We start from the raw sequence: 55,762 nt of genomic DNA, 5'->3' as shown, positions 1-55,762 counted from the left end.
CAGCCGGTGGCGGACCACCCGCTGGAAGTTCCGCGCGTCGGACTCCCGCTGGAAGCCGATCAGATCCGCTCCGAGCAGCCCACGCAGCACCGAGTGGCGCCACGGCAGCTGGGAGAACAGCCCCGGGGGCGGGAATGGGATGTGGTTGAAGAAGCCGATCCGCACATCCGGGCGGAGCTCGCGCAGCATCGCCGGAGCCAGCTGCAGCTGATAGTCCTGGATCCACACCGTCGCGCCCTGGGCGGCGACCTCGGCGGCGGCCTGCGCGAAACGCTGGTTGACCCGACGGTAGGCCTCGAACCAGTGGCGGTGGAACTCCGGACGGGCGATCACGTCATGGTAGAGCGGCCACAGGGTGGCGTTGGAGAACCCCTCGTAGTAGTCCTCCACCTCCTGATCGCTCAGCGGCACCGGGACCAGGTGCATGCCCTGATGGTCGAAAGGTTCGAGGGTCTCGTCGGCGGCCCCGTGCCAGCCGACCCAGGCGCCGTCCGACTGTGACATGATCGGAGCCAGGGCGGTGACCAGCCCGCCGGGAGAGCGGCGCCAGCCCGTTCCGCCGTCGTCGGTGGTGACTCGGTCCACGGCCAGGCGATTGGCCACCACCACGAAGTCATAGCCTCTCTTCTGCGTCATCAGCATGAGCCCCTTTCCTCATGGCGACGGCGCCCGTTGCGGCCATGTCCACGGGCGGCGTCCTGTGACGTCCGTCGCATCATTCGTCTCGCCACTCTACCCGGACCGCCGTGCCGACAGGCCGGAATGTGATCAACATCGAACTTCTGGGGCTTCGGCGGGAGGGTTGCGGGGGCGGCGGTGGCCCCCTCCAGGAAATCCCCAGGCCGGAGGGACTACCCTGGAGGCGACTCTGCCCGACGGATCCGCCTGCCGCGGATCCCCGCGATGACATCTTCGGAGAATCGATGGCCCAGAACTCCCAGACCCCGGGTGAAAGCGCCCGCGACAAAGCCCGCCGGATCCAGCAGGAGGAGGAGGCCAAACAGCGCCGAGCCTCCCTGCTGCTGCGCATCGGTGTGGTGGTCGTCGCGCTCGCCGTCGTCCTGGGGCTCACCTTCTTCATCGTCAGCCAGCGCGACGCCGGAGAACGCGTCGCCGCCTCGGAGGGCCCGGCCCCGTCCGTGGCCAACGAGTTCGGCGGCATCACCCTGACCTCGGCGACCGACGTCGCCGCCGGCTCGGACCTGGGGATGATCGACGCCTCGGAGATCTCAGCCTCCGAGGGGGAGCTGCCCAGCGGTGTGGAGCCCGGCGAGGAGGGTGAGCCCCCGCACATGGTCATCTATGCCGACCCGAACTGCCCGGCCTGCGGTGCCTTCGAGACGGAGCACGGCGAGCAGATCAAGGAGTGGGTCGACGCCGGCCAGATCACTCTCGAGTACCGCATGGTCGGCTTCCTGGACCAGAACTCCGCCACCAACTATTCGTCGCGGGCGTCCAACGCCACGGTGTGCATGGCGGATGAGGCCCCGGAGAGCTATCTCGACTACCTGGCCGAAGTGGTCAGCCACCAGGCACTCGGCGAGCTCTCCAACGACGAGCTCGCGGCCCTGGCCCGTGACGGCTACGACGCCGACATCGAGTCCTGCGTCCAGGACGGCACCTACCGTCCGTTCGTCACCTACACCACCCGGCTGTTCTCCGCCGACGAGGTGGGAGGCACACCGGCCGTCTACCTCGACGACGAGGACTGGAGCACCTCCGAGCTGGGCTTCCGTGAGTGGGTCGAGGGGCAGATCGGCGACACTGATGAGACTGCCGATGAGGACGCCGATGAGGACGCCGATGAGGACGAGGGCGACTCGGAGGATGCCGACACGGACGCTGAGGAGGACGGGGACGACTCGGAGGAAGAGGGCGACTCCTGATCCCGCCGCCGGGAGCTGGGGTGACCCCCGCTCCCAGCCTCTTCGGCCATGAACTGGTCACCCAGGGAGGTCCACCGGTAGGATGGACCTCCGGCGCTGCGGCGCCACGCCTCCTTAGCTCAGCTGGTAGAGCAGCTGTCTTGTAAACAGCAGGTCGTCGGTTCGAACCCGGCAGGGGGCTCTCCATCTCACTGCGGCACCGCGTCGCGGCCCAGCTCGTCTCTGTCCGGGATGCCCTGGGCCCGCCTCGGGCGGACGCTCCTCCTTGATTCTTCCTTCTGCGGGAATACTGTGCCCTGTCGCCCCGTTGGCTGAAGCGGACTAGCTCGCAGGTTCCCCGGGGTCGACGTCGTCATCCCAGCGAGCCGCGTCGCCGATCGTCCCCCAGTGCCGCGGGGCGATCCCGCCATCTGCCCACCCCTCTGTCCACCCCCGTCGCCGGTGCTCGCCGAGTCGAATCACGTCCGACTGAGCCGAGTCGAACCGGGGGGTGGCGTCCGGACTGCCATCGGAGGCCCTATGAGTGCACATTCCACACCACCAGCCAGCCAGACGGCGGCAGGAGAGGTGCCGCGGATGCCCCGTGGGGACAAGCTCACCATCGGTGCGCTGCTCGTCGCCGCGTTCATCATGATCCTCAACGAGACCATCATGAACGTGGCCCTGCAGCCGCTGATGGTGGAGTTCCAGGTCAACGAGACGACCATCCAGTGGCTGACCACCGCGTTCATGCTCACGCTGGCCACGATCATCCCCACCACCGGCTACCTGATGCAGCGGTTCAGCCTCCGCGCGGTGTTCACCCTGTCCCTGGTGCTCTTCTGCCTGGGCACGGTGATCGCCGCGGCCGCCTTCGGCTTCCCGATGCTGCTGGTCGGCCGAATCATCCAGGCGGCGGGCACTGCGATGATGCTGCCGCTGCTGATGACCACCACGCTGACTCTGGTGCCGTTGCAGCGCCGCGGCGTGGTCATGGGCAACATCTCCATCGTCATCTCCGTGGCCCCGGCCACCGGGCCTGCGCTGTCCGGGCTCATCCTGCACATCGCCGACTGGCGATTCCTCTTCCTGCTGATCCTGCCCATCGCCCTGGCCGCCCTCGTGCTGGGCCGACCCCGCCTGGACGCCAGCCCCGGGGCCGTCGGCGGCGGGCTCTCCGTGCCGTCGCTGCTGCTCTCCGTGCCCGGCTTCTCCGGCGTGGTCTACGGGATCAGCCAGCTGGGCGGCGGCCACGGCGAAGGGGCCGGAGTGGATGAGGCGGTCGAGGCTGGCATCGACGTCGTGGCCCTGGTGGTCCTGGCGGTGGGAGTCGCCTTCCTCGCGGCCTTCACCTGGCTGCAGGTCCGTCTGCAGAAGAGCGGCAACCCGCTGCTGAACCTGCAGCCGTTCCGCTACACCATGTTCACCCGCTCCCTGCTGATGATGCTGCTGATGATGATCGCCCTCTTCGGCGCGATCATCATGCTGCCGCTGTTCCTCCAGCAGGTCCGTGGGCTCGACACCCTCCAGACCGGACTGCTGATGCTTCCCGGGGGTGTGCTGATGGCACTGCTGGCCCCGATCGTCGGTCGGCTCTACGACCGCGTCGGACCGCGGCCCCTGGTGGTGCCGGGTGCCTCGCTGCTGATCATCGCGCTGTTCCTGATGAGCCTGCTCGGGCCGCAGAGCAGCGTGTGGGCGGTGCTGGGGCTGCACCTGGTGCTCAGCGTCGGGCTCGCCTGTCTCTTCACCCCGGCCTTCACCACGGCGATGAACCCGCTTCCGCAGCCGCTGTACTCGCACGGCTCTGCGGTGCTGAACACCCTCCAGCAGCTGGCCGCCGCCGTGGGCACCGCTCTGCTGGTCACGGTGATGGGCCTCGGAGCCGCAGTGGCGGCCTCGAACGGCCTGGAGCCCGAGGCGGCCGCTGTGGAAGGATTCCGCACAGCCTTCCGTACAGCGGCGGTGATGAGCGTGGGCACCCTGCTGCTGAGCATGACGCTGCGCGCCACCCCTGCGGGCAAATCGACCGGTGGGTCGGCCGGTGGGTCGGCTGGTGGGCCTGTCACTGAGGTGGGGCCCGAGTCCGGGCGTGAGGAGTCTGCCGCTCCCACCGCGCGCTGACCGCGTCGGCACAGAAGCGGCCGGCCGGCACAGAAACGACCGGGAGACACAGAAGCGCCCGGCAGACACAGAGACGCCGGGCTCGGCGGGGATGCACTGATCATCCCTGTCGAGCCCGGCGTCTCTGTGTCTGCGTGAGTCGTCACGGCCGTCTGGCGGGCCGTGTCCTGCGAGATGTGCGGCCCTGGGTGGGAAGCGGGGCCCGCCCGCACCGAGCGGGCCCCTGTCGCACCCAAGTGAGGTTAACCTTATACGGGGAATTTTGATTACGCAATACCGACGTTTCGTAACATGGCCTCGACGGCGTGGATCCGGCATGGTGGGGCTCCAAGAGGCGCCGTTCACCCGATCCCGAAGGCCCGCAGGGCGGCCGCGGCGCCCGCACCCGCCAGCACCATCACCAGGAACGGGGCCCGCAGCCACAGGGCGACGGCGGCGGCCAGCAGGGCGCCGAGGCGGGCATCCAGGACGACGCCGTCATCGCCGGAGGCCGTGTTCATCGCCACCAGGGAGGCCAGCAGCGCCACGGTCATCAGCCCGGAGAGGCGTCCCACCAGCGGATGGCTCAGCCAGGAGCCGGGCACCAGGTAACCGACGATCTTCGTCAGGTACACCGCGGCGCAGGCGAGCAGCACCCAGATCCACAGCGTCATCGGTGGGCCTGCTCGGACTCTGTCGCAGCTGTGACTCGTCCGGCCTGTCCGGTCTGTCCGGCTCCCGGGCGCCGGAGCAGGCCCCAGGCCACCGCGATCCCCGCGGCCAGCAGCACCGGCACTCCCGCGGGCAGCATCGGCATGGTCAGCACGGTCACCAGGGCGGCCAGCACGGCCAGAGCCCACGGTTCACCGGAGCGCAGCCGGGGCCAGAGCAGTCCGAGGAAGGCGGCGACCACAGCGCCGTCGAGTCCCAGCGCCTCCGGCTCGGCCACCACGTCGCCCAGCAGGGCGCCGGAGACTGTGGCCAGATTCCAGCCGACATAGACGCCGATGCCGGTGACCCAGAACCCCCGGCGACGTTCTGCCGGATCGGTCTGGCTCATCGCATTGGCCGCCGACTCGTCGATGGTCAGCTGCGCGCTGACCAGCCGCTTCCAACCGGCCGGATCGAACAACGCCTTCATCTGTACCGCGTAGATCGTGTTGCGGGCGCTGAGCAGCGTCGAGGCGCCCAGGGCGGCGGCCCCGGAGCCCCCGGCCGCCAGGACCCCGATGAACGCGAACTGCGAACCCCCGGAGAACAGCAGCGCCGAGAGTGCCACGGTCTGCCACAGGGTGAGCCCCGAGGCCACGGACAGCGCGCCGAAGGAGATTCCGTACAGCGAGACCGCGGCGGCGATGGAGAGTCCCATGCGCGTGGCCGGGGTCAGCCGGGGGCTTCGGGGCCCACGGTGATCGGTGGAGGCCGTCATCGCTGGCCGCTCCAGCGGTCGTCGGCGGTCGAGTGCTCCATGAGCAGGGTGAACCAGGCGCCGGGGGTCAGCGCCTCATAGGTGTGGGGCACGTCCCCGGGGAAGTCGGCGTAGTCGCCGGTCCCGAGGGTGAAGGGGGCATCGGCCGGGCCCAGGCATACCTGCCCGGAGCCGATGAGCACGTGCTCGGTCGAGCCCCGGGGGTGTGGTTCGGCCTCGCGGACCTCCCCGGGCTCCAGGGTCACCACGTAGAGATCGCGCTGGGCGGCGGACCTCCCGCTGTGCAGGAGGGTGGCATGGAAGTCCGCGGTGGCCGAGGGGACTGCGGCACGCTCCTCGGCGCGGATGATCTGTGGCCGCGGACGGGGCGTGTCCACCAGACGGGCGAAGGGGATGTCCAGCGTGGAGGCGATGGACCACAGGGTCTCCACGCTGGGGTTATTCTGGCCGGCCTCCAGCTGGGACACAGTCGACTTCGAGATGCCCGCCCGGCGGGCGAGTTCGCTGAGCGACAGGCCCGCGCGCAGCCGCTCCTCCCGGACCGCTGCGGCGATCTGTGCCAGCAGTGCCTGATGGTTCTTCGTGGTCACAGGCCCCTCCATTCGTTCGCCACAGAGTACCAGTCGTTCGATTCATCGAACGACACTCGTGTTGCCGACGAGGAATAGCAGGCCTGTGCAGACGTTGTGCCCAGCAGGGTGAAGTGCCCCGGCCCCGTGCCGGGGAGCATCGAGACGAACCGAAGGAGAGGCTCATGGCCGCAGAAACTCAGCAGAAGCGCGTCGTCATCCTAGGTGGCCACGGCAAGGTCGCACTGCTCGCCGCACCTAAGCTGGTCGATGCCGGATGGCGCGTGGACTCGCTCATCCGCAACCCAGAGCATCGTGAGGACGTCGCCGCCACCGGGGCCACGCCGATGCTGCTGGACATCGAGCACGCCGACGTCGACCAGCTCGCCGAGGCCTTCCGCGGCGCCGACGCCGTGGTCTTCTCCGCCGGTGCCGGCGGCGGGGACCCGGCGCGCACCCAGGCCGTGGACCGTCAGGCGGCGGTGCGTTCCATGGACGCCGCGGAGCAGGCTGGGGTGACCCGGTACGTGATGGTCTCCTACGTCCGGGCCGAGACTGATGTGGACACGCTGGACCAGGAGAGCTCGTTCTACCCCTACGCCGAGGCCAAGCACCACGCCGACGCCCACCTGCGGAGCACCGGGCTGGACTGGACGATCCTCGGGCCCGGATCGCTGACCCGGGAGCCGGCCACCCGACAGCTCCAGGTCGTCGACGGCGCCGGGCTGGTCGAGGGGCGTCATCCCGAACGTGAGGAGGTGGGCACCTCGCGGGAGAACGTCGCCGAAGCGATCACCCACGTGCTCACCACCGGATCCGCGGTCCGGACGACGGTGAACTTCTACGACGGGGCGACCCCGCTCGACGAAGCGCTGGCCTGAGCGGGCGCTGGCCTGAGGGAGGGCCTCTGCTGTGCGCCTGTGAAGCACCTCGGGCGCCGGTTTTCCGAAACCGCACCCGAGGTGCTAATCTTTTCTGGCGCTCGCAGGCAGCTTTCACGCCCGCGATGTCGTCAAGGATCCGTAGCTCAGATGGTTAGAGCGCTCGCTTCACACGCGAGAGGTCGATGGTTCGAGTCCATTCGGATCCACCACATCATGCTTCACCGCCCTGTCGGGACGCGGCCCTCATGGCCAGCGGCCGACGGGGCGGATCTGTCGGATCGCCCGGATCTCTCCCCGTGGTGTTCGTCTGTCTCGGTGGCACGGCACGCTGTGGCACGGCACGCTGTGGCACGGGGGCAGGACGAACGAACACCACGGGGACATCTCGCGGTCTGTGCCTGGCGGGACCGTGCCGCGTAGATTGATGCACGAGCCGACGCATCCGGAGGGAGGAGCCGTGTCAGCCGAGGAGACCCGACGCGAAGATCGCACCGGTGAGGACGGCGGCGTCGAGGCCATCGACCCCGTCATCTCCGAGCCGGAGGCCGAGGTCACGCTCATCCCGGTGGTCCGGCCCACCGCCGAGGACGACGGCGAGGACACCTCCACCGGCTTCATGCGGGCTCTGACCGGCAGCATCGCCTCCTCCTGGCAGGCCGCCCGTGAGGCCGAGGCCACCCTGGAATGGGAGGAGTTCGACGCCGAGGCCGCCGAACGTGCCCAGGAGGAGACCGCCCAGGCCGAGGCGGTCCGACACGAGTTCGCCCCCGACGCCTTCTACGACTCCCCGGCGGCCGAGCACCACGACCACAGCCACCCACCCGGGCCCCGCACCGGCGCCCACGACGGCGTCGACGTCACCGGCCAGGTCGGGCCGCCGACCTCGCCGCTGCCCCGCCCGCACACCCACAGCTTCGACGAGATCCGCCCGGATCACGGAGCCGGGGAGTTCGAGGGCCAGTGGACGCCCACCGGCGAGTGGGCCACCGGAGACTGGGGCCAGACCGAGGCCCTGGGCCCGCAGATCCCCACTGATCGCACTCCGGCCGCGGACCCGCACGAGGTCTCCGCCGCCCCGTCCAGCGAGCCGATCCGACGCCGATCCGTGCTGCGCCCCTCCGGGACCAGACTGCCGGGCGTGGTGAAGCGTGCCCCGCTGTTCGACCGATCCGTCTTCGAGCAGAAGGTGCGCCCGCAGGACGTGCTGCGGCGCATCATGCGCTCCGAGACCACCCACACCCAGTCGGTCCCGCTGGTGGACCACCTGGCCGGCACCCCGTACGCGAACCCGCGGCAGGCCGAGCAGCCGGTGGACTCGGATGAGCTGGCCACCATCGCCTTCGTGCTGGACCTCGGGGAGGCGCTGTTCCGCTACGGGGCCGGCGCCCTGGAGGTGGAGACCTCGATCATCGCGGTCACCGCCGCCTTCGGCATGAAGAACACCGATGTCGACATCACCAACCAGTCGATCAGCCTCAACTGGGCCCCCGACGGCAAGATCCCCTACTCCCGGGTGCGGGTGGTGCGATCCTGGTCGCGGAACTACAAGGCGCTCGCCGCAGTGCACGAGCTCGTCACCGACATCATCTCCGGGCGGCTGACCCGTTCGGAGTCGGCCGAACGGCTTCACGAGATCACCCGGGAGCCCAAGCCGTACCCCCGGTGGATGGTGACCCTGGCCGGGGCGGTCTTCGCCAGCCTGTTCGCCAGCTTTCTCGGAGCGCCCCTGTTGGACGCCACGATCGGATTCGCCGCCACGCTGGTGGTGCTGGGGATCAACCGGCAGCTCTCGGAGTGGCGGGTCCCGGAGTTCTTCACCTTGGCCACCGGGGGCTTCGTGGCGACCTTCATCGCCATGGGGGCGTTCATGCTGGGGGTCCCGATCACCCCGTCGATGGTGGTCGCCGGCGGGCTGATGATCCTGCTGCCCTCGGCCCGGGTGGTCTCGGCGATCCAGGATGCGATCAACGGCTTCCCGCTCACCTCAGCGGGGCGACTGGTCTCGGCGATGATCGCCTTCGCCGGCATGACGGCGGGCATCATGGCCGGCGTGGTGCTGGCGGATCTGCTGGGTGCCCCGCAGATCGAGGTGGCGGTGGGCCTGACTCGCATCTATCACCCGGCGGTGCTGGTGGCGCTGGTCTTCGTGGCCGCGATGGCCGCCGCCGTCGTCGAGCAGGCCCGCTGGAAGATGCTGCTGCCCACGGGGCTGGTGTCCGCCCTGGGCTTCCTGCTGTTCTACGCCGGAGAGACGATCGGACTGGGGGAGCGGATGACTCCGATCCTCGGGGCGACGGTGGTGGGTGCGCTGGGCCGCGTGGTGGCGCTGCGCATGGGTGCTCCGCAGCTGGTCATCGCCGTGCCGGGGATGATGTTCATGCTGCCCGGGCTGATGGTCTTCCGTGGGATGTATCAGATCGCGCTCGAGAACCCGGACGCCAATCTGGTCGCCTCCATGATGGGTGGGCTCACCGAGCTGTTCAGCGCCCTGATCATCATCCTGGGCATCGCCTCCGGGATCGTGCTCGGTGATGTGCTGATGCGTCCGATCACTGCGGGGCTGCAGTCCAACGAGCGGTCCCGCGGCCGCCGTCGCTGAGGCTCACGACGGCGCCAGCCGCCAGTCCACCGGCTCCGCACCCAGGCGTTGCAGCGCCTCGTTGGTCCGGGAGAAGGGCCGGGAGCCGAGGAATCCTCGGTGGGCGGACAGCGGGGAGGGGTGCGGGCTGGTCAGCACCGTGGTGTGGGCGCCGGCGTCGCAGAGCGGCTTCATCCGACGGGCGTCGGCGCCCCACAGGATCGAGACCAGTGGGGTGCCGCGGGCCACCAGGGCCCGGACCGCGGCCTCGGTGATCGCCTCCCAGCCGATGTCGCGATGGGAGCCGGGGCTGCCGGCCGTCACGGTGAGCACCCTGTTGAGCATGAGCACCCCCTGCCGGGACCAGGCGGTGAGGTCTCCATGGGCCGCCGGTGCGATGCCGAGGTCGTCCTGCAGCTCGCGGAAGATGTTCTGCAGGCTGCGCGGGATCGGACGCACGTCCGGGGCGACCGCGAAGGACATCCCGATCGGATGCCCGGGCGTGGGGTAGGGATCCTGGCCGAGCACCAGCACCTTGACCTGATCGAAGGGCTGCCGGAAGGCACGCAGCACGTGCTCGGGGGTGGGCAGGATGTGCTCGCCGGCCTGCCGACGGCGGGTCAGTTCCTCGCGGACCCGGGCGAACTCCGACTCCTGTGCGGCCAGGGCGCGCTCCCAGCCGGACTCTAACGGTGCGACGAGGTTCTCGGAGAGCTCCATAGGCCACCACCTTAGAGGGTGCCCGGGAGATGCGTGCTCCATCGTCAGGCGTCCGGATGCGGTCTGCCGCGGAGCCAGGAGTCACTTTCCGGCGCATCTCAGCAAACTTGCGCGCGTCACCCGGCGTGAAATGTCCGGGGAAGTGGCCCCTGGATGGGCGGAGCGCGTCCGTATGGGGAAAGCCGCCGCGTGCCGGGGCGCCCACGGTGGTGCCGAACACACAGCGGGGCGATATGCGCGCTCGGGCGTCCGCCGGGCCGTAGGATGGGCCCAGGAACAACGGTCCGGGCGCGCCGGTCCGAGTCGACATCAGGAGGCATCGATGAGCTCTGCCAGCTCGGCCGAGACCGTCCGGTGTGACGGGGCCGACGCCACGGTGGGGGAGGCCGGGCAGCTGACCGAGCAGGAGAAGCAGATCCTCGCGCTGGAGCGCCAGTGGTGGAAGTACGCCGGGGCGAAGGATCAGGCGATCAGCGACCAGCTGCAGATCTCGGCGGTCACTTATTATCAGCTGCTCAATCAGCTCCTCGATTCCGACGCCGCCCTCATGCACGACCCCATGCTCGTCAAGCGCCTGCGCCGTCAGCGTGAGGCGCGTCAGCGGGCGCGGGCGTCGCGCCGATGAGTCCCGGCAGGGCCTCGCGGCCCGCTCCACCGTCCGTCCGCAGTACGCGCAGAGCCTGAGGATCTCCACACCATGAGCAAGTTCCCCCATGATGAGTTCGACGACGTCCCCCCGTATCAGCAGGGCGAGGCGGGCAAGCACCGTGCCCCGGCGGAGCCGGCCGGCTCCTCCCGGAGCGGAGGCGGGCTGAAGTGGATCGGTCTGCTCGCCGTGGTGGCGCTGCTGGTGGGTGTGGTCAGCTACTTCGTGCTGCCGACTCTGCGCGAGGACTCCCCGGAGGCGACCGACGAGCAGGAGCAGGCCGAGACCGCCGGTGAGGGCGAGGACGCCGTCGGCGAGGATGGTGCTGGCGAGGACGAGGAGGACGCCGGGCAGACCGGGGGTCCCAGCGACCCTGCGGCCGACACCGAGTCCCCGGTGCAGATCCTCAACCACGGAGGGCCGGACGGGCTCGAGGAGGAGCTGGCTGGGCAGCTGCGAGAGCTGGACTACAACGTCACCTACGTCGCCGAGTGGACCTACGACGACGTCGAGACCCCGGTGATCTACTACCCGGCCGGGGCGCAGGAGCATGCCCAGGATTTGGCCGAGAACCTCGGGATCGAGCGGGTCGAGGAGAGTGCGGCCTGGACCAATGTGGCCGTGGTGGTCGGCCCTGATTTCGCCGAATGAGATCACCCCGGAGGCCCACCGGCGGCAGACGCCCGCGATGACGCGGTGCAGAGGTGCTGCGGAGGCACCCGAAGGGTTTGCACTCGCCTGCTCTGAGTGCTAAAAATTGTGCTAGCACTCTCCCCCGGAGACTGCCAGCCCACGTCGTGGGCGCAGCCTTCTGCGGCGGCGAGTGGGATGAACCTGAACAGGTGAGGCCATCAGTACAGGCACCCCCGGTGACGCGGGGGTGCGGCCGTCCGTCGCGGGCACCTCTCAAGGTTCGACCCGATTGACGCGAACACGTCTGAATCATCATCACCCGCAGTCCAGGAAGGACACGTGCCGATATGGCTAAGACCATTGCATTCGACGAAGAGGCCCGCCGCGGCCTCGAGCGGGGCCTGAACAGCCTCGCCGACGCCGTCAAGGTCACCTTGGGCCCCCGCGGCCGCAACGTCGTGCTGGAGAAGCAGTGGGGCGCACCCACCATCACCAACGACGGCGTCTCGATCGCCAAGGAGATCGAGCTGGAGGACCCCTACGAGAAGATCGGCGCCGAGCTGGTCAAGGAGGTCGCCAAGAAGACCGACGACGTCGCCGGTGACGGCACCACCACGGCGACCGTGCTCGCCCAGGCCCTCGTGAAGGAAGGCCTGCGCAACGTGGCCGCCGGTGCCGACCCGATGGGTCTGAAGCGCGGCATCGACAAGGCCGTCGAGGCGGTCACCGAGCAGCTCTTCGCCTCGGCCAAGGAGGTCGAGACCAAGGAGCAGATCGCCGCGACCGCGTCGATCTCCGCCGCCGACACCCAGATCGGTGACCTCATCGCCGAGGCGCTGGACAAGGTCGGCAAGGAAGGTGTCATCACCGTCGAGGAGTCCAACACCTTCGGCCTCGAGCTGGAGCTCACCGAGGGCATGCGCTTCGACAAGGGCTACCTCTCCGGCTACTTCGTCACCGACGCCGATCGTCAGGAAGCGGTCCTGGAGGACCCCTACATCCTGATCGTCAACTCCAAGATCTCCTCCGTCAAGGACGTCATCGGCGTCCTGGAGCAGGTCATGCAGTCCGGCAAGCCGCTGCTGGTCATCGCCGAGGACGTCGAGGGCGAGGCCCTGGCCGCGCTGGTCGTCAACAAGCTCAAGGGCACCTTCAAGTCCGTGGCCGTCAAGGCTCCGGGCTTCGGCGACCGCCGCAAGGCCATGCTGGCCGACATCGCCATCCTCACCGGTGGCCAGGTCATCGCCGAGGAGGTCGGCCTGAAGCTGGAGAACGCCAGCCTCGACCTGCTGGGCACCGCCCGCAAGGTCGTCGTCACCAAGGACGAGACCACCATCGTCGAGGGTGCCGGCGACGCTGACGAGATCGCCGGCCGGGTCTCCCAGATCAAGGCTGAGATCGAGAACAGCGACTCGGACTACGACCGCGAGAAGCTCCAGGAGCGTCTGGCGAAGCTGGCCGGCGGCGTGGCCGTCATCAAGGCCGGCGCCGCCACCGAGGTGGAGCTCAAGGAGCGCAAGCACCGCATCGAGGATGCTGTGCGCAACGCGAAGGCCGCTGTGGACGAGGGCATCGTTGCCGGTGGCGGCGTGGCACTCATCCAGGCCGGCGCCCGCGCCTTCGAGAGCCTGTCCCTGGAGGGCGACGAGGCCACCGGTGCGAACATCGTGAAGTTCGCCGTGGAGGCCCCGCTGAAGCAGATCGCCGTCAACGCCGGCCTCGAAGCCGGCGTGGTGGCCGAGAAGGTCAAGGGCCTGCAGACCGGCCACGGCCTGAACGCCGCCACCGCCGAGTACGAGGACCTGCTGGCCGCCGGCGTCGCCGACCCGGTGAAGGTGACCCGTTCTGCGCTGCAGAACGCGGCCTCCATCGCCAGCCTGTTCCTCACCACTGAGGCCGTCGTCGCCGACAAGCCGGAGAAGAACCCGGCAGGCGCCGGTGCCGAGGGCGGCATGGACCCGATGGGCGGCATGGGAGGCATGGGCGGCATGATGTGATCATGCCAGGCGCATCCCGCTGAGCAGCACGAAGGCCCCGCAGCACAGCTGCGGGGCCTTCGTCATGCTCGGGGTCATGCTCGGGGTCATGCTCGGGGTCATGCTCGGGGTCATGCTCGGCGTCATGGGTGGACCCCATGCTCCGCGATGGTGTGCGGCGGAGGGAGCTCAGCGGCCGAACATGCGGGTGTTCGCCGACTCGGTCTCCTCATACTGCGAGGAGGCCGCGGCCATCGCCTGCCGGACGCTGGCCAACGACTGCTCCACCTGCACCTGGGTGCTGCGCCACTGGGTCAGCACCTCCTGGAACGCGGTGGAGGCCGAACCCTTCCAGGACTCCTGCAGCTGGCGCAGCTGGGACTCCATGGAGTTCACGTCGGTCTGGATACGGGTCAGGGTGGACTCCACGGTCTGGGACTTGGCCATCAGGTCCGCGGTGTCGATCTGCAGCACTGCCATGATCGGCTCTTCCTTCCGTCGATGTGCGGGACGCTGTCCACGCTAGAAGGAGTCACGCTCTGGAAGCGCCCCCGCTCAGCGGTCTGTGGAGGACCCGGGCGTGTCGCCGTCGTCATGGCCCTGTTGTGGAGGAACAGGGTCGTCCTGCAGCTCGGCGAGCTCGTGCTCCTCCACCTCAGACTCGTGGTCGGACTGATCGCTGGGCTCGACCATCGGCAGCCGCAGCGTCATCGTGGCCCCGCCGCCGGGCGTCTGCTGATGCCGGACCGTGCCGCCGTGCTGGGCAGCGATGGCCGCCACGATCGCCAGGCCCAGCCCGGTGCCGCCGGTGCCCCGGTCGCGCGAGTTGTCCGCCCGGTAGAACCGTTCGAAGATCCGGGCGGCGTCCTCCTCGGTGATGCCGTCGCCATGGTCACGGACCTGCAGCACCGAATCGGTCCGCCCGGCGATCAGACTCTCGGTGCCCACCGCCAGCTCGATCGGGGACCCCTCCGGCGTGTAGCGCAACGCATTGGTGACCAGGTTCATCACGATCTGACGGATCCTGCCCTCATCGCCGAGCACCGGTGCCGCAGTCGGGGCGCCGCCGTCGAGGCCCACCACCTGCACGGTGCGGTCCGGAGCATTGACTCCCATGTCCATGGCGGTGTCATGGGCGATGAGATTCAGGTCCACCGGAGCCAGCTGCAACGGGCGCTGCTCGTCCAGCCGGGCGAGGGTGAGCATGTCCTCCACCAGCTGACCCATCCGCTTGGCCTCGGACTCGATGCGGCTCATCGCCGCACCGACCGCCTCCGGATTGTCGCTGACCCCGCCCTGGCGATACAGCTCGGAGAACCCGCGGATGGTCACCAGGGGAGTGCGCAGCTCATGGGAGGCGTCCTGGATGAACTGCCGCATCTTCTGTTCGGAGGCCGTCTTCGCCCGGAAGGCCTCCTCGATGTGCTCCAACATCACGTTCAGCGACCTGGAGAGCCGGCCGATCTCCGTCTCCGGAGGGGCAGAAGTCTCCACGCGCTGGGAGAAGTCGCCGCCCGCGATCGCCGCAGCGGTCTTCTCCACCCGGAACAGCGGCCGGAAGGCGCGGGTCACCACGGCATAGGCGATCGTGGAGGCCCCCAGGGTCGCCAGCAGGCCGATCGTGGCCACCAGGAACGTCGCCCGCTCCACGGAGGTGTCCACGTCCTCCAACGGCAGGGCGATGGCCAGCGAAGCCTCCCCGGACTCCAACCGGTAGACCTGCACCCGCCAGCCCCGCGAACCCTCCGTGGTCCCGGGCACCTCGAAGGACTGTCCCGCCTGGGCGAGAACCTCCTCGGCGCTCAACGGGGGGATCTCCGGCAGGTCCTGGCCCTCGACCCGACGGTGGGTGGCGCTGTACTCCAACGGCTCGCCGTCATTGGTCAGCAGCACGCCGTAGAACCGCAGGATGGCCAGAGCGTTGGCCCGGTCCTCCGGCTCGGTGCCCATCTCGGTGAGGTACATCGAGATGTTGTTCCGGTTGGTGTAGAGGTCCTCATCCAGATTCCGCAGCAGCTCCTGCCGGAAGAGCGAGGCGGAGACGAAGGTCGTCACCGCCAGGGTGAGCAGCAGCAGCCCGGAGATGATGAAGACCAGCTGGGTGCGCAGAGACGCGCTGCGCCACCTGCGGGCGAGGGAACGGACCGGGGTGAACGCCATGCCGGGAGGCTCAGTGGGACAGGCCCTGGGAACGCTGCCTCCGCTCCCAGGTCTGCAGCACGTAGCCGACTCCTCGCTTGGTCTGGATCATCGGGGCGCCGTCGGCGCCCGAATCGATCTTCCGCCGCAGATACGAGATGTAGGACTCCACGATCGAGGCGTCACCGTTGAAGTTGTACTCCCAGACATGGTCCAGGATCTGCTGCTTGGAGAGCACCCGGTTGGGGTTCATCATCAGGTAGCGCAGCAGCTTGAACTCCGTGGGGGAGAGATCCACCATCTCGCCGTCGCGGCGAACCTCATGGGCGTCGTCGTCGAGCTCCAGGTTGTCGATGACGATGACGGCGTCCTCATCCTGGTACGGGGCGGTGCGGCGCAGCACCGCGCGGATGCGCGCGACCACCTCATCCAGGGAGAAGGGCTTGGTGACATAGTCGTCGCCGCCGACGGTCAGTCCGGTGATCTTGTCGTCGGTGTCGTCTCGGGCGGTGAGGAACAGCACCGGGAAGTGCTTGCCTGTCGCCCGCAGGCGACGGGTCACCGTGAAGCCGTCCATGTCCGGCAGCATCACGTCCAGCACGGCGAGGTCCGGGTGGAACTCCTCGGCGGTGTCCAGCGCCTCCCGGCCGTTCGAGGCCGCGGCGACCTCGAATCCGGCGAAGCGCAGGGACGTGGCCAGGAGCTCACGGATGTTCGGCTCGTCGTCGACGACGAGCAGCTTGGCTTCGGGAGTCTTGTCAGTCACGGCGCTAGTGTCTCTCGCTTGTCTGGGAGTCAGCTGGACAACTGCTGTGTGCCCAGTATGGGTTCCCGGGGTCCTGCCTGTCACGACGCGGGAAGCTTCAGACGATATCGGGGTCATCGAGGATCGTGTATCCGTAGCCCTGCTCGGAGAGGAAGCGCTGACGCTTGGCCGCATAGTCCATGTCCACTGTGTCCCGGGCGACGATCGAATAGAAGTGCGCCCGCTTCTGCTCTTCGGGGCCCTGCACACCGGACTCCGGGGAGGGCTGTCCGCCGGGTCGGAGCAGGCGTCCCAGCCGCTGGGCCTCCTCCTGCCGCGAGCCGAAGGTCCCGGAGACCTGGATCGCCACCGAGGCCTGCGGCAGGTCGATGGAGAAGTTCGCGATCTTCGAGACCACCAGCACGTCCACCTCCCCGCGGCGGAACTCGTCGAAGCGGCGCTGCCGCTGCGCCGTCGACGTCGATCCGGTCAGCACCGGAGCTCCCAGGCGTTCGCCGAGGCCTTCCAACTGCTCCACGAACTGCCCGATCACCAGGATGCGTTCGCCATGGTGCCGGTGTCGGGCGACCAGGCGCTCGACGACGGCGTCCTTGGCCCCGGTGCCGGCCGCCAACCGGTGCCGCTCCCGATCCGTGGCCGAGGCGTAGTCCATCCGTTCGCCCCGGGGCAGATCCACCCGGATCTCCACACACTGGGCCGGGGCGATCCACCCCTGGGCCTCCATCTGCTTCCACGGGGTGTCATAGCGTTTCGGCCCGATCAGCGAGAACACCTCCCGCTCGCGGCCGTCCTCGCGGACCAGAGTGGCAGTCAGCCCCAGCCGCCGTCGGGCCTGCAGATCCGCGGTGCGGCGGAAGATCGGCGCGGGCAGCAGGTGGACCTCGTCATAGATGATCAGCCCCCAGTCGTGCTCGTCGAGCAGCTCCAGATGGGGGTAGAGCTCGCCGCGCCGGACCGAGAGCACCTGATAGGTGGCGATGGTGACCGGTCGGACCTCTTTGCGGTCCCCCGAGTACTCGCCGATCTCATGCTCCTGGAGAGTGGTGCGGCGCAGCAGCTCCTCCTTCCACTGTCGGGCCGCCAGCGTGGAGTTGACCAGGATGAGCGTGATCGTCGCCGAGGTGGCCATCACTGCTGCGCCCACCAGGGTCTTGCCCGCGCCGCAGGGCAGCACGACCACGCCGGAGCCCGAGGCCCAGAAGCTCTCCACCGCCTCCTGCTGATACGGGCGCAGGGACCAGCCCTCCTGCACCAGGGCGATCGGGTGCGCCGTGCCGTCGACGAACCCGGCCAGGTCCTCGGCCGGCCAGCCCAGGCGGACCAGCTCCTGCTTCAGCTCCCCGCGGGCCTGTCCGTGCACGGCGACGGTGGTCTCGTCGATCTGTGGCCCCAGCAGAGGGACGACCGTCTTCGCCCCGGAGACCTCCTCCACGATGGCCGGGTCCTGGCCGCGCAGCACCAGTCCGTGCTGGGCGTCCTTCTCCAGACGGATCCGTCCGTAGCGGCCCATCGTCTCGGCGATGTCGACCAGCAGCGCGTGGGGCACGGGGAAGCGGGAGAACTCCAGGAGGGCGTCGACCACGGTCTCTGCGTCGATGCCGGCGGCCCGGGCGTTCCACAGTCCCAACGGGGTGACCCGGTAGGTGTGCACATGTTCCGGGGCGCGCTCCAGGTCGGCGAAGGCCGCCACCGCTCGGCGTGCGGCGTCCGCCTGCTCGTGATCGACCTCCAGCAGGATCGTCTTGTCCGACTGGACGATCAGCGGTCCGCTCATCGGGGCTCTCCTCCATCACTCGTGTCCTCCACCAGACGGACGGCGGTGATCCGATGGACCAGCAGCACCGACTCATCACCTCCTCCGCGACGACGCACCCGCACTCGTCCGGCGTTCAGGGCCGTGGGCAGCCCGGAGAGCTCATGCTCGCGGCCCTCGGCGTCGACCCGGCGCAGCCACACCGGCTGGCCGGCGCGCACCGCGGTGCGCAGCAGACCCATCACATCGGAGCCCGCGACCGTTCCGGACCCCGGGGCGTCACTGACGGCCCCCTCCTGAGCGGCCTCGTCCTCCGGAGCTCCGGCCAGCGCCGCTCCGGCACGGGTCGCCGTCCCGGAGCGCAGTCCGGCCAAGGTGCGGGAGACCAGCTGCGGGTCAGCCTGCTGGGCGGAGAACGTCCGCACCGGGGACTGCTGCCAAGGCGACTGCGGCAGCGTCCAGGCCTCGGCGGACTCGGTGAGGTCATCCTCCAGCCGGGCGGTGGAGCGGGGGCCTGTCGAGGCGGAGATCCCCTGCTCGTCCGCACGGCGGGTCTCCAACCCGACCTCGGTCAGGGCCCGGGCGAGGGTGGCGGCGTCGGCGTCGCAGATCAGGACCTCATCGGTGAGCTCACGCAGCCCCAGCGATTGCAGCCCCGGGTGCCCGAGCAGCTCAGTCCGCCGCTGAGCGTCCCGGGCCAGCAGCCAGCTGCCCGCGGCGCCGATCGTGACCCCGTCCCAGGTGCGGGCGGCGTCATCGATGAGTGTGGACAGTGCCGAGGGCACTTCGGAGAGGCTGTGTGCGGTGAGGAACTCGCGGATCCCCCCGGAGGTCCAGCCTGCTGAGATGCCGCGGCGCAGCGAGGCGGCGGTGAACCGGAAAGTCGGCACCCCGCCGCGGGTCTCCTTCTCCGCGATCGCCTCCAGGCCTGCGGCGACCTCCGGGGCGAGCGCACCCGCGGCCACGGCGGTCAGGTCCGACTGGACGTGGATGCGGTCCACCTGGGCCGGCAGGGCCTCGGCGAGATGCTCCGCGGTCCGTGCCAGCCGCTGCTGCCACGAGCTCGGCTCGGGGGAGCCCTGCGCCGAGCCCTGTCCCGAGCCCTGTCCCGAGCCCTGTCCCGAGCCCTGTCCCGAGCCCTGTCCGGGGCTCTGTCTGGGGCTGACCGGCTCCGTCGGAGCCAGCACCCGGCCGGTCTCGGTGAGCGTGCCGGCGGCGAACAGCCCCAGGCGTTCGGCCTCGCGGACCAGCGGCGGAAGCACGGTGCGGACCCGTGCCATCAGCACGGGGCGGTCCCAGGTCATGCGATCGATCAGAGCCCCGGTGAGCGCCCGCGGGCCGGGCTCCTCGTCGTCGGGAAGGTCCAGGGCGTACAGCGCCGGGGTGGAGGTGCGGTGATCAGCGGCGTCGTGACCGGTGTGGTCGGCCTGGAGCATCGCTGCGGTGCGCAGCACCCGGGCGCGCAGCGCGGGAGCGTCGCCGCGTTGACGCTCCGAGGTCAGCGCCGGGGCGAGCCGGGCGGTGGGGTGCGGACCGCGCAGCAGCAGCGGGGAACGGGGCGCGAGCAGCCAGCCGGAGACCAGCAGCTGGTGCTGCCGGTGCCGCGGGGCCCGGCGCCAGCGGCGTGCGGTCCCGGTCAGCCTCCAGCGGTCGGAGTCCACGTCGAGCTCCACCAGACCGGCTGCCGCGGCGAGCTCCAGCAGCCAGCCGGTCTCGCCGATGTCGGTGTCGCGCGGACGGGCCGCACCGAGGCGGGCCGCGCTGAGACGGCGCAGCTCGCGCATCCCCACTCCGCCGGTGCGCAGGGTCGCCGCCGGTTCCTGATGCACGGCGGTGAGCAGATCGCCGACGTCGGCGAGCAGCTCGGAGACGGCGGCCAGGGAGGCGTTGCGGACCAGCGAGGCCGGACCGGCCTCGGAGACGGCCCGCGGGGGTTCCAGGGTCAGGGAGTCCAGCCCCAGATGCAGCCCGGTGAGCACTCCGGGCAGGCTGCCTGGCACGGCGAAGCGTCGGGATCCTGGGGAGGTGGGGGATGCGGCGTCGTCGTGGGGGAAGATCAGCCCCAGGCGCTGGAGGCGGTCCAACACCTCGTCCAGTGCCTCCTCCAGGGCCGGGTCCGGCGCCGTGGCGGGGGCGTGGAGCGGGCGCCCCGCGGCGAGGGCGCAGAGCACGGAGAGCGCGCCGGCGTCCAGGCGCTGCAGACAGTGCCGCAGGCTCATGTCCGACTGGGCGCGCACCGCCAGCCCGGTGAAGTCCCCGGGGGAAGGGTGGACCAGGTCCGGCCGCTCCTGCAGCATCACGGCCAGCGCGTCGTCGTCACGGGCGGCGAGACGACGGGCCAGAGCGGCGAGGCTGAGCTGTGTGTCAGGCATCCTCAGCGGGCCGCGGCGGCGCGACGACGACGCCGCCCCATGGCCTGCAGCACGGAGGTGATCATCAGGACGAAGCCCAGCGGGAAGCCCCACAGCGCGGTGAAGTACAGTGCAGGGTGCGGGTCGGCCTCGGCGAAATAGAGGCCGAGGATCAGCACGAGCGCCACGAAGGCGGCAGCGGTGATCGCCACGCCCAGGAACAGGACGGCCCGGGCGGACGCCGGGGCGGCAGTGGTGGACATGGAAGCGATTCTATCTCCACCGCGTGCCCCAGGTACTCTGGAAGACAGTCGAGATGACGCGCGCGACCGCGCCGCGGCTCGACCTCAGTGATCCAGAACGAGTCGAGGACGAGGTAGAGGAACGTGCCAACCGGGAAAGTGAAGTGGTTCGACGCCGAGAAGGGCTTCGGATTTCTGACCTCCGAGGACGGGCAGGAGGTGTTCCTGCATTCCTCGGCCCTGCCCGCCGGCGTCTCGAGCGTGAAGGCCGGGACCCGTATGGAGTACGGCATCGCCGACGGCCGCCGCGGGAAGCAGGCACTCTCGGTGCGCATCCTCGACGAGGGTCCCTCGGTGGTGCGGGCCACCCGGAAACCGGCTGAGGAGATGGCGTCGGTGGTCCAGGACCTGGTGAATCTGCTGGACTCCACCACCGGCAACCTGCGCAAGGGTCGGTACCCCCAGTCTGCCCAGTCGAAGAAGATCGCGGCGCTGCTGCGCCGCGTGGCCGACGACTTCGACGCCTGACCTGCACCACCCGTCACCCAGTTCCGGAGGTCATCATGCCGAAGAAGGACGCCGTGCTCAGCGAGGCCGTGGACCTCGCCCGTGAGGCGCTGCGCGAGATCGCCTCGGATGAGCAGGTCGGTCAGCACCTCTCTGTCACCGCGGAGGAGGATCGCCTGCACACCCATCGGTTCGCCGCGATCCGGCCCGGGTATCGAGGCTGGGAATGGTACGTGACGGTGGCTCGCGCCCCGCGGGCGAAGAAGGTCACGGTCTGTGAGGTCGGCCTGCTGCCGGGTGCGGGCGCCCTGCTCGCCCCGCCGTGGATCCCCTGGGCCGAGCGCATGGATGAGCAGGAGAAGAAGGAGCTCGCCGCCGCAGAGGCGGCCGCCGCCGAGTCCGCCGAAGAGTGAGCCCAGGCGCTCCATACGGGAGGGGCCTGGACACCGTCGACACGGTGCCCAGGCCCCTCCCGTATGAGCAGGCCGGTCGCCCGGAGGCTCCGGCGACCTGCGCGGGGGCGTCCCGCTCAGTGGGTGAGCCGCTCCAGCACGAAATCGATCGAGCGCAGCAGCTGAGCGACGTCCTCGGGGTCGATCGCCACGAAGGTGGCGATGCGCAGCTGGTTCCGTCCCAGTTTGCGGTAGGGTTCGACGTCGACCACACCGTGGGCGCGCAGCGTCGCCGCCACCTCGGCGGCGTCCACCGAGTCGTCGAAGTCCACGGTGACGATGACGTTCGAGCGGTCCTCCGGCCGCTGGACGAACGGGGTCGCCAGGCTGTGGGCCTCAGCCCAGGAGTAGACCCGCTGCGCCGAGTCGGCGGTGCGGGCCGCCGCGAAGTCCAGGCCGCCGGCGCCGTTGAGCCAGTCGATCTGCTCGGCCAGCGTCACCAGGGTGGCCAGGGCGGGAGTGTTGTAGGTCTGGTCCTTGCGGGAGTTGTCGATCGCGGTGGTCAGGCTGAGGAAATCTGGGATCCAGCGGTCGGCGGCGATCCGCTCGGCCCGCTCCAGGGCCGCCGACGACATGATCGCCAGCCACAGGCCGCCGTCGGAGGCGAAGTTCTTCTGCGGCCCGAAGTAGTAGGCGTCGGTCTGGGCGACGTCGACGGCGAGCCCGCCGGCCGCCGAGGTGCCGTCGACGAGCACCAGGGAGCCGTCGTCGGCCCCCTCCACGCGGCGCACCGGGGCGGCCACACCGGTGGAGGTCTCATTGTGCGGCCAGGCGTAGACGTCGACGCCGGCCTCGGCCTGCGGCGCCGGTCGGGTGCCGGGCTCGGCGGTGAGGATCGAGGAGGCATCCAGGTGGGGAGCCTTGTCGGTGGCCTTGGCGAACTTGGCCCCGAACTCACCGAAGGACAGGTGCTGAGCGCGGTTCTCCACCAGGCCGAAGCTCGCCACGTCCCAGAAGGCGGTGGAGCCGCCGACGCCGAGGATCACCTCATGGCCCTCAGGGGCCTGGAACAGCTCAGCCAGTCCGGCGCGGACCCGGCCCACCAGGTTCTTCACCGGGGCCTGCCGATGAGAGGTGCCGAGCAGCTCGCGCCCGGCTGCGGAGAGCGCTGCGACCTGCTCGGGGCGCACTTTGGAGGGCCCGGCGCCGAAGCGCCCGTCGGCGGGGAGCAGCTCGGCGGGGATGGTCACGCGCTCAGCGGACATGGGTGATCTCCTCGACTTCTCGGACATGCGACGGTCTGCACAGGTGTGGACGAGCTCACGTCGTCGGCACCTGTGACAGGGCCAGCCACTATGCTGGGGGTGTTGTGGGGATGCCGAGCATCACGTTATCAAGTGTGCGTCCTCCACCTCCGGACGGGCAGAGGAAAGAGAGTCATCGTTGACGGATCTCATCGACACCACTGAGATGTACCTGCGCACCATCCTGGACCTGGAGGAGGAGGGCATCGTGCCGCTGCGTGCGCGCATCGCTGAGCGGCTCGAGCACTCCGGTCCCACGGTCTCCCAGACGGTCGCTCGGTTGGAGCGCGACGGGCTGGTGGTGCTGACCGAGGACCGTCACCTGCAGCTGACCGAGGCCGGCCGGGATCTGGCGGTGGGGGTCATGCGCAAGCACCGGCTCGCCGAGCGGCTGCTCTCCGACGTGATCGGACTGGAGTGGCCCTACATCCACGAGGAGGCCTGCCGCTGGGAACACGTGATGAGTGAGCGTGTGGAGCGGCGCCTGGTGGAGATTCTGCACGATCCGGTGGAGTCGCCTTATGGCAACCCGATCCCCGGGCTGGAGAAGCTGGGCGTCACCCGGCAGGCTGAGTCGTCTCGCGGAGAGCTGATGACTCTGCGCCAGGCGGCGGAGGACCACGCGGACGATGCCCAGGCTCGCGCCTCGTGGCGGGTCCAGCGGCTGGCCGAGTCCATTCAGGTGGAGCCTGAGGTGCTCGAGCAGCTTCTCGAGGCGGGGCTGCGTCCCGGGGCCGACGTCGAGCTGGGCGCAGTGGATCAGGCCTACACCACGCTCTCGGTGACGCATGACGATGTGAAGGATCTGGAGGTGGAGATCCCGCTCGAGGTCGCCCAGCACATCTTCGTCACCCCCCGGTGAGTCGCCGCACCCCGGTGGGCGCCTCCGCAGGCGACCTCCGCGCCTGCGTCGCATCCTTGTGCATCACGGGTGTGTCACAGAACACAGCAGAAGATGTCACGGACCGTGACCTGTCTTCTCCGGCGCCGGAGATTCGGCATCGCATGTCGTTGACCTGTGGTTTTTCGAGGCAAGAGGGCGTCCGGCAGATGCCGTACGGCGGGGCCTCCGGAATCGGGATGACACTCGCCGTGACCTGAGCGTGACATTTATACCGATCTGTTATACCGTCGGTGCTGTGCCCGGGATGAGAGACCGAATGCCCGGTGCGCCTCCGGTCAGATATGACTTCTCTGCCACTGTCCGGAGCCGTTCGACAACTACCGCATGGCAGAGGGCGGGGCACGCGGTCATCTATGGACCTGGAGACGAAGCTTCCCCGGCTTCGGACTCCACGCAGGCAGGCCCCGTCGACACAGGGAGAGGTTTTCAACAAAGTGACTGACAACATGACGAGTGTCTCGCGCCGTGACCGGCGCCGCCAGGCATCCCTGGCGCGAGCCGTGGTCAACAACGCCGGATCCTTCGGCCGTGGCGCAGCAGTTGCCGTCGCAGCCACTGGACTGGTGGTCTCCACCGGTGCCGCCGCCAACGCTGGTGTGGGAAGCGCCTCGGTCTCCGACGGCCGCGAGGTCTCCACTCTGCAGGTGTCCCAGTCGGACCTGGCGGTCGAGCGTGCGAGCAACAGCACAGCCGTCACGGTGACCGCATCGCCCAGCGCAGACCTGACTTTCGACCGTCCGGCCGTCGCCTCCGAGTCGGGGGCCGACGCTCAGGCGGAGACCGAGGTCGAGGAGACCGAGTCGGTGGCCATGAGTCACTCGCTCAGCGACTACCTGCCGGGCACCCGCGGCCTGGTCGAGCAGCTCGCCGAGCTGGAGGGCGTCTCCGCCGAGGCGCTCTTCGATGAGCTCGTCGCCGACGGCACCTTCGTGACCGCCAGCGGCATCCTGGACCACTCCGCGCTGGCCGCCCGCGTGGCCGAGCTGACTCCGGCCCAGGAGCCCACCCCTGAGCCTGAGCCGGCTCCGGAGCCTCAGCCGGAGCCCGAGCCCGCTCCGGAGCCTCAGCCCGAGCCGGAGCCCGAGCCCGAGACCACGCAGGACAGCGGTGCCGACCTCGAGGTGGCCGCCTCCGGGGACGACTCGGACGAGGAGCCCGCCTCGGGCGGCTTCGAGGCAGTCGTCTCCGCCGCCTACGGCGGCGTCGGCAGCCCCTACGTCCTGGGCGGGAAGAGCCCCAGCGGCTGGGACTGCGGCGGCTTCGTCTCCTGGGCCTACGCCCAGGCCGGCATGGGCCACATCAGCGGCAACACCACCGCTCTGCGCAACTCGCCGCACCTGAGCGTGACGAGCAACCCGCAGCCGGGTGACATCGTCGTCCAGAACGGTGGCGGCCACGTGGCCATCTACGTCGGCAACGGCCAGATGATCGGCGCCCAGAATCCCAGCGTCGGCACCATCCTGTACGGCGCTGAGCGCACCGGCAACACGACGAACTACTACCTGACTGCTCGCTGATCGCTTCGGCGATCCGCGCACGAGCCGTGGCCGTGCTCCGAGACTCTCGGAGCACGGCCACGGCTCGTTCTGGCTCGGGGTCACCCTGCTGACCGGGTGTGATTCCCCGCAGATGGTGTCGTTTCGGCGAGACAGCGTCTATATTGAGGGCGTACAGGCGCGGAACAGCGCCCCGCGGCGCTGATCCGTCCCTGCCATCCGAGGTACGGAGGGATCGCCATGCGCACACTGGTGCTCAACGCCGGCTACGAGCCGCTGAGCGTCGTGTCCTCCCGGCGTGCGGCCGTGCTGGTCATGCATGGCAAGGCCAGCATCCTCGCCGAGGACGGCACCCCGATCGTCTCACCCAGCGCCCTGGTGCCCCGGCCGGCGGTGATCCTCCTTCACCGCTACGTGCGAGTGGTCCGACGCCGCCCCAGCGCCCCGTCCCGTCGCAGCATCCTGCGGCGGGATCAGCGGCGCTGTGCCTACTGCTCCCGCCCCGCCGACACCGTGGACCACGTCGTCCCACGTTCCCGGGGCGGCGACTCGAGCTGGGAGAACCTGGTGGCCTGCTGCGGACCCTGCAACGTCCACAAAGGAGATCGCACCCTGGATGAGATGGGATGGACCTTGAGCACCACGCCGTGGGTCCCGGCTCACTACGCCTGGCTCCCCCACGAGCTCGACGCACCGCATGACCTGTGGGTCCCGTTCCTGGATCATGCCTCCTGAGGGGCGGACGACGGCCGCGATCCTGCTCGCGGGCGGACGCGGCAGTCGGCTCGGCGGCGTCGAGAAGGGCATGCTCGCCCGTGCCGGGGTGCCACTGGTCGCCGCCTGGGCCGAGGCGCTGGCGCGACGGGACATCAGAACGGTGGTCGTCGGCCCGCACCGGCTTCGAGCCCAGCTTCCGCTCGGGACTCGGCTCACCCGCGAGGACCCGCCCTACTCGGGGCCGGCCGCCGCCCTGTGCGCGGGAGTGCGCGCCTTGGAAGACGAGGCGGCCGATCAGCAGACAGGATGGCAGGCAGGACAGCCGGAGGGACAGCCGGCAGGACGTCCGACCGGGCTGGCCGCCGAGCGTCCACAGCATCTGCTGCTGCTCGCCGTGGACACTCTGGACCCTTCAGCCGTGCTCGACTGGCTGCTCGCCCGCCTCCCCGAGACCGGGGCCCTGATCCCGCAGGACGCTGCGGGCCGCGCCCAGATGCTGACCGCGGCCGTGGAGGCCGAACCGCTGCGCCGCCGCGTGCTGTCGCTGGTGCCGGGCGAAGAGGTGGGGCGTCCTGTGCGCTGGCTGCTGGAGGGGATGGATGACGCCGGCGCCCCGGCGGTGAGCGGCCCGCGCCTGCCGGAGGGGCTCGGCGCCGACGTCGACACCATCTCCGATGCCCGTCGCCATGGGGTGAGCCTCCCGGAGCTCGGGATCGAGCCGGACTCACAGCTATGAGATGCTGAGGCCATGGCTGAACGATCCGAGCAGGAGATCACCCGTGAGTCCATCGATCTGTGGGCCCAGGAGCTGGCCCACCACCTCGAGATCGAGGGGGTGGAGGTCGACGTCGACGCCGTGCTGAGCCTGGCCGGTCAGGCCGCGCACACGGTGGTCCGCCCCGCGGCTCCGGTCACCACATTCCTCATCGGCTACGTCACCGGACTGGCCGAGGCCTCCGGTCAGGCCGACTTCGCCCGTGCTTCACGGGCCGCCACACGAGTGGCCGAGCAGCTGCTGGAGCGGCGCGCCCGCGCCGAGGGCTGATGGCGCTCACACCACTTGCCGACGCCCGCCGACGCACCGCTGACGCCGCCGAGACGCTGCGTCGGCCTGCCGTCTGGACGTCCCTGCGCTCGGCCCACGGCGCCCTGCTGGCCGGTCCGGTGTCGGCCCGGCAGCCCATTCCGCATGCGGCGACCTCCGCGATGGACGGCTGGGCCGTGCGCGGGGAGGCGCCCTGGAGCCTGCTGCCCGAGGACGCGTCTGCGGACTCCCGGCGAGCAGGGCGGCCCGCGCTGAGCCCGGCCGACCCGCGGCCGCCTCTCGGTGACGGCGAGGCCGTATCCGTCGTGACTGGTTCCCCGATTCCGGACGGCGCCACCTCGGTGCTGCGCAGCGAACACGGCTGGACCGTCTCCGCCGCCGACGGGCGGACGCTGCTGCACCCCGACGCCCACAGCGGTGACGTCGCGCCCGGCCGTCATGTGCGCCCGTCAGGCTCCGAGGCCGCCGCCGACGAGGTCCTGCTGTCCCCGGGCCAGCTGCTGACTCCCGCCCGGGTGGCCATGGCGGCCGTGGCCGGCCATGACCGCCTCCTCGTCCACGCTCTGCCGACTGTGCGGCTGATCTGCACTGGTGAGGAGGTCATCACCTCCGGGATCCCCGGGCCGGGCGAAGTCCGTGACGCCTTCGAGGTCTCCGTGCCCGCCGCCGTCGCCGCCATGGGCGGACACCTGCACGGAGTCGACCGAGTGGATGACGAGGCCAGCACGCTGAGCCGCCGACTCCAGGAGGCGATCGACGACGGCGTCGCACTGGTGCTCACCACCGGCGGCACTGCACGCTCCGACGCCGATGCGCTGCGCCCGGCGCTGCAGGCCCTCGGTGCGGAGCTGCTCCTCGACTCGGTGGACATGCGCCCCGGCCACCCCGTCGTCCTCGCCCGCGTCGGCGGCACCCTCGTGCTCGGACTGCCCGGCAATCCGCTGGCCGGATTCGCGGCCCTCGCCGCCCTCGGCCAGGTGGCCCTCGATGTCCTGCGCGGAGTCGCGGTCGACGATGCAGTCGACCTGCCCCGCCGCGCCGCCGCGCGGCCTCTGGACGGGGCCCGGCGCGGTCTGCGGCTGCTGCCGGTGGAGGTCCACGACGACGGCGTCCGTGCGGTCGGGCATGACAAGCCGCATATGATGCGGGGGCTCGCCTCCGCTGAAGCCTTCGCCCTGGTGCCCCCGGGCGGGCTGACCGCCGGTGCCGCGGCGGAGGTGCTGCCGTTGGCGTGGCAGTCTGGAAGCATCCCGCCCGGCAGAAGGAGCACCTGATGGGACGGCTGACCCAGCGACACCGGATCATGCGCGTGGGACGCGACGGCGCAGTGCGCAGCCGCGGGGACGTCGTCGCCGTGGAGGAGCCGCTGGAGCTGCGGCTCGGCGGCGAGTCCTTCACCGTGACCATGCGCACCCCCGGGCATGACTTCGAGCTGGCGGCCGGCTTCCTCGTCTCCGAGGGGCTGGTGACCCGCGCGGAGGAGCTGCGCGGCCTGCGCTACTGCGCAGGCACCGACGAACGTGGGCAGCAGACCTACAACGTCCTGGACGCGACCCTGGACTCGCGGGCTGCCCGGCTCTCCATCGGTCAGCACCGACAGGTGCTCACCACCTCGGCCTGCGGCATCTGCGGCACCACCAGCATCGACGCCGTCGAGAAGGCGCTGCCTCCACCGCCGGCCGCCGGGCCGATGCTGAGCCTCACCGTGGAGGCGCTGCTCGAACTGCCGCACACCCTGCGGGCCGGTCAACGCATCTTCGACCGCACCGGAGGGGTTCACGCCGCCGGACTCTTCGACGCCGACGGCGACCTGCTCTGCCTACGGGAGGACGTCGGCCGGCACAACGCCGTGGACAAGGTCGTCGGATGGGCCCTGCTCGAGAGTCGGCTCCCCTTGACGGGCACCGCGCTGCAGGTCTCCGGCCGGGCCTCCTTCGAACTCGTGCAGAAGGCCGCACTCGCCGGAGTCGAGCTGCTCTCCGCGGTGGGGGCGCCGTCGTCGATGGCCGTGGATCTCGCCGAACGCGCCGGCCTCACCCTGGCCGGCTTCTCCCGCGGCGACACCATCAATATCTACACCCATCCCGAACGCCTGGAGGACCTGGCCCCCGCCGCGGTCTGACTCCAGGCGCGTCGCCGCGGCGCCCGGTGCGACACCGCCACGAATCGGTGGGGTGAGCGGTGTCACACACCGGCCGGGTTCTGACAGAATGGGATCATGGGAATCTTCACCGGACGCCGGGGCGGCTCCGACCGCGCTGAGCAGGGCGCCGACGGCCAGGTCCACGGGCGTCGCGTCGAGATCGAGGACATCGACGAGAACGACCTCACCGTCACCGATCCGAAGCAGACGGCGGCGGGGCTGAAAGCCGTGACCGTCTCCTTCGAACGGGGTCTGCAGCAGGGCGGAGCCAGCCGCACCGCCCGCTCCTACCTGCGGGTCAACCAGCCCGGTGGCGTGGACTGCCCCGGCTGCGCCTGGCCCGAGTCCACCACCGGGCACCGCAAGAAGCTCGAGTTCTGCGAGAACGGGGCGAAGGCGCTCGCCGAGGAGAACACCCAGCGGGTGGTCACCCCCGAATGGTGGGCGGAGCACTCCATCGCGGAGTTGGAGGAGAAGACCGACTACTGGCTCGGCCAGGCCGGCCGCCTCACCCACCCGATGATCCTCCGCGAGGGGGACACCCACTACCGGCCGATCAGCTGGGACGAGGCCTTCGAGACCATCGGCGACCATGTCCGGGAGAGCTCCCCGGAGCGCTGCGTGTTCTACACCTCCGGGCGCACCGCCAACGAGACCGCGTTCATGTACCAGCTGATGGCCCGGTCACTGGGCACGAACAACCTGCCTGACTGTTCGAACATGTGCCATGAGTCCTCCGGGTCCGCGCTGACCCCCACGATCGGCGTCGGCAAGGGGACCGTCACACTGGAGGACGTGGAGCGGGCGGAGCTGGTCCTCGTCGTCGGGCAGAACCCGGGCTCCAACCACCCGCGGATGCTGGGATCGCTGACGGAGGCGCGGAAGAACGGCGCGAAGGTCGTGGCCGTGAACCCGCTGCCGGAGGCCGGACTGATGAACTTCAAGGACCCGCAGACGCCGCGCGGTCTGGTGGGGGAGGGGGACAAGGTCTCCGACGACTACCTGCAGATCAAGGTCGGAGGAGATCAGGCGCTGTTCCAGGCGCTGGGCCACCTGCTGCTGGTGGCCGAGGAGCAGTCTCCCGGCACAGTGTTGGACCCGAGCTTCATCGAGTCCTCCACCCTCGGCTTCGAGGAGTACCGGGAGGCCCGTGCACAGATCGACTGGGATGAGATCATCCGGGCCACGGGGCTGACCCGTGAGGAGATCGAGCGCGTCGCCCAGATGCTGATCGACTCGAAGGCGACGGTCATCTGCTGGGCGCTGGGGCTGACCCAGCAGCCGCACTCGGTGGACACGATCCGGGAGATCGTCAACGTGCTGCTGCTCCAGGGCAACTTCGGCAAGCCCGGTGCCGGCGCCTGCCCGGTGCGTGGGCATTCGAACGTCCAGGGGGACCGGACCTTCGGCATCTGGGAGCGGATGCCGGAGGACTGGCTGCAGCGTCTGGACGCCGAGTTCGGCATCGAGTCTCCGCGCGAGCACGGCTACGACTCCACGGATGCGATGCAGGCCATGTATGACGGCGAAGTCGACGTCTTCGTCTCGCTGGGCGGGAACCTGGCCCGGGCGAACTCCGACACTGCGATGATGGAGGCCGGGATGCGGCGCACGGGGCTGACCGTGCAGATCTCGACCAAGCCCAACCGCTCCCACGTGGTCCATGGGAGGACGGCGCTGATCCTGCCGACCCTGGGCCGCTCTGACCGCGACGACCAGCACCCCGGCGGTGCCCAGTTCCTCTCGGTGGAGAATTCGATGTCCATCATCAGTTCCACCCAGGGGCGCCTGGCACCGGTCTCGGACCAGCTGCTCGCCGAGCCGGTGATCCTCTCCCGGATGGCTCAGGCCATCCTGGGTGAGGACCATGTGGTCGACTGGCAGGCCATGGCCGAGGACTACGACGTCATCCGGGACCACGCCTCACGGGTGGTGCCGGGCACCGAGGACTTCACTCGCCGCATCCGGCAGAAGTACGGCTTCGTGCTGCCGAATCCTCCGCGGGACAGCCGCAGCTTCGCCACGCCCGGGGGGCGGGCGGAGTTCTCCGTGCGGCAGCTGGAGTACTTGGATCCGCCCGAGGGGCACCTGGTGCTGCAGACGATGCGGTCCCATGACCAGTACAACACCACCATCTACGGCCTGGACGATCGCTACCGCGGCATCTCCGGCGGGCGCCGCGTGATCCTGGTCCATCCTGAGGATCTGGCCGAGATCGGCTTCGCGGATCGGGACCTGGTCGACGTCGTCTCGGTCTTCCAGGGCGAGGAGCGCCGCGCCGCGAAGTTCCGGCTGGTGGCCTACTCGACGGCGCGGGGCTGTGCGGCCGCGTACTACCCGGAGGCCAACGCCCTGGTGCACCGGAACCTGGTCGCCCGGGAGTCCAACACGCCGGGGTTCAAAGCGATGATGGTGCGGTTCGAACCCCATGACGAGGAATCTGTTCCAGAAGAATTGACCGCTGTTGTCGACTCTGCGGTGGCGATGGCGTAGGCTGAAGCCTGTGCGGGTGCTTCGTTGGCTCCCACGTCGAGTCTCGATGCCCCGCTGATGTAAGGACAGCAAGACTTGAGACAGTCCGTGGCCTTCATTGAACTCCGTGCCCGTCCGGCCTGGTCGGGCTCGGGAAACGCATCGTGATACTCGGTGCATCGTAGGAAAGTAAGGGAAACACAATGGCCACTGGCACCGTGAAATGGTTCAACGCTGAGAAGGGCTACGGGTTCATCGCACCCGACGACGGCTCGGACGACGTCTTCGCGCACTTCAGCGCGATCCAGTCCTCCGGGTTCCGCACCCTCGAGGAGAACCAGAAGGTGGAGTTCGAGACGGCTCGCGGCCCCAAGGGTCTGCAGGCTGAGAACATCCGCCCCGTCTGATCCCCAGCTCTCATCTCTGCCCATGACGCGCTCTGCGCGCTGGCGGTGAGCTGAACCATCAGAAGCACCGGCCCTCCGGAGTCGCCTCGCGCGACACCGGAGGGCCGGTGTTGTTTCTGTCTCCAGGTGGGGTCGCCGCTGCTGGTCTCTCACGCCGTGCGGCGGTCCACCCCGCCAAGATTCTGGGACCCCGCCGATATCGACGGGGTCCCAGAATCTTCAGGGGGTCATGCGGCGCGGAGCGCGGTCCGTCTGCTGGGCCCTTCGGGGTCAGGCCTTGTCGGCGCGGCGTGCTTGGGCCCTGCTGCGCTCCGTGTCACCGCGGAGCATGAGGAACACCGTGGCGGCTGCGGCGACGACGATGGCCACCGCGATCCCGCTGGTCAGGTGCACCCCGCCGACGAAGGCCTCACGTGCGGCCTCCATCAGCGCCGCTCCGGCGGACCCGCCGAGCTGTTCGGAGGCGGCGTGCGCCGCCCCGAGTGTCTGCGAGGCCGCGTCCATGGCGCTGGCGGGGACGTCGTCGACGTGCTCGATGCCGCCGCGGTAGCCGGAGGCCAGGACGCTGCCCAGCACGGCCACGCCCAGCGCGCCGCCGAGCTCGTAGGAGGTCTCGGAGACCGCCGACGCCGCCCCGGCCCGGTGCGGGGGAGCGGAACTGAGCACAGCGTCGTTGGTCATCGTCTCCGCCAGGCCCACGCCCAGTCCGATGAGGAAGAACGAGACCATCACGAAGGCCCACCCGGCCTCGACCGGTGCGAGCATCAGCACTGCGTAGCCGGAGGCGGCGATGAGGATGCCGCCGACGATCACGGCGCGCAGCGAGGTGGCGCGGGCGATCGGGATCACCAGGAAGCTCGCGATCACCGAGACCACCAGGCCGGGGACCAGGATCACCGAGGCCTGCAGCGGTGTCATCCCGTAGCCGAGCTGCAGCAGCTGGGGCAGGAAGAACATCGAGCCGACCATGGCGAAGACGAGCATGAAGTTTGCACTCACGCCGGCGCGGAAGCGGCGGCTGGAGAACAGCTCGAGGTCCAGCAGCGGGTCCTCCAGCGTGCGCTGGCGCCGCACGAAGATCACCAGCAGCGCGACGCCGACGAGCAGTGCCGTGATCGGCAGCACCTCGAGGTGGCCCTCGGCAAGCTTCTTGACACCGTAGACGGCACTGATCATGCCGGTCAGCGAGAGCAGCACGCTCACCAGGTCCAGGCGCCCGGGGTTCGGGTCTCGGGACTCGGTGACCAGCAACGGCATGGCGATGAGGATCAGCGTCACCACGGGCAGGTTGATCAGGAAGACCGAACCCCAGAAGAAGTGCTCCAGCAGGATCCCGCCGATGATCGGGCCCAGGGCTGCACCCGCGGAGAACGCCGAGGCCCAGATGGCGATCGCCAGCGTGCGCTGCCGCGCATCCGGGAACAGGTTCCGGATCAGTGACAGGGTGGAGGGCATCAGCGTCGCACCGGCCACGCCCAGCAGGGCGCGGGCGGCGATCAGCATCTCGGCGCTGACGCTGAAGGCGGCGAAGGCGGACGCCAGTCCGAAGCCGGCGGTGCCGATCATCAGGAGCCGACGCCGGCCGATGCGGTCGCCGACCGAGCCCATGGTGATGAGCAGTCCGGCCAGCATGAAGGCGTAGATGTCGACGATCCACAGCAGCTGGCCGCTGGTGGGTGCCAGATCCTCGCTCAGATGCGGGACGGCGAAGCCGAGCACGGTCATGTCGACAGAGATGAGCACCACGGGCAGCACGAGTGTGGCCAGTCCGAGCCAGCTGCGGGCGCCGGCCCGTGGGGCGGAGTTCTGGGTCTGGACGCTCGCGGTCAGTTGCGAGGACATCGTCCCTCACCTTTCGTTCGCTGCGCGGGACGGCTGGCGCAGCGGTATCAGTTCTGGTTGGTGCCGCCTGGGGCAGATCGGCGGCGTGGAGCACAAGGCCGTCCTGTCGAGCCGTGGGCGGCGCCCGGTGCGGTTCGACGTGTCCCAGCCTACCACGAAACATTACAGATGTAATGTTTGCTGGTGCGAGGGTCTCGGTCGCCACCCATCTTCCCGTCGGGTGTGGCCCGAGACGGCAGATCTTCCCTCGGTCCAATCCGTCAGGGCATCCATTCCGAATCCCCAGTGACGGTCGGGCCGACGAGGGTCCGGTCGGCAGGCCGAGGAGGTTCCTCGGTGAGACGCATGATGACGAGGAGACCCGCCATGAAGACTCAGATGAAGTCCACCGCCTCAGCCGCCCTGGGCATCAGCGCGATCGCGGTGCTCGGGCTCACCGCCTGCGCCGGTGGCGCCGCCGAAGAGGAGGCCCCGGTCGACGAGCAGGAGGAAGCGACCCAGGATGACGCCGTCGCCGACGGCGGCGAGGACACGGGCGAGGACACAGATGAAGGTGCCGGTTCCGACGAGGAGGCGGATCAGGGGATGGATCCGGCCGCGTGGTTGGTCGGGGCCTCCTGCGCCGACTACGCCGAGCAGGTGCCCGAGGGTGAGGGATCGGTGGAGGGCATGGCCCAGGACCCGGTGGCCACCGCCGCCTCCAACAATCCGATGCTCACCACGCTCACAGCTGCCGTCTCCGGTGACCTCAACCCGGATGTCGACCTGGTCGACACTCTCAACGGTGACGAGTTCACCGTCCTGGCACCTGTCGACGACGCCTTCGCCGATGTGCCCGAGGACGATCTGAACGCCCTCGCCGAGGACGCCGATGCCCTGACTTCTGTGCTGACCTATCACGTCATCGCCGGTCAGCTCGCTCCGGATGAGATCGCCGGTGAGCACGAGACCGTCAACGGCGACGTCGTCGAGATCAGTGGCGAAGGAGACGACCTCCTGTTCGACGAGGCCGGGTTGGTCTGCGGCGGAGTGCAGACCGCCAACGCCACTGTGTACATGATCGACGGAGTCCTCATGCCGGAGGCGTCCGAGCAGTGAGGGCAGGCCTCCGCCGCGGGATCTGACGGTCCTTCATTCGGCTTCGAGGCCGCCGCGGCGCCCGAGCAGACGGCCCCGAGGGGCTCTGCCCGGGCGCCGCACTCGTGTCAGGAGTGCAGGGCAGGCCGACATGGGTGAGAAACGGGAGCGAGGCGAGCATGACATGGACAGGATGCGCCTGTGAGACGGGCTGCACTCCGGCAGAAGTACCCGACGGCGGACGGACCTGGCATGCTAGTGACATGGTCGCATCCGAGGGCAGTCCGACAGGTAGGGGATCTGTGCCTCCTGCGGGCGGACCGGATCCCTGCGGCCAGCTGCTCGTCCGCACGGCGGGCGGCGACTCTGCGGCGTTCGAAGAGCTCTTCCGGCTCCAGGGCTCTGTGTTGCTGTCCGTCATCGTCCGGATCGTGCGCAGCCGCGCGCTCGCCGAAGAGATCCTGCAGGACGTCTTCGCCGAGGTGTGGGAGGACTGCTCCCGCTTCGACCCTGCCCGCGGCAGCGGCCGGGCGTGGCTGGTGACCATCTGCCGTCGGCGGGCGATCGACCGCGTGCGTTCGGTCAGCGCCCAGCGGGAGCGCGACACCGCCCACGGGGAGCATCAGCTGCGGCAGACGGCCCCGGACGTGCAGCACGAGGCGCTGGAGAACATCGAGTCAGCCCGGGCGGCACGAGCGGTGGAGAGACTGCCGGAGGACCAGGCGCGGGCGATCGCGCTCGCCTACTATCGCGGCATGACGCACGTCGAGATCGCAGACCATCTCGGCGTTCCTCTGGGCACTGTGAAGACCAGGATCAGGGACGGCATGCGACGGCTACGGAGTTCATTGGGGGTGACCGATGCGCGCTGATCGAGAATATCTCGCGGCGGGCTACGTGCTCGGTGGCCTGAGTGCTGAGGAGACCGCCGAGGCAGAGCGGCTCCTCCACGAGGACGCAGAGTTCGCCCGTGAGGTGGCGGACTTCGATGAGACCATGGCGCTCGTCGCCGAAGACGACGAGCCGGTGGCCCCCTCGGACGAGACGGCGCGTGCCATCCTGTCCATCCCTGGCCAGACGGCCGAGGCCGCGCCCCCTGAGACCGCCGCATCGGAGCACGCTCCGGAGTCGGAGGCGCGCCCGGTGCCGGACCGCTCCCGTCCGCGCCGGAACCGTCCGGCGCTCTACTTCGCTCTGGCAGCCTCTCTGCTCCTGCTGCTGTGTGCGGTGCTGGGAGGCACGGCGCTGCGTATCCACGCGGAGAACGAGCAGCTGCGCGAGACCGTCGCCGCGCTCGACGGCGAGCAGCAGGAGGCCCAGCGTCTCCTGGGCGCGGCGGATCTGGCCGCACAGCATGTCGAGGTCGGCGACGGGTCCAGTGTGACCGTGTCCTACTCGGTCGCCGAGCAGCTGATCCTGGTCACCCCGCATGACATGGCCGACCCCGATGAGGGCCAGGACCTGCAGATGTGGATCATCGACCAGGACGGAGCCCATGATGCCGGTCTGATGACCGCCGAATCGCCCGCGGTCATCACGGAACCGTCCTTCTCCGCCGATGCGGCCTTCGGCATCACCGTCGAACCCGAAGGAGGCTCGGAGCAGCCGACTTCAGAGCCGCTGGTCGTCGCCGAACTGTGAGGGGCTGACCGCTCCGCACCGGGAGGGCCGCACGCCCCATCCGACCGGTGGTCGGCTCCGAACACAGGTCATGGACACAGAACCATGGAGAAGGATCTGGGCGCACCGGCGGCATGCCGCCGCCGGAGTGCTCGCCGCCGCCGTGCTCCTGGGTGTCGGAGATGTGATCGCCCGGGCCTTCCAGCCGACTGCTTCGCCGCTGGTCGCGCTCGGGTCCACGGTCATCGAGTTCTCACCTCCTGCGGTCCAGGAGATGGCGATCTCTGTGCTGGGGCCGTGGAACAAGCCCGTGCTGTTCCTGGGCATGGGGCTGGTCGGCGCGGCGATGGCCGCCGGCATCGGTGCCCTCGGCCGGCGCCGTCGTCGGCTCGCCTCCGGGGCGTTCCTCATGGTGGCGATGATCATCGGCGTCGCGGTGGCACATCGGCCTGAGACCACGGCCGCTGACCTGGTCCCCAGCATCCTGGGCGCCGTCGTCGGACTCGGAGTCCTGCTCGGCCTCTGGAGGCTCGCCGAAGCGTCGCCCCGCGATCGGCGCTTCGGGTCTGCCGTCCGCCCGGACCCCGATCGTGTGCGAGACCCGTCCTCTCGTGAGGACTCCGGCTCACGACGAGCCTTCCTGGCGGCGGCCTCGGGGGCGACGGCGCTGGCGATCACCTGCTTCGCCGTCGGACGATCGATCGGGGCCTTCGGCCGCGAGACGGGTCAACGACTGGTCGAGCTGGTCCTGCCGCGGCCCGCCCACCCGGCGTCGCCGGTTCCCGCCGCCGCGTCGGTCGACGTTGCAGGTGTGCCCCCGTTCATCACGCCCAATGACGACTTCTACCGCATCGACACCGCCTTGGTCGTTCCGGAGCTGGAGCCCGGTGAGTGGACCCTGCGGATCACCGGCATGGTGGAGCAGGAGGTCAGCCTCGACATGAGCGAGCTGCTGGAGCTGCCGCTGGAGGAGCACCACGTCACCCTGACGTGCGTGTCCAACCCTGTCGGCGGCGATCTGCTGGGTACCGCCACCTGGTTGGGGTTCCCCGTGCGAGAGCTGCTGGCCCGGGCGCGCCCCCTGCCCGAGGCGGACATGGTGCTCTCCCGGTCAGTCGACGGCTTCACCGCCTCGACGCCGCTGGAGGTGCTCACCGATGAGCGGGCCTCGCTGCTGGCGGTGGGGATGAACGGCGAGCCGCTGCCCCGACAGCACGGGTATCCCGCCCGGCTCGTCGTCCCGGGGCTCTACGGGTACGTCTCGGCGACGAAATGGGTAGTGGAGCTCCGACTGACCCGCTTCGATCAGGACACCGCCTACTGGACGGACCGGGGGTGGGACGAGAGAGGCCCGGTCCTGGTCTCCTCACGCATCGATGTGCCCCGTCCGCTGGCCACGGTGCCCCGGGACGAGGCCGTCGTCGCCGGGGCCGCCTGGGCGCAGCATGACGGCATCGCCGCAGTGGAGGTCATGCTCGACGACGGCGACTGGCAGGAGGCCGAACTGGGCGCCGAGGTCACCGTGGACACCTGGCGGCAGTGGCGGCTGCCCCTCGAAGGGGTGGAGCCGGGCAGGCATGCGGTGACCGTCCGTGCGATCACCGCGTCCGGGCAGGTGCAGACCGGTGAGCGCCGTGACCCGATCCCGAATGCCGCCACCGGGCGTCACCGCATCGAGTTTCAGGTCGAATGAGGCTTCGCGTCGGCCCCGGGTCGGTCCCGGGTCGGCCTCGGGCAGGCTCTGGGTCTGCTGCGTCACTGCCACCTGTGTGACTGCCAGCTGTGTCACGCAACGCGCTCACCCGCGTTGTACGGTGGTCTCAGACCGGTCCCAGGAGGGCTGAGCAGGTCCCAGGAGGGAGCACGAGGGAGCATATGGCCGTCACACTGCGCGACGTCGCCCAGCGCGCCGGAGTTTCGATCAAGACGGTCTCCAATGTGGTGCACCAGCGGCAGTACGTGAAGGACTCCACCCGTCAGGTGGTGCAGGAGGCCATCGACGAGTTGGGGTACCGCCCCAACCTGTCGGCCCGCAGTCTGCGCAGCGGACGCTCCGGGGTCATCGGGCTCGCGCTGCCGGAGGTGCGGCTGCCGTATTTCGCCGAGCTCGCCGATTCGGTGATCACCGAGGCCAAGGAGCGCGGGCATACGGTGCTGATCGAGCAGACCGGCGCCGAGGTCTCGTCGGAGCGGGAGCTGCTGCGCAGCCCGCGCCTGCAGCTCACCGATGGTCTGATCTTCAGCCCGCTGGCGCTCTCCCAGGCGGATGTGGACCTTCTCGACGTCGACTACCCGCTGGTGCTGCTGGGGGAGCGGATCTTCGACGGCCCCTGCGACCACGTCGTGATGGACAACGTCGCGGCCGCGCGGGCTGCCACGGAGCACCTTCTTGAGGCCGGATGCCGGCGGATTGCTGTGATTGGTGCCCACCGGGACGAAGATCAGGGCTCGGCGGCGCTGCGGCTGAGCGGGTACGTACAGGCGCTGCAGGCGGCGGGGCTGCCGGTGGAGGAGGAGCTGGTCTCCTATGTGGGGCGGTGGCATCGGCACGACGGTGCGGAGGCGATGCGCGAGCTGCTCGCCTCCGGTGTCGAGGTGGACGGGGTCTTCGGGATGAATGACACGCTCGCCCTGGGGGCGATGAGGGCCCTGCAGGACGCCGGCCGTCGAGTGCCGGAGGACGTCCGGATCATCGGCTTCGACGACCTCGAAGAGACGCGGTACACCGCTCCGACGTTGTCCTCGGTGGATCCCGGGCGGATGGCGATCGCGCAGACGGCGGTCCATGTGCTGCTCGAGCGCATTGAGGAGCGGCTCACCGGAGCCGAGTCTGCGCCTCCTCGGCAGTACACGACCACCTACCGGGTGGTGCCCCGGGAGTCCACGGCCTGAGTGCAGGATCCGGCATGTCGGGGTCCTGGCGGCGCCCGAGCTGGGGCTGCCGTCGGCCCCCGCACGGAGGTCTCTGCCGTCCGCGGCCTTGACGCCCGGGGGTGAGTGGGGCCACCATAGCAGAAGCCACGTTTTCAACGTTGTAATATATTCCAACGATGTAACGCGCTGACCAGACCCTCAGGAAGGACCCCATGACCTCCGCCAGCATCCGCATCGACCCTGACGCCGTCGTCGCCCCTCTGGACCGCCGCATCTTCGGCGGTTTCGTCGAGCATCTCGGCCGTCACGTCTACGACGGCATCTACGAGCCCGGCCACGCCGAGGCCGACGAGCTCGGCTTTCGCCAGGACGTCACCGCCCTGGTCAAGGAGCTGGGGGTCAGCACCATCCGGTACCCCGGGGGCAACTTCGTCTCCGGCTACCGCTGGGAGGACGGCGTCGGGCCCCGCGAGCAGCGCCCGGTCCGCCGAGACCTGGCCTGGCACGCGCTGGAGACCAACCAGGTGGGCCTCAACGAGTTCGCCACCTGGCTGCAGCAGCTGGACAGCGAGCTGATGCTCGCGGTCAACCTCGGCACCCGCGGCATCCAGGAGGCCCTGGACCTGCTGGAGTACACCAACCACCCCTCCGGCACCGCGCTGAGCGACCTGCGTGCCGAGCACGGCTATCCGGACCCGTGGAACGTGACCATGTGGTGCCTGGGCAATGAGATGGACGGCCCCTGGCAGACCGGGTTCATGACCGCCGAGGACTACGGCAAGCTCGCCGCGCGAACGGGTCAGGCCATGAAGGCCGCCCAGCGGGACCTGCAGCTGGTGGCCTGCGGCTCTTCCGGCTCCTCCATGCCGACCTTCGGCGAGTGGGAGCGCACGGTGCTGGAGCACGCCTATGACCACGTGGACTTCATCTCCGCCCACGCCTACTACCAGGAGCGCCGCGGGGACCTGGACTCCTACCTGGCCTCGGCGGTCGACATGCGGTACTTCATCGACACGGTGGTGGCCACCGCCGACCATGTGAAGCATCGCCGCAAGTCGGAGAAGACCATCATGATCTCCTTCGACGAGTGGAACATCTGGTACCTCGACGAGCATCAGGCCTCTGACGAGGTCAACGAGGAGTGGCGCATCGCCCCGCGTCAGCTGGAGGACGTCTACTCGGTGGCCGACGCCGTCGTCTTCGGCTCCCTGCTGATGACCCTGCTGGAGCGCCACGACCGCGTCCGCTCCGCCTCTCTGGCGCAGCTGGTCAACGTGATCGCTCCCATCATGACCGAGCCGGGCGGCCCGGCCTGGAAACAGACCACGTTCTTCCCCTTCTCGGTGACCTCCCGGCTGGCGCAGGGCCGCGTGCTGCGCCCCGAGGTCCACGCCCAGACGGTGGAGTCGACGGTCTACGGGGCCAACTCGGCGGTGGACTGCGTGGCCACCGACGGCGAGGACGGCTCAGCGATCTTCCTGCTCAACCGCAGCCGCGAGGCCGTGGACGTCACCGTGGACATCGCCGCGCTGGAGCGTTCCGGCATCTCGGAGGCCGTGACCCTCTGGGACGAGGACGTCTACGCGAAGAACACGCTGGAGCAGCCGGAGAGGGTCGGCCTGCGGGACGCCGAGGCGGACCTGACCGACGGCGCCCTGACTATCCGCCTGGAGCCGGTCTCCTGGACGGCGGTCGGGCTGCAGTGAGCTGACCCCTGTTGAGCTGGTGCGTTTCGGCCGGAATGGCGCGTCCTGGAGCCTCTTTCGGGCCGAAACGCACCAGCCCAACGGAAAGGATTGAGGAGAGTCGAGATGGACAGCACGACGACGGCGTGGGCGCGTCCGGTCCCCGGCGTCCACTTGGCACCCCACAGTTGGCTGGGGGAGTGGGAGCGGACGAACCGCACCGCGACCCTGCCCCGCTGCCTCGAGTAGCTCGAACGCCGCGGGGCGCTGAACAACCTGCGCCGGGTCACCGGAGAGCACTCCGGACCCCGGGAAGGGTTCCTGTTCTTCGACTCGGATGTGCACAAGGTGCTCGAAGCGATCGGCGGGGAGGCGCAGCGGGCCGCCGAGCGGGGTGAGACGCTCGCGGCCGAGCTGCGGGACTTCACCGTCGACGCCGTCGCCCTGCTGGGCCGCGCCCAGCGCGAGGACGGCTATCTGAACTCCTTCTGCCAGACCGACGGGCGCACTCCCTGGGAGAACATACGCTGACACCACGAGCTGTACTGCCTGGGGCATCTGGCCCAGGCGGCGGTGGCCTGGGCGCTGGTGGATCCGGGGTCCGAGGCGATCGCCCGCGACGCCGCCCTGTCCGCGGCCCGTGACGAGCTCATCGCGCTCACCAGGAGGTTCGCGGACCTGGTGGTGCGGCGATGGCGGGACGGTGAGCCCATCGTCTGCGGGCACGCCGAGGCGGAGTCTGCCCTGGTGGACCTGCATCGGGTGCTGGGCGGCCCGGAGCATCTGGCGCTGGCCGCCGCGATGGTGGAGGCCCGTGGGCATGACACCCTCGGGCCCGACGGCCTCGGGGCCGCCGACTTCCAGGACCATCAGCCGGTGCGCGAGGCTGACGACGCCGCCGGCCACGCGGTGCGCCAGCTGTACCTGCTGACCGGGGCCGTCGACGTCGCCGTGGAGCTCCAGGACGCCGAGCTGCTGGAGGCCGTGGTGCGGCTCTGGGAGTCCGCGCATCGGAGCAAGGCCCATATCACCGGAGGCATGGGCTCCCGGCACCGGGATGAGGCCTTCGGCGATCCCTATGAGATCCCGCCGGACCGCGGCTACGCGGAGACCTGCGCGGCGATCGCCGATTGGATGCTCAGCCGACGGCTGCTGCTGACCACCGGGGACGCCCGCTACGGGGCCGCGATGGACCGCGTGCTCTACAACGCGGTCCGTGCCGCCGTCGATGAGACCGGAACCCGGTTCTTCTACTCCTGCCCGCTGCAGATGCGCACCCACCGCACCGGGGTCCATGAGCAGGCCCCCAGCGGACGGGCCGAGTGGTACGAATGCGCCTGCTGTCCGCCGAACCTGGCCCGGCTGCTCGCCTCGCTGCGCCATGCGGTGGCGGCGCGCACAGCCGAGGGCCGGCTGGCCGTGATCATGCCGGTCTCCGCAGAGGTCCCCGTCGTCGACGACGGCGGCTCCGGATTGCTGACCGTGGACTCGGACCTCCCGTGGGGCGGAGCGCTGCGGCTGCGCTTCACCGGCGACGGCGGGCAGGGTTGCCCGGTCCCGGTGCAGGTGCGGATGCCCGAGGGCGCGGTGCTGGCGCAGGAGGCGGAGCTTCCTGCGGGCGCCGAGGTCGCTGAGGGGTGGCTGCATCTGCCGGCGGGGCTGACCTCAGCGGCAGTGGATGTCGAGCTGCCCGTGGTGCTGCGTCGTCCCCATCACCGGGCCGACGCCCTGCGTGGGCAGCGCGCCGTGACGCGCGGGCCGGCCGTCTATGCGCTGGAGTCGCGGGACCTGCCGCCGACGGTCCTGGAGGTAGGGTTCCAGCTGGAGGACGTCGAACTGGAGGCCCCGAGGAGGGCGGCATGCTCCCCGCGGTGAGCGGCGAGATCCTCGGCGTGCCCGCCGTCGTCGTGCCGCTCCGAGCCCGGCGGGAGGCGGAGGGGGAGCTGTACCCGCCGGTGACGGACGCCGTCGGGGTCGGCGAGCGGTTCACCGCTCGGCTGGTGCCCTTCGGGCTGTGGGGCAACCGGGGCGACGGCGCCATGCGTGTCTGGGTTCCGGCGCCAGATCCCCGTTGAGCTGGTGCGTTTTGGCCGCAATGAGCGGATCTGAGGCCGCATTCGGGCTGAAACGCACCAGCTCAACCGGGACGGCTCCGCTGTGAACTCCGGCACCTGCAGGAATCAATGCCTTCTGGCCGTGGTTGCTCGCCACCGGAACGTCCCGTCTCGGTGAAAGGACCGTGCTGATGACCATCGCCGTCCAGGAGAAGCTCTTCTCCGCCCTGTCCCTCGGCTCCCTCGAGCTGCGCAGCCGCCTCGCCATGGCTCCGCTGACCCGGCTCCGCGCCGACGACGACGGCGTGCCCACCGACCTGCAGGTCGAGCACTACGCCCAGCGCGCTTCCCTGGGCATGATCATCACCGAAGGCACCTGGCCGGTGCGTGAGGGCCGCACCTGGACCGGCCAGCCCGGCATCGAGACCCAGGCGCACATCGACGGCTGGAAGAAGGTCACCGAGGCCGTCCACGCCGCCGGCGGCACCATCGTCCTGCAGATCATGCACGGCGGCCGGATCTCGCATGAGCTGTTCACCGGCACGGGGCGCATCGTGGCCCCGAGCGCGCTCGCCGCCCCCGGAGAGATCCGCACCCCCGAGGGCAAGAAGGACCATCCGGTTCCGCACGCCCTGACCGCCGACGAGATCCCGGACATCATCGACGCGTTCGTCCAGGGGGCGCGCCACGCCGTCGCCGCCGGGTTCGACGGCGTCCAGATCCACGGCGCCAACGGCTATCTGCTCCATCAGTTCACCTCTCCGACCTCGAACCTGCGCGAGGACACCTACGGCGGCAGTCCGGAGAACCGGGCGCGGCTGTCCGTGGAGGTCACCCGTGCCGTGGCCGAGGCCATCGGGGCCGAGCGCACCAGTATCCGGCTCTCCCCGCAGCACGACATCCAGGGAGCCCTCGAGAGCGATGACGCCGACGCACTGGCCACCTACACCGCCCTCGCCGAAGGGCTCGCGCCGCTGGGCCTGTCCTTCGTGGACGTGCTCTCCGCCGACCTGCCCGGTGAGCTCGTCCAGACCATCCGGCGGATCACCGGCGCCCCGCTGGTGGGCAACAGCGGCTTCGCGGTGCCCACCACGCGCGAGGAGGCGCTGCGGCTGCTCGCCGAGGAGACGGTCGACGTCGTCGCGGTCGGCCGGGCTGCCATCGCCAATCCGGACCTGCTGCGCCGTTGGGAGGAGGGCCTCGGAGAGAACGAGACCCGCCCGGAGACCTTCTACGCCGGAGGCGCCCGCGGGTACACCGACTACCCCGCCTGGCAGGGCTGATCTCCTCTCGTGGTTGAGCTGGTGCGTTTCGGCCGGAATGGGCGCTTATTCATCGGCTTTCCGGCCGAAACGCACCAGCTCAACCCGACGGGTGGAAGAGACCAGGTGTTGACGCGGGCACCCTCCCCAGCGGTGTGATGGAGACATGCCCATCACCGAGTTCCTCGAGAAGCCGCTTCCGGAGCTGCGTCTGGCCGCCCGCACCGCCACGGTGTCTGACCAGGCTCAGGTCGGCGGGCACATCGGTCCCTCGTTCGCCGCTGTCGCGGAGGTCATCGGTGACTCTCCTGGTGCCCTGGACACGCCGGTCGCCTGTTACACCTCCGAGACTGACGGCCTGAGGATCGTGGTCGGCTATGCCTATGACGGCGAGCCGCACGAGGCCTTCAGCATCGTGCACCTGGCCGGGCAGGAGCATGCGCTGTGCACGGCGCACCACGGCCCGGTCACCGGCATCCATGAGAGCTGGCAGGCGCTGCATGCCGAGATGGTGTCCCGCGGGCTGGAGCCTTCCGGGCCGTGCCGGGAGCTGTACGTCCGTGCCGAGTCCGAGGACCAGCACGACTGGATCACCGAGCTGCAGCAGCCGGTGCGCGACGCCGGCTGAGCAGAGCGGTCGAGGACCGGCGTCGTCGGAGGTCCCACATGTGACCGATCACACACTGTTCTGGCAGACTGGCGGAATGACCTCGCTGTTCACGCCGCCTGCGCCCGGGCGCACCTCCGATCCAACCCTCGCTCACCGCCGTGCTCAGGTGACGGTGACACTGACAGGCGACGACGGCGCCCCGCTGGCTGGCCGCGACGTCACCATCCGGCAGGCCTCCCAGGACTTCGGATTCGGGTGCATCGGCTTTGAGCTGCTGGACCACATCATCGGCGAATCCCAGGACCCTGACTACGATGCCGGGCTGGCCGAGCACTGGCTGGCGGTGTTCAACCGCGCCACCCTGCCCTTCTACTGGGGCATGTTCGAGCCCGAGCGGGGCAGGCCTCGTACCGAGCGGCTGCTGGCTGGGGCGCGGTGGTTCGCCCAGCGCGGCATCGAGGTCAGGGGCCACCCGCTGGTCTGGCACACGGTGGCCGCCCCGTGGCTGCTGGACCTGGAGGTGGACGAGATCGAGCGCGCCCAGCGGGACCGTATCCGCCGCGACGTCTCCGAGTTCGCCGGGCTCATCGACACCTGGGACGCCATCAACGAGGTGGTCATCATGCCGGTGTTCACCGCCGAGGACAACGGCATCACCCGGTTGGCGCATGAGCGTGGCCGCCTCGAGATGGTCCGCCTCGCCTTCGAGGAGGCTCGGGCCGCGAACCCGGACGCCACGCTGCTGCTCAACGACTTCGACATGTCCACCGCCTACGAGTGCCTCATCGAGGGCGTGCTGGAGGCCGGCGTCCGCATCGACAGGCTGGGCCTGCAGTCCCATATGCACCAGGGTGCCTGGGGCGAGGAGAAGACTCTCGAGGTGCTGGACCGGTTCTCCCGCTACGGGATCCCGATCCACTTCACGGAGACCACGATCCTCTCCGGGGACCTGATGCTCGGCCACATCCGCGACCTCAACGACTGGCAGGTGGACCACTGGCCCACCACCGACGACGGCGAGCAGCGGCAGGCCGAGGACCTCGAGCAGCACTACAGGACGCTCTACTCCCACCCCTCAGTGGAGTCCATCACCTACTGGGGGCTGCCGGACCGCGGCATGTGGCTCGGCGCGCCGGGTGGGCTGCTGCGTTCCGACGGCTCGCCCAAACCTGCCTATCACCGGCTCAAGACGCTCGTCACCGAAGAGTGGCGGACTCCTGAGTCCACGGTCCGCACCGACGACGCCGGCCGCCTGCGCTTCGAAGCTTTCCTCGGGGAGCATGAGCTCACTATCGGCAGGGCCAGTGTGGCCGTCGACGTGGACGCCTCGGGGGAGGCGGCCGCCGACGTCGTGGTGCGTTGAGGACGGGTCTGGTTCCGTGGTGAGTTCCTCCCCACTCGACGGTGGGAGCGGGCGCCGTCAGGCAGTCAGCTGAGCTCCTTGGCGAAGAACACCTCGGCGTCGGGACTATCGTTGTAGCGATCGATGCGTCGGTACCCGGCTCGCTCGTAGAAGGCGATCGCCTCACCGAGTGCGCTGTGGGTGTCCAGGAGCACCCTGCGGTGCCCGGCGACTCCAGCCATCTCCTCGAGTCGACGGACCAGCTGAGAGGCGAGGCCGACGCCTCGCCTCTGCGGGGCGACCCACAGCCGCTTGATCTCTGCGGCGCCGTCGATGATCGCCCCGGCGCGGCCGACGGCGGGCCGGATCCCTCCATAGGCCACCGACCGGTTCTCACACACCGCCACCAGATACCGGGAGCCGGGCTCCGGGGCGTCCAGCGGGCCAGGGGCGAAGCCGAACCGGTCGTGCAGCTCGGTCACATAGGCCCGCTGCGCCTCTCGGGCCAGCGGGTCGTCCACGCTGACCTCCCGCAGCTCCACCGGAGAGAGCGGCTTCTTGAACCCCACATGCGAGGGCGTGTACCCGATGCGCTCGTAGAAGCGGTGGGCGTCCTCGCGGACGGCGTCGGAGGTCAGCTGCGCCAGCCCGCAGCCGCGGGTGAGGCCGCGCTCCTCGGCATATCTCACCATCTGCTCCCCGATGCGCTGGCCGCGCAGACTCCGGTCCACTCGGACGGCCTCCACGTGCAGGCGGGTGATGCCGTGGCGCGCAATGCCGGGGATGAAGGTCAGCTGCATGACGCCGACGACGTCGCCGTCGATCTCCGCGACGATCAGCTCGTCGTTCGGGCTCGCGGCGACGGCGTCGAACCCTCGCTCATGCGCCTGAGAGTATGTGCCGGTGCGGTCGGCGGCCACGGCGTCGTCCCGGATCAGCTCGACGATCCGGGGCAGATCCTCCCGGGTCGCCTCGCGGAAGCGCAGTGTGGGGTGCGCGGCAGCATTCGTCACGTGACGACGATAGACCGCCGACGTCGAGCCGGCAACGGCGGAGCCGGTGAGCTGCGGCCGAGGTCGGTGCTACCGTGAGCCATCAGCTGGTCAGAGACCGGAGGAGGACGTCCATGGCGCTGATCGCCGTCACAGGAGCGACCGGATACATCGGTGGCCGACTCGTGCCTCAGCTGCTCGCAGCCGGCCATACGGTGCGGGTGCTGACCCGGCGAGCGGAATCATTGCGGGACGTGCCCTGGCGTGACGAGGTGGAGGTCGTGCAGGGTGATCTCTCCGAGGCCGATCCGGCCCGGAGGCTGTGCGCCGATGCTGACGTGGTCTACTTCCTGGTCCATTCCATGACCGGCGGGAAGGACTTCGCCGCCACGGACAAGCAGTGCGCCGACACCGTGGGGGAGGCCGCAGTCCAGGCGGGTGTCCGTCTGGTGGTCTACCTCTCGGGCCTGCACCCGGACGGTGAGCTCAGCCCCCACCTGCGGTCGCGTGTCGAGGTCGGCGAGATCCTGGAAGCCAGTGGAGTTCCGACCCTCACGCTGCAGGCGGGGCTGGTCATCGGTTCGGGCTCGGCCAGTTTCGAGATGATCCGGCACCTGACTGACGTACTGCCCGTCATGCCTTCGCCTCGCTGGGTGATGAACCGCATCCAACCCATCGCAGTCCGTGACGCGCTCCACTATCTGACCCGTGCCGCCGACGTCGACCTGTCGGCCAGCCGACGGTGCGACATCGGAGGTCCCGATGTGCACACCTATGCCGACCTGATGAAGACCTATGCTCGCGCCGCCGGGCTCCGCGAGCCCACCGTGCTGCCGCTGCCGGTGCTGACCCCCTGGCTGGCGGCGCAGTGGGTCAACCTCGTCACGCCTATCCCGCGCTCCCTGGCGATCCCGCTGGTCCAGTCGCTCCAACACGACTGCGTGGTCCAGGAGCGGGGGATCGACGAGCTCATCGCACCCCCGGAGGCTGGGCTGACCCGCTACCGGGTCGCTGTGGACCTCGCGTTGGAGAAGATGACCGCCGACCGGGTGGAGACCACGTGGGCGGCCGCACATCCGTTGGAGGCGCCCTCCGAGCCGCTGCCGTCCGATCCCGAGTGGTCCGGGCGCACCGTGCTCAGTGATGAACGGGCGGTCCGGACCACAGCCCCACCACAGGAGGTCTTCGCTGTGGTGCAGGGGATCGGCGGCGAGAAGGGGTACTTCTCGCTGTCGAAGGCCTGGCGGCTGCGCGGCTACGCCGACAAGATCATCGGGGGTGTGGGTCTGGGGCGAGGGCGCCGCAGCAGAGAGACTCTGCAGCTGGGCGACGTGGTCGACTGGTGGCGAGTGGAGCGGCTGGACCCCGGGCGTCTGCTGCGCCTGCGTGCGGAGATGAAGGTCCCCGGCCAGGCGTGGCTGGAGTTCACGGTCGAGCCGGAGGCCGACGGCGGATCCACGTACACGCAGCGCGCGATCTTCTTCCCGTCCGGGTTGGCCGGGCGACTCTACTGGTTGGCGCTGACCCCGTTCCATGCGGTGATCTTCCGGAACATGGCCGCGCGGCTCACTGCTGAGGCGGAGGCTCGGTCGCGCACAGAGCGTCGAGGAACCTGATCACGACCTCTCGCTCGTCAGGGGAGAGTGCCGCCGCGGCGTGGAACCGGCCGGCGTGGCTGCGCCCGACAGACTCGCGGGCGACGCGCTGGGTCTGCTCGGTGACTTCGATGGCGGTGCTGCGCCGATCCTCCGGATGGGGCAGTCGGCGGATGTGATCGTGGCCGGCCAGCCGATCCAGCATCTTCGTCACCGATGCTGTGGAGACGCCCAGGTGCCGGGCGAGGTCGCTCGGAGTGGCGAGTCGGTCGTGCCGCTGGGCGGCGATGATGTAACGCAGGGCTCGCATGTCGGTCTCGCCCAGCTTCATGTACTTCCGTGAGGCTTCGCTCATCCTGCGCTCCACAGCGCGCCAGCGGCGCATGGCCTCCAGCACCGCGACGATCTGGTCCATCTCCTCCTCGTCGACGTGCGCATGGGGCACGATCTCCCCGTCAGGGTCCATCACGCGGGGGTCGATCATGGAGGAGTCCTCGGGGCGGTCGGAGGGGTCGGTGGGGTGCGTCATGGAGATACCTCGGTTATGATTAGCCAAGTTAGATACTAGATAGGCTAGATGATTGGCGTGACGTATGGATGACCATCGAGCAGAGCACGTGGTGCTCGTCGCTCCGGACGGGCGACCCCTCGGGACGGCCCTGAAGAGTGCAGTGCACACGACGGACACGCCGCTGCACAGAGGCTTCTCCTGCCATCTCACGGATCCTCTCGGTCAGGTGCTGGTCACACGACGTGCGCTGACCAAACGTACCTGGCCCGGCGTCTGGACCAACTCCTTCTGCGGCCACCCCGCCCCGGGAGAGACCCTGGAGGAGGCCGTGGTGCGCCACGCACGCCACGAGCTGAACGTCGAGGTGACGGACACGACGTCGGTGCTGCCCGACTTCTCCTATCGTGCCGTCGACGCCTCCGGCGTGGTGGAGCACGAGATCTGTCCCGTCGTCACCGCCACCCTGCACGGAGACCCGGCGCCGAACCCGGACGAGGTCCTCGACTGGAGATGGACTTCCACCGATCAGCTGCGCGCCGCTGTCGACTCCGCGCCATGGGCCTTCAGCCCGTGGTTGGTCCTGCAGGTGCCTCAGATGGCGCTCTACGCGAGTGCCGGCGAGTCCCCGTACGCCCCAGAGGACTCGCCATGAGTGCAGACTCCGGGGTGAGCGGACTGACCCTGTACACGCAGGCGGCGCAGAGCGCGGCATCGCGTGTCATCGACGAGTACTCCACGTCCTTCGGCACCGCGACACGCCTGTTGCCGGCCAGCACCCGTGCCGGCATCCGCAGCATCTACTCGCTGGTCCGCGTGGCCGATGAGATCGTCGACGGCACCGCCGAAGAAGCCGGGCTCGACGCTGGCCGCCGAGGCGAGGTGCTCAACACCCTCGAGGCCGAAACGATCTCCGCCATGGGCACCGGCTTCAGCAGCAACCTCATTGTGCACGCCTTCGCCTCCGCGGCCCGTGCCGCCGGCGTCGAGAAGGCTCTGGTGCAGGCCTTCTTCCGGTCCATGCGGCGCGACCTGGAGCCGGTCCACTCGCTGAGCCAGGAGCAGTACCGACGGTATGTCCACGGCTCGGCCGAGGCAGTGGGACTGATGTGCCTGCGGGTCTTCCTGCAGGACGCGGCCCCGCCCGCGGACCAGATGACCCAGCTTGAGACGGGTGCGGTCCGGCTGGGTGCCGCCTTCCAGAAGATCAACTTCCTCCGAGATCTGCACGAGGACGCTGAACAGCTCGGCAGGGCCTACTTCCCCGGTGCCGTGCCGGGTGAGCTCAGCGAAGCCCGCAAGATCGAGATCCTCGCGGACATCGAGGCCGACCTCGGGGCGGCCCGTCGCGCGATCCCCCTGCTGCCCCCGGGAGCGCGTCGTGCCACCGATCTTGCCACGCGGCTCTTCGAAGAGGTCGCCGCACGGCTGCGGCGCACGTCCGTCGCTGAGCTGCAGCGGCGGCGGGTCTCCGTGCCGCGGCGAGTCAGGATGCAGCTGCTTCTGCAGGCCCTGCTCCCCGCGGTACGGGGAGGACTTCGGTGAGCCCGGCCCGCGGCCAGCGGGCCGAGGGGGCGCGCACCGCCGTCGTCATCGGCGGAGGCTTCGCGGGTCTGGCCACCGCCGCCCTGTTGGCTCGCGACGGCCTGGACGTGACGCTGGTCGAGGCGCATGCCGAGCTCGGAGGTCGAGCGGGGCAATGGCATCACGAGGGCTTCCGCTTCGAGACCGGCCCCTCGTGGTTCCTGATGCCCGAGATCTTCGACCGCTTCTTCGCGGAGCTGGGGACCTCCACCGAGGAGCAGCTCGAACTGCTTCCGTTGGACCCCGCCTACCGGGTCTTCTTCGAGGACGACCCGGTCCCCTTCGACCTGCCGGCCGACGACTCGCTGCAGGCGCTGCAGGCCTTGGAAACGCCCCCTGGACGTGTGCCCGAGTACCTGAGTTCGGCCGCACGGATCAGTCGCCTGGCCACGGAGCGCCTGCTCTACTCCAGCTACGAGCGACCGTCCGACTTCGTGGATCCGGCGCTGCTCGGCCGGCTGCCGACTCTGCTGCGGATGCTCACCGAGCCGCTCGAGTCGTTCATCGCCCGTCATACCGACGACCCTCGGGTGCGACAGATCCTGGGCTACCCCGCGGTGTTCCTCGGAACCTCGCCGCGCTCCGCACCGAGCCTGTACCACCTGATGAGTCACCTCGACATCAACCAGCAGGTGCTGCACCCCCGTGGCGGGTTCAGCGCGGTGGTGCGGGCGGTGGCGGGACTCGCCGAGGCTCAGCGAGCCCGGCTGCGGACCCGTTGCCGGGTGCGGCACATCGCCGCCGCACGGGGGCATGTGACGGGGGTCCATATCAGCCGATCCGATGGGCGGCCCGAGTTCCTCCCGGCAGACGTGGTGGTCTCCACGGCCGACATGCACCACACCGAGACCGCCCTGCTGTCTCCGGAGCACCGCACCCGATCGCCCAGGTCCTGGCGACGCCGGGACCCGGGCCCCGGGGCAGTGCTGGCCCTGCTCGGCGTGCGGGGCGCCCTGCCCGAACTGGCCCATCACTCGTTGTTCTTCACCCGGGACTGGCAGAGAGGATTCGACGAGATCTCCGGCGCGCGGCCCGCTGGCGGACCACCGCGCTCCCTGTATGTGTGCCGGCCCAGTGCGACCGACGACGTCGCCCCGCCCGACCACGAGAACCTCTTCGTGCTGCTGCCGACCCGTGCTGACCCGGCCCTGGGTGCCGGAGGTGTCGACGGCGCCGGAGACCTCCCCGTGGAGCAGATGGTCGACGAGTCCATCCGGCAGATCGCGGACTGGGCCGGAATCGACGACCTCGCCTCCCGCATCGTAGTGCGACGCTCCATCGGACCGGCCGACTTCGCCCGCGACTTCGGAGCCTGGCGCGGCGGAGCGCTGGGTCCCGCCCACACGCTGCGGCAGAGCGCCTTCCTCCGAGGCCCCGTCCGCTCTCGGAAGTTGAACGGCCTCTTCTACGGAGGAGCCACGACCATGCCTGGCATCGGCGTGCCGATGTGCCTGATCAGCGCTGAGCTCGTGCGCAGCTCCCTGCGGGGTGGGCGCCCGGCTCGCCCGGAGGCGCTCACCGGGGGTGTCCATGCCTGAGACGCTGATGAGCATGGCCTACCTGATCGCTCTGCTGGTCTCCTGGGGCTGCATCCTCCTGGTGGATGCCCGCTTCAGGCTGTTCCTCTTCCGGAACCCCCTGCGGGCCGGAGCCGTCCTGGCCCTCGGAACGGTGTTCTTCCTGGCCTGGGACCTGGCCGGGATCGCCCTGGGCGTGTTCCTCCACGGGCCCGCCCCCTTCATGACCGGCGTCATGCTGGCCCCCGAGCTGCCACTGGAGGAGCTCATCTTTCTGCTGTTCCTGTGCCACCTGGCCATGGTGGTCACCCTGGGGTCTCAGCAGCTGCTGACCGGGAGGGAGCGCTCATGACCGAATGGACGTACCTTCTGCTGTGCCTGGTGTTCCTGGGGGTCGCCGTCACGGTTGCGTCAGCGGCCGCCGGAGTGCGGTCCCGGCGGGGGCGCCCTGCGGCCGACGGCACGGGTCGGCTCATGCCGGCGGCCGCGCTCGGCGGACTCGTGCTGGTGCTGCTGACGGCGGTCTTCGACAACCTCATGATCGCTGTGGGGCTGTTCAGCTATGCGGAGGAGAGCATCTCTGGACTGCGTCTCGGGCTGGCACCGATCGAGGACTTCGCCTACCCGGTGGCCGCCGTGATCCTGCTGCCTGCGCTCTGGGCCCTGCTCGAGCCGCGCCGGAGCCAGAAGGAGGCCGCATGACAGCTGATCTGCTGCGGGCCTCCCGTCCGCTGAGCTGGATCAACACGGCCTACCCCTTCGCCGCCGCCTGGCTGCTCGCCGGCGGAGGCCTGGAACCCGCGCTGATCGTCGGCACCGTGTTCTTCCTGGTGCCGTACAACCTCGCGCTCTACGGCATCAACGACGTCTACGACTACGCCTCAGATCAGGCCAACCCACGCAAGGGCGGCGCGGAGGGAGCCCTGCTGGACGTCCGGCACCACCGGCCCCTGCTGGTGATCAGTGCGGCCGCGGTTCTGCCGTTCGTGGTCGTGCTGGTGCTCCTCGGCGACCCCGTCTCCTGGGCGGTGCTGGGCGTGAGCCTGGCGGCGCTGGTGGCGTACTCGGCTCCGCCGCTGCGCACCAAAGAGATCCCGGTGCTCGACTCGTTGACCTCCAGTCTGCACTTCGTCACGCCTGCCGCCTACGGTCTTGCCCTGGTCGGCGCGGACCTCGACGTCGTGGTGGTCTGCGCGCTGGGGGCCTTCCTGCTCTGGGGGATGGCCAGCCACGCCTTCGGCGCGGTCCAGGACATCGGGCCGGACCGCGCCGCGGGAATCAGTTCGATCGGCACGGTGTTCGGCGCCCGTCGGACCGTCAGGTTCGCGCTGGCGCTCTGGGCCGCCGCCGGAGTGATCGTGATCGGGACGGGATGGCCCGGTGCGCTCGCCGGACTGCTGGTGCTGCCCTATGTGGCCCTGGCCCTGCCCCACCGGTCGCTCACCGATGCCGAGGCTGCTCAGGCGCACCGGGGCTGGAGGCATTTCCTCCGGCTGAACTATGCCGCCGGCGCGGCGCTGACCATCCTGCTCATCCAGGCCGCATGACCGCCACATCGAACTCATCACCTTGACACGTCCCGACACGTCCCGAGACGTCTGAGACACCCGAGAGAAGGAGCACCATCATGTCTGACACGCACCCCAGCTCCCCGCAGCCGGGGGAGACCTCGTCTGCCGCGGTCCGTCCCGGCGAAGTCCCCTTCGCCACCGAAGCGTCGGCTGACGGGCCACCGCATGTGACCACGGCCCAGGACTACGACGCCGTCCTGCTCGCCGGCTTCGGCGGCCCGGAAGGTCAGGAGGACGTCATCCCGTTCCTGCGCAATGTGACCCGCGGCCGGGGCATCCCCGATGAGCGGCTGGAGGAGGTCGCCACGCACTACCGGCACTTCGGCGGGGTGAGTCCCATCAACGAGCACAACCGCCAGCTGCGTCAGGCCATCGAGGAGGAGATGCGCGCCCGCGGCCTGCAGCTGCCCGTCTACTGGGGCAACCGCAACTGGGCGCCCTACCTGGAGGACACGGTGAAACAGGCCGCCGAGGCCGGCCACACCCGTCTGCTGGCGGTGGCCACCAGCGCCTACAGCTCCTACTCCTCCTGCCGCCAGTACCGCGAGGACTTCGCCCGTGCTGTGCTGGACACCGGCCTGGCCGGCGTCGTGCGCATCGACAAGGTGCGGCAGTTCTTCGACGTGCCCGGCTTCGTCCAGCCCTTCGCCGAGGGCGTGGCCGAGGCCGTCCGCGGCTTCGCCGCCGAAGGCCTCACCGGCGGGCAGGTCCGGGTGCTGTTCGCCACCCACTCCATCCCGACCGCCGATGCGGAGCGCTCCGGACCCCGTGAGCTGGGGCTCGGCGACGGCGGGGCCTACGCCGCCCAGCACCGCGCCGTGGGCCGGCAGATCATGGAGCAGCTGCGCGAGGAGGGAGCCGCGGAGGAGACCACCGCCTGGGAGCTGGTGTACCAGTCCCGCTCCGGCCCGCCCTCGCAGCCATGGCTGGAGCCGGACGTCTGCGACCGGATCGCCGAGCTCCCGGGCGAGGGTGTGCGGGCCGTCATCGTGGTCCCGCTGGGATTCCTCAGCGACCACATGGAGGTCCTGTGGGACCTGGACGAAGAAGCCATGGAGGCCGCCGAGCAGGCCGGTCTGCGTGCCGTACGCACCCCCACCCCGGGCGTCCATGAGGCCTTCGTCGCCAGCCTGGTGGACCTGCTCGAGGAGCGCATGCAGGCTGTCCCGACAGCCGACCGGCCGCATGTCACGGACCTCGGGCCCTGGTACGACGTCTGCCGGCCCGAGTGCTGCGAGAACGTCCGCCGGGGGTTCAGCCCCGCCGCGGCTGGGGTGGCGCCGTAGTCATGCGGCTCTGGTCACTGCATCCCCGCCTGCTGGACCGGCAGGGTCTCATCGCCTGCTGGCGGGAGGCCCTGCTGGCCCAGGCCGTGCTGCTCGGACGCACCCGCGGCTATACCCGCCACCCGCAGTTGGAACGGTTCCGCGCCCACGACGATCCTGAGGCGGCCGTCGGGGCCTACCTGACCGGCCTCCACCAGGAGGCCGAGGCGCGCGGATACCGGTTCGACGCCGACCGCATCCTCCACCCATCGGCGGGCTCCGCCGAGCGCGTGACGACGCCGATCCCCGTCACCTCCGGCCAA

The 55,762-nt window shown here is 69.9% G+C and carries 54 protein-coding genes and 2 tRNA genes (2 of these 56 running past the window's edge); 41 read left to right on the top strand and 15 right to left on the bottom strand.

Going from position 1 to position 55,762, the window contains the following annotated elements; all coding sequences use genetic code 11:
* A protein-coding gene (locus ACYVKI_RS08305; RefSeq protein WP_460689879.1) for an alpha,alpha-trehalose-phosphate synthase (UDP-forming) crosses the window boundary here: on the bottom strand, window positions 1-636 show its 5' end (the start). Its footprint begins 867 nt before the window's first position; only the first 636 of its 1,503 coding nucleotides appear in the window; it begins with the start codon at window positions 634-636; its stop codon lies beyond the left edge, outside the window.
* Window positions 637-923: 287 nt separating this feature from the next.
* On the opposite strand from ACYVKI_RS08305, the gene ACYVKI_RS08300 reads away from it, so the two are divergent.
* The 3 genes from ACYVKI_RS08300 to ACYVKI_RS08290 all read left to right on the top strand — a co-directional run bounded on the left by ACYVKI_RS08300 (window position 924) and on the right by ACYVKI_RS08290 (window position 3,989).
* Window positions 924-1,886, top strand: a complete 963-nt coding sequence (locus tag ACYVKI_RS08300; RefSeq protein ID WP_460689878.1) for a DsbA family protein — start codon at window positions 924-926, stop codon at window positions 1,884-1,886.
* A gap of 108 nt (window positions 1,887-1,994) precedes the next feature.
* Window positions 1,995-2,067, top strand: a tRNA-Thr gene (locus tag ACYVKI_RS08295).
* Window positions 2,068-2,405: 338 nt separating this feature from the next.
* Entirely contained in the window at window positions 2,406-3,989 is a 1,584-nt protein-coding gene (locus ACYVKI_RS08290; RefSeq protein ID WP_460689877.1) for an MDR family MFS transporter, read from the top strand.
* Window positions 3,990-4,330: 341 nt separating this feature from the next.
* Here the strand turns inward: ACYVKI_RS08290 and ACYVKI_RS08285 are convergent, their stop codons facing one another.
* The 3 genes from ACYVKI_RS08285 to ACYVKI_RS08275 are packed head-to-tail and all read right to left on the bottom strand — an operon-like array spanning window position 4,331 to window position 5,987.
* Window positions 4,331-4,642 carry an AzlD domain-containing protein gene (locus tag ACYVKI_RS08285; RefSeq protein WP_460689876.1) on the bottom strand — a complete coding sequence of 104 codons (312 nt, stop codon included), beginning with the start codon at window positions 4,640-4,642 and terminating at the stop codon, window positions 4,331-4,333.
* Complete coding sequence (locus tag ACYVKI_RS08280) at window positions 4,639-5,397, bottom strand: AzlC family ABC transporter permease (protein WP_460689875.1); 759 nt, start codon at window positions 5,395-5,397, stop codon at window positions 4,639-4,641. The genes ACYVKI_RS08285 and ACYVKI_RS08280 overlap by 4 nt, the downstream gene beginning before the upstream one ends.
* On the bottom strand, window positions 5,394-5,987 hold the full coding sequence (locus tag ACYVKI_RS08275) for a helix-turn-helix domain-containing protein (RefSeq protein WP_460689874.1): 594 nt from the start codon (window positions 5,985-5,987) through the stop codon (window positions 5,394-5,396). The genes ACYVKI_RS08280 and ACYVKI_RS08275 overlap by 4 nt, the downstream gene beginning before the upstream one ends.
* A gap of 164 nt (window positions 5,988-6,151) precedes the next feature.
* Between ACYVKI_RS08275 and ACYVKI_RS08270 the strand changes: the two genes are divergently transcribed.
* The 3 genes from ACYVKI_RS08270 (at window position 6,152) to ACYVKI_RS08260 (ending at window position 9,449) form a co-directional block, all read left to right on the top strand.
* Window positions 6,152-6,847, top strand: coding sequence for an SDR family oxidoreductase (locus ACYVKI_RS08270; RefSeq protein WP_460689873.1), 696 nt, complete (start codon window positions 6,152-6,154; stop codon window positions 6,845-6,847).
* 135 nt (window positions 6,848-6,982) lie between these two features.
* Window positions 6,983-7,059, top strand: a tRNA-Val gene (locus ACYVKI_RS08265).
* Between the two features lie 248 nt (window positions 7,060-7,307).
* Complete coding sequence (locus ACYVKI_RS08260) at window positions 7,308-9,449, top strand: threonine/serine exporter family protein (RefSeq protein WP_460689872.1); 2,142 nt, start codon at window positions 7,308-7,310, stop codon at window positions 9,447-9,449.
* A 3-nt stretch (window positions 9,450-9,452) separates the two neighbouring features.
* On the opposite strand, the gene ACYVKI_RS08255 is transcribed toward ACYVKI_RS08260, so the two are convergent.
* Complete coding sequence (locus ACYVKI_RS08255; RefSeq protein ID WP_460689871.1) at window positions 9,453-10,148, bottom strand: uracil-DNA glycosylase; 696 nt, start codon at window positions 10,146-10,148, stop codon at window positions 9,453-9,455.
* Window positions 10,149-10,470: 322 nt separating this feature from the next.
* Between ACYVKI_RS08255 and ACYVKI_RS08250 the strand changes: the two genes are divergently transcribed.
* The 3 genes from ACYVKI_RS08250 to groL all read left to right on the top strand — a co-directional run bounded on the left by ACYVKI_RS08250 (window position 10,471) and on the right by groL (window position 13,424).
* The gene (locus ACYVKI_RS08250; RefSeq protein WP_460689870.1) at window positions 10,471-10,773 is read left to right on the top strand and encodes a DUF3263 domain-containing protein; all 303 of its coding nucleotides are present in this window, start codon (window positions 10,471-10,473) and stop codon (window positions 10,771-10,773) included.
* Window positions 10,774-10,845: 72 nt separating this feature from the next.
* Window positions 10,846-11,445 (top strand): LytR C-terminal domain-containing protein, encoded by a 600-nt coding sequence (locus ACYVKI_RS08245; RefSeq protein WP_460689869.1) that lies wholly within the window; start codon window positions 10,846-10,848, stop codon window positions 11,443-11,445.
* A gap of 329 nt (window positions 11,446-11,774) precedes the next feature.
* Window positions 11,775-13,424, top strand: coding sequence for a chaperonin GroEL (groL, locus tag ACYVKI_RS08240; RefSeq protein WP_460689868.1), 1,650 nt, complete (start codon window positions 11,775-11,777; stop codon window positions 13,422-13,424).
* Between the two features lie 168 nt (window positions 13,425-13,592).
* Here groL and ACYVKI_RS08235 read toward each other — a convergent pair whose 3' ends face one another.
* From ACYVKI_RS08235 to ACYVKI_RS08210, 6 genes are all read right to left on the bottom strand, one after another.
* Window positions 13,593-13,883 carry a WXG100 family type VII secretion target gene (locus tag ACYVKI_RS08235; protein ID WP_070162348.1) on the bottom strand — a complete coding sequence of 97 codons (291 nt, stop codon included), beginning with the start codon at window positions 13,881-13,883 and terminating at the stop codon, window positions 13,593-13,595.
* Between the two features lie 75 nt (window positions 13,884-13,958).
* Window positions 13,959-15,563 carry a sensor histidine kinase gene (locus ACYVKI_RS08230; protein ID WP_460689867.1) on the bottom strand — a complete coding sequence of 535 codons (1,605 nt, stop codon included), beginning with the start codon at window positions 15,561-15,563 and terminating at the stop codon, window positions 13,959-13,961.
* Between the two features lie 10 nt (window positions 15,564-15,573).
* Window positions 15,574-16,308 carry a response regulator transcription factor gene (locus ACYVKI_RS08225; protein ID WP_460689866.1) on the bottom strand — a complete coding sequence of 245 codons (735 nt, stop codon included), beginning with the start codon at window positions 16,306-16,308 and terminating at the stop codon, window positions 15,574-15,576.
* A gap of 97 nt (window positions 16,309-16,405) precedes the next feature.
* Window positions 16,406-18,082, bottom strand: coding sequence for a DNA repair helicase XPB (locus ACYVKI_RS08220; protein ID WP_460689865.1), 1,677 nt, complete (start codon window positions 18,080-18,082; stop codon window positions 16,406-16,408).
* Entirely contained in the window at window positions 18,079-20,433 is a 2,355-nt protein-coding gene (locus ACYVKI_RS08215; RefSeq protein ID WP_460689864.1) for a helicase-associated domain-containing protein, read from the bottom strand. The genes ACYVKI_RS08220 and ACYVKI_RS08215 overlap by 4 nt, the downstream gene beginning before the upstream one ends.
* Before the next feature lie 2 nt (window positions 20,434-20,435).
* Complete coding sequence (locus ACYVKI_RS08210; protein ID WP_460689863.1) at window positions 20,436-20,675, bottom strand: hypothetical protein; 240 nt, start codon at window positions 20,673-20,675, stop codon at window positions 20,436-20,438.
* Window positions 20,676-20,798: 123 nt separating this feature from the next.
* On the opposite strand from ACYVKI_RS08210, the gene ACYVKI_RS08205 reads away from it, so the two are divergent.
* Both ACYVKI_RS08205 and ACYVKI_RS08200 read left to right on the top strand, forming a co-directional pair.
* Window positions 20,799-21,182, top strand: a complete 384-nt coding sequence (locus ACYVKI_RS08205; RefSeq protein WP_460689862.1) for a cold-shock protein — start codon at window positions 20,799-20,801, stop codon at window positions 21,180-21,182.
* A 35-nt stretch (window positions 21,183-21,217) separates the two neighbouring features.
* Window positions 21,218-21,574 carry a DUF3027 domain-containing protein gene (locus tag ACYVKI_RS08200; RefSeq protein WP_460689861.1) on the top strand — a complete coding sequence of 119 codons (357 nt, stop codon included), beginning with the start codon at window positions 21,218-21,220 and terminating at the stop codon, window positions 21,572-21,574.
* A 116-nt stretch (window positions 21,575-21,690) separates the two neighbouring features.
* Here the strand turns inward: ACYVKI_RS08200 and serC are convergent, their stop codons facing one another.
* Window positions 21,691-22,818 (bottom strand): phosphoserine transaminase, encoded by a 1,128-nt coding sequence (serC, locus tag ACYVKI_RS08195; protein WP_460689860.1) that lies wholly within the window; start codon window positions 22,816-22,818, stop codon window positions 21,691-21,693.
* Between the two features lie 178 nt (window positions 22,819-22,996).
* On the opposite strand from serC, the gene ACYVKI_RS08190 reads away from it, so the two are divergent.
* From ACYVKI_RS08190 to ACYVKI_RS08150, 9 genes are all read left to right on the top strand, one after another.
* Window positions 22,997-23,719, top strand: coding sequence for a metal-dependent transcriptional regulator (locus ACYVKI_RS08190; protein WP_460689859.1), 723 nt, complete (start codon window positions 22,997-22,999; stop codon window positions 23,717-23,719).
* Between the two features lie 488 nt (window positions 23,720-24,207).
* A complete protein-coding gene (locus ACYVKI_RS08185; RefSeq protein WP_460689858.1) occupies window positions 24,208-25,278 on the top strand; it encodes a C40 family peptidase in 1,071 nt (356 codons plus the stop codon).
* 219 nt (window positions 25,279-25,497) lie between these two features.
* Window positions 25,498-25,992 (top strand): HNH endonuclease, encoded by a 495-nt coding sequence (locus ACYVKI_RS08180; protein WP_460689857.1) that lies wholly within the window; start codon window positions 25,498-25,500, stop codon window positions 25,990-25,992.
* Window positions 25,982-26,710, top strand: coding sequence for a molybdenum cofactor guanylyltransferase (gene mobA, locus ACYVKI_RS08175; protein WP_460689856.1), 729 nt, complete (start codon window positions 25,982-25,984; stop codon window positions 26,708-26,710). The genes ACYVKI_RS08180 and mobA overlap by 11 nt, the downstream gene beginning before the upstream one ends.
* Window positions 26,711-26,722: 12 nt before the next feature.
* On the top strand, window positions 26,723-27,019 hold the full coding sequence (locus ACYVKI_RS08170; protein ID WP_460689855.1) for a DUF6457 domain-containing protein: 297 nt from the start codon (window positions 26,723-26,725) through the stop codon (window positions 27,017-27,019).
* Window positions 27,019-28,293 carry a molybdopterin molybdotransferase MoeA gene (locus ACYVKI_RS08165; RefSeq protein WP_460689854.1) on the top strand — a complete coding sequence of 425 codons (1,275 nt, stop codon included), beginning with the start codon at window positions 27,019-27,021 and terminating at the stop codon, window positions 28,291-28,293. The genes ACYVKI_RS08170 and ACYVKI_RS08165 overlap by 1 nt, the downstream gene beginning before the upstream one ends.
* Window positions 28,293-29,141 (top strand): formate dehydrogenase accessory sulfurtransferase FdhD, encoded by an 849-nt coding sequence (gene fdhD / locus ACYVKI_RS08160; protein WP_460689907.1) that lies wholly within the window; start codon window positions 28,293-28,295, stop codon window positions 29,139-29,141. Before ACYVKI_RS08165 ends, fdhD begins: the two co-directional genes overlap by 1 nt.
* 96 nt (window positions 29,142-29,237) lie before the next feature.
* Complete coding sequence (locus ACYVKI_RS08155) at window positions 29,238-31,655, top strand: FdhF/YdeP family oxidoreductase (RefSeq protein ID WP_460689853.1); 2,418 nt, start codon at window positions 29,238-29,240, stop codon at window positions 31,653-31,655.
* 182 nt (window positions 31,656-31,837) lie between these two features.
* Window positions 31,838-32,041, top strand: a complete 204-nt coding sequence (locus tag ACYVKI_RS08150; RefSeq protein ID WP_179541064.1) for a cold-shock protein — start codon at window positions 31,838-31,840, stop codon at window positions 32,039-32,041.
* 270 nt (window positions 32,042-32,311) lie between these two features.
* Here ACYVKI_RS08150 and ACYVKI_RS08145 read toward each other — a convergent pair whose 3' ends face one another.
* Window positions 32,312-33,883 (bottom strand): MFS transporter, encoded by a 1,572-nt coding sequence (locus ACYVKI_RS08145; protein ID WP_460689852.1) that lies wholly within the window; start codon window positions 33,881-33,883, stop codon window positions 32,312-32,314.
* Window positions 33,884-34,249: 366 nt separating this feature from the next.
* On the opposite strand from ACYVKI_RS08145, the gene ACYVKI_RS08140 reads away from it, so the two are divergent.
* The 12 genes from ACYVKI_RS08140 (at window position 34,250) to ACYVKI_RS08085 (ending at window position 46,428) form a co-directional block, all read left to right on the top strand.
* Window positions 34,250-34,981, top strand: a complete 732-nt coding sequence (locus ACYVKI_RS08140; protein ID WP_460689851.1) for a fasciclin domain-containing protein — start codon at window positions 34,250-34,252, stop codon at window positions 34,979-34,981.
* A 281-nt stretch (window positions 34,982-35,262) separates the two neighbouring features.
* Window positions 35,263-35,832, top strand: a complete 570-nt coding sequence (locus ACYVKI_RS08135; protein WP_460689850.1) for a sigma-70 family RNA polymerase sigma factor — start codon at window positions 35,263-35,265, stop codon at window positions 35,830-35,832.
* On the top strand, window positions 35,822-36,601 hold the full coding sequence (locus ACYVKI_RS08130) for an anti-sigma factor (protein ID WP_460689849.1): 780 nt from the start codon (window positions 35,822-35,824) through the stop codon (window positions 36,599-36,601). The genes ACYVKI_RS08135 and ACYVKI_RS08130 overlap by 11 nt, the downstream gene beginning before the upstream one ends.
* Before the next feature lie 70 nt (window positions 36,602-36,671).
* Window positions 36,672-38,273 (top strand): molybdopterin-dependent oxidoreductase, encoded by a 1,602-nt coding sequence (locus ACYVKI_RS08125; RefSeq protein ID WP_460689848.1) that lies wholly within the window; start codon window positions 36,672-36,674, stop codon window positions 38,271-38,273.
* Between the two features lie 182 nt (window positions 38,274-38,455).
* Window positions 38,456-39,472 carry a LacI family DNA-binding transcriptional regulator gene (locus tag ACYVKI_RS08120; RefSeq protein ID WP_460689847.1) on the top strand — a complete coding sequence of 339 codons (1,017 nt, stop codon included), beginning with the start codon at window positions 38,456-38,458 and terminating at the stop codon, window positions 39,470-39,472.
* 194 nt (window positions 39,473-39,666) lie between these two features.
* The gene (gene arfA / locus ACYVKI_RS08115) at window positions 39,667-41,160 is read left to right on the top strand and encodes an arabinosylfuranosidase ArfA (RefSeq protein ID WP_460689846.1); all 1,494 of its coding nucleotides are present in this window, start codon (window positions 39,667-39,669) and stop codon (window positions 41,158-41,160) included.
* A 318-nt stretch (window positions 41,161-41,478) separates the two neighbouring features.
* Window positions 41,479-41,670, top strand: coding sequence for a hypothetical protein (locus ACYVKI_RS08110; RefSeq protein WP_460689845.1), 192 nt, complete (start codon window positions 41,479-41,481; stop codon window positions 41,668-41,670).
* Between the two features lie 9 nt (window positions 41,671-41,679).
* Window positions 41,680-43,014, top strand: a complete 1,335-nt coding sequence (locus ACYVKI_RS08105) for a glycoside hydrolase family 127 protein (protein ID WP_460689906.1) — start codon at window positions 41,680-41,682, stop codon at window positions 43,012-43,014.
* Window positions 42,999-43,214 carry a hypothetical protein gene (locus tag ACYVKI_RS08100; protein ID WP_460689844.1) on the top strand — a complete coding sequence of 72 codons (216 nt, stop codon included), beginning with the start codon at window positions 42,999-43,001 and terminating at the stop codon, window positions 43,212-43,214. The genes ACYVKI_RS08105 and ACYVKI_RS08100 overlap by 16 nt, the downstream gene beginning before the upstream one ends.
* 170 nt (window positions 43,215-43,384) lie before the next feature.
* The gene (locus ACYVKI_RS08095; RefSeq protein WP_460689843.1) at window positions 43,385-44,476 is read left to right on the top strand and encodes an alkene reductase; all 1,092 of its coding nucleotides are present in this window, start codon (window positions 43,385-43,387) and stop codon (window positions 44,474-44,476) included.
* Between the two features lie 145 nt (window positions 44,477-44,621).
* Window positions 44,622-45,083, top strand: coding sequence for a GyrI-like domain-containing protein (locus tag ACYVKI_RS08090; protein WP_460689842.1), 462 nt, complete (start codon window positions 44,622-44,624; stop codon window positions 45,081-45,083).
* A gap of 154 nt (window positions 45,084-45,237) precedes the next feature.
* Window positions 45,238-46,428 carry an endo-1,4-beta-xylanase gene (locus tag ACYVKI_RS08085; protein ID WP_460689841.1) on the top strand — a complete coding sequence of 397 codons (1,191 nt, stop codon included), beginning with the start codon at window positions 45,238-45,240 and terminating at the stop codon, window positions 46,426-46,428.
* A gap of 65 nt (window positions 46,429-46,493) precedes the next feature.
* Here ACYVKI_RS08085 and ACYVKI_RS08080 read toward each other — a convergent pair whose 3' ends face one another.
* Complete coding sequence (locus ACYVKI_RS08080; protein WP_460689840.1) at window positions 46,494-47,420, bottom strand: GNAT family N-acetyltransferase; 927 nt, start codon at window positions 47,418-47,420, stop codon at window positions 46,494-46,496.
* 113 nt (window positions 47,421-47,533) lie between these two features.
* Between ACYVKI_RS08080 and ACYVKI_RS08075 the strand changes: the two genes are divergently transcribed.
* Complete coding sequence (locus tag ACYVKI_RS08075) at window positions 47,534-49,015, top strand: SDR family oxidoreductase (protein WP_460689839.1); 1,482 nt, start codon at window positions 47,534-47,536, stop codon at window positions 49,013-49,015.
* On the opposite strand, the gene ACYVKI_RS08070 is transcribed toward ACYVKI_RS08075, so the two are convergent.
* A complete protein-coding gene (locus tag ACYVKI_RS08070) occupies window positions 48,966-49,523 on the bottom strand; it encodes a MarR family winged helix-turn-helix transcriptional regulator (RefSeq protein WP_460689838.1) in 558 nt (185 codons plus the stop codon). The two genes, ACYVKI_RS08075 and ACYVKI_RS08070, sit on opposite strands and share 50 nt — an antisense overlap.
* Before the next feature lie 64 nt (window positions 49,524-49,587).
* Between ACYVKI_RS08070 and idi the strand changes: the two genes are divergently transcribed.
* The 8 genes from idi to ACYVKI_RS08030 form a co-directional block, all read left to right on the top strand.
* Window positions 49,588-50,157, top strand: coding sequence for an isopentenyl-diphosphate Delta-isomerase (gene idi / locus ACYVKI_RS08065; protein ID WP_460689837.1), 570 nt, complete (start codon window positions 49,588-49,590; stop codon window positions 50,155-50,157).
* Window positions 50,154-51,047 carry a phytoene/squalene synthase family protein gene (locus ACYVKI_RS08060; protein WP_460689836.1) on the top strand — a complete coding sequence of 298 codons (894 nt, stop codon included), beginning with the start codon at window positions 50,154-50,156 and terminating at the stop codon, window positions 51,045-51,047. Before idi ends, ACYVKI_RS08060 begins: the two co-directional genes overlap by 4 nt.
* Entirely contained in the window at window positions 51,044-52,624 is a 1,581-nt protein-coding gene (crtI, locus tag ACYVKI_RS08055) for a phytoene desaturase family protein (protein ID WP_460689835.1), read from the top strand. The genes ACYVKI_RS08060 and crtI overlap by 4 nt, the downstream gene beginning before the upstream one ends.
* On the top strand, window positions 52,617-52,955 hold the full coding sequence (locus tag ACYVKI_RS08050; protein ID WP_460689834.1) for a lycopene cyclase domain-containing protein: 339 nt from the start codon (window positions 52,617-52,619) through the stop codon (window positions 52,953-52,955). The genes crtI and ACYVKI_RS08050 overlap by 8 nt, the downstream gene beginning before the upstream one ends.
* On the top strand, window positions 52,952-53,305 hold the full coding sequence (locus tag ACYVKI_RS08045; protein ID WP_460689833.1) for a lycopene cyclase domain-containing protein: 354 nt from the start codon (window positions 52,952-52,954) through the stop codon (window positions 53,303-53,305). The genes ACYVKI_RS08050 and ACYVKI_RS08045 overlap by 4 nt, the downstream gene beginning before the upstream one ends.
* Entirely contained in the window at window positions 53,302-54,150 is an 849-nt protein-coding gene (locus ACYVKI_RS08040; protein WP_460689832.1) for a prenyltransferase, read from the top strand. The genes ACYVKI_RS08045 and ACYVKI_RS08040 overlap by 4 nt, the downstream gene beginning before the upstream one ends.
* Before the next feature lie 80 nt (window positions 54,151-54,230).
* Window positions 54,231-55,460, top strand: coding sequence for a ferrochelatase (locus ACYVKI_RS08035; protein ID WP_460689831.1), 1,230 nt, complete (start codon window positions 54,231-54,233; stop codon window positions 55,458-55,460).
* Window positions 55,461-55,462: 2 nt separating this feature from the next.
* A protein-coding gene (locus ACYVKI_RS08030; protein ID WP_460689830.1) for a pyrimidine dimer DNA glycosylase/endonuclease V crosses the window boundary here: on the top strand, window positions 55,463-55,762 show its 5' portion. Its footprint extends 171 nt past the window's final position; 300 of the gene's 471 nt are visible here — the first part of the coding sequence; the start codon lies at window positions 55,463-55,465; its stop codon lies off the right edge, out of view.

Source organism: Nesterenkonia suensis (genome assembly GCF_054782935.1).
Note: the sequence above shows the minus strand (reverse complement) of the source record. Positions and strands in the feature narration are given on the sequence as shown.

Coding starts and splice junctions, on each gene's coding strand:
- ACYVKI_RS08300 (WP_460689878.1), top strand. CDS start 924: ATGGCCCAGAACTCCCAGACCCCGGGTGAAAGCGCCCGCGACAAAGCC.
- ACYVKI_RS08290 (WP_460689877.1), top strand. CDS start 2,406: ATGAGTGCACATTCCACACCACCAGCCAGCCAGACGGCGGCAGGAGAG.
- ACYVKI_RS08285 (WP_460689876.1), bottom strand. CDS start 4,642: ATGACGCTGTGGATCTGGGTGCTGCTCGCCTGCGCCGCGGTGTACCTG.
- ACYVKI_RS08280 (WP_460689875.1), bottom strand. CDS start 5,397: ATGACGGCCTCCACCGATCACCGTGGGCCCCGAAGCCCCCGGCTGACC.
- ACYVKI_RS08270 (WP_460689873.1), top strand. CDS start 6,152: ATGGCCGCAGAAACTCAGCAGAAGCGCGTCGTCATCCTAGGTGGCCAC.
- ACYVKI_RS08255 (WP_460689871.1), bottom strand. CDS start 10,148: ATGGAGCTCTCCGAGAACCTCGTCGCACCGTTAGAGTCCGGCTGGGAG.
- ACYVKI_RS08250 (WP_460689870.1), top strand. CDS start 10,471: ATGAGCTCTGCCAGCTCGGCCGAGACCGTCCGGTGTGACGGGGCCGAC.
- ACYVKI_RS08245 (WP_460689869.1), top strand. CDS start 10,846: ATGAGCAAGTTCCCCCATGATGAGTTCGACGACGTCCCCCCGTATCAG.
- groL (WP_460689868.1), top strand. CDS start 11,775: ATGGCTAAGACCATTGCATTCGACGAAGAGGCCCGCCGCGGCCTCGAG.
- ACYVKI_RS08235 (WP_070162348.1), bottom strand. CDS start 13,883: ATGGCAGTGCTGCAGATCGACACCGCGGACCTGATGGCCAAGTCCCAG.
- ACYVKI_RS08230 (WP_460689867.1), bottom strand. CDS start 15,563: ATGGCGTTCACCCCGGTCCGTTCCCTCGCCCGCAGGTGGCGCAGCGCG.
- ACYVKI_RS08220 (WP_460689865.1), bottom strand. CDS start 18,082: ATGAGCGGACCGCTGATCGTCCAGTCGGACAAGACGATCCTGCTGGAG.
- ACYVKI_RS08215 (WP_460689864.1), bottom strand. CDS start 20,433: ATGCCTGACACACAGCTCAGCCTCGCCGCTCTGGCCCGTCGTCTCGCC.
- ACYVKI_RS08210 (WP_460689863.1), bottom strand. CDS start 20,675: ATGTCCACCACTGCCGCCCCGGCGTCCGCCCGGGCCGTCCTGTTCCTG.
- ACYVKI_RS08200 (WP_460689861.1), top strand. CDS start 21,218: ATGCCGAAGAAGGACGCCGTGCTCAGCGAGGCCGTGGACCTCGCCCGT.
- serC (WP_460689860.1), bottom strand. CDS start 22,818: ATGTCCGCTGAGCGCGTGACCATCCCCGCCGAGCTGCTCCCCGCCGAC.
- ACYVKI_RS08185 (WP_460689858.1), top strand. CDS start 24,208: ATGACGAGTGTCTCGCGCCGTGACCGGCGCCGCCAGGCATCCCTGGCG.
- ACYVKI_RS08180 (WP_460689857.1), top strand. CDS start 25,498: ATGCGCACACTGGTGCTCAACGCCGGCTACGAGCCGCTGAGCGTCGTG.
- mobA (WP_460689856.1), top strand. CDS start 25,982: ATGCCTCCTGAGGGGCGGACGACGGCCGCGATCCTGCTCGCGGGCGGA.
- ACYVKI_RS08170 (WP_460689855.1), top strand. CDS start 26,723: ATGGCTGAACGATCCGAGCAGGAGATCACCCGTGAGTCCATCGATCTG.
- ACYVKI_RS08165 (WP_460689854.1), top strand. CDS start 27,019: ATGGCGCTCACACCACTTGCCGACGCCCGCCGACGCACCGCTGACGCC.
- fdhD (WP_460689907.1), top strand. CDS start 28,293: ATGGGACGGCTGACCCAGCGACACCGGATCATGCGCGTGGGACGCGAC.
- ACYVKI_RS08155 (WP_460689853.1), top strand. CDS start 29,238: ATGGGAATCTTCACCGGACGCCGGGGCGGCTCCGACCGCGCTGAGCAG.
- ACYVKI_RS08150 (WP_179541064.1), top strand. CDS start 31,838: ATGGCCACTGGCACCGTGAAATGGTTCAACGCTGAGAAGGGCTACGGG.
- ACYVKI_RS08145 (WP_460689852.1), bottom strand. CDS start 33,883: ATGTCCTCGCAACTGACCGCGAGCGTCCAGACCCAGAACTCCGCCCCA.
- ACYVKI_RS08140 (WP_460689851.1), top strand. CDS start 34,250: ATGAAGACTCAGATGAAGTCCACCGCCTCAGCCGCCCTGGGCATCAGC.
- ACYVKI_RS08130 (WP_460689849.1), top strand. CDS start 35,822: ATGCGCGCTGATCGAGAATATCTCGCGGCGGGCTACGTGCTCGGTGGC.
- ACYVKI_RS08125 (WP_460689848.1), top strand. CDS start 36,672: ATGGACACAGAACCATGGAGAAGGATCTGGGCGCACCGGCGGCATGCC.
- ACYVKI_RS08120 (WP_460689847.1), top strand. CDS start 38,456: ATGGCCGTCACACTGCGCGACGTCGCCCAGCGCGCCGGAGTTTCGATC.
- arfA (WP_460689846.1), top strand. CDS start 39,667: ATGACCTCCGCCAGCATCCGCATCGACCCTGACGCCGTCGTCGCCCCT.
- ACYVKI_RS08100 (WP_460689844.1), top strand. CDS start 42,999: ATGCTCCCCGCGGTGAGCGGCGAGATCCTCGGCGTGCCCGCCGTCGTC.
- ACYVKI_RS08095 (WP_460689843.1), top strand. CDS start 43,385: ATGACCATCGCCGTCCAGGAGAAGCTCTTCTCCGCCCTGTCCCTCGGC.
- ACYVKI_RS08090 (WP_460689842.1), top strand. CDS start 44,622: ATGCCCATCACCGAGTTCCTCGAGAAGCCGCTTCCGGAGCTGCGTCTG.
- ACYVKI_RS08075 (WP_460689839.1), top strand. CDS start 47,534: ATGGCGCTGATCGCCGTCACAGGAGCGACCGGATACATCGGTGGCCGA.
- ACYVKI_RS08070 (WP_460689838.1), bottom strand. CDS start 49,523: ATGACGCACCCCACCGACCCCTCCGACCGCCCCGAGGACTCCTCCATG.
- idi (WP_460689837.1), top strand. CDS start 49,588: ATGGATGACCATCGAGCAGAGCACGTGGTGCTCGTCGCTCCGGACGGG.
- ACYVKI_RS08060 (WP_460689836.1), top strand. CDS start 50,154: ATGAGTGCAGACTCCGGGGTGAGCGGACTGACCCTGTACACGCAGGCG.
- ACYVKI_RS08050 (WP_460689834.1), top strand. CDS start 52,617: ATGCCTGAGACGCTGATGAGCATGGCCTACCTGATCGCTCTGCTGGTC.
- ACYVKI_RS08045 (WP_460689833.1), top strand. CDS start 52,952: ATGACCGAATGGACGTACCTTCTGCTGTGCCTGGTGTTCCTGGGGGTC.
- ACYVKI_RS08040 (WP_460689832.1), top strand. CDS start 53,302: ATGACAGCTGATCTGCTGCGGGCCTCCCGTCCGCTGAGCTGGATCAAC.
- ACYVKI_RS08035 (WP_460689831.1), top strand. CDS start 54,231: ATGTCTGACACGCACCCCAGCTCCCCGCAGCCGGGGGAGACCTCGTCT.